The sequence below is a fragment of the Salmonella sp. GDC200615 genome (assembly GCF_050574145.1).
Taxonomy (GTDB): Bacteria; Pseudomonadota; Gammaproteobacteria; order Enterobacterales; family Enterobacteriaceae; genus Salmonella; species Salmonella enterica.
Genome location: NZ_CP192247.1, coordinates 2,696,595 through 2,751,373 on the forward strand (window position 1 = coordinate 2,696,595; position 54,779 = coordinate 2,751,373).

The 54,779-nt window shown below is 50.9% G+C and carries 64 protein-coding genes, 3 tRNA genes and 3 pseudogenes (2 of these 70 cut by a window edge); 31 read left to right on the forward strand and 39 right to left on the reverse strand.

What is annotated here, in order from left to right; translation table 11 throughout:
* The 3 genes and pseudogenes from otsB to ACQ29O_RS13095 all read right to left on the reverse strand — a co-directional run.
* Positions 1-615: the 5' portion of a trehalose-phosphatase gene (otsB, locus tag ACQ29O_RS13085; RefSeq protein ID WP_000840114.1), read on the reverse strand. 189 nt of this gene lie to the left of the window's left edge; only the first 615 of its 804 coding nucleotides appear in the window; it begins with the start codon at positions 613-615; the stop codon falls past the left edge of the window.
* 222 nt (positions 616-837) lie between these two features.
* Positions 838-1,020, reverse strand: a pseudogene (gene araH / locus ACQ29O_RS13090) (L-arabinose ABC transporter permease AraH); the annotation flags it as partial.
* Between the two features lie 228 nt (positions 1,021-1,248).
* Positions 1,249-1,806: a DJ-1/PfpI family protein gene (locus ACQ29O_RS13095; protein ID WP_020937022.1), complete on the reverse strand. Its 558-nt coding sequence runs from the start codon at positions 1,804-1,806 to the stop codon at positions 1,249-1,251.
* A gap of 549 nt (positions 1,807-2,355) precedes the next feature.
* On the opposite strand from ACQ29O_RS13095, the gene ACQ29O_RS13100 reads away from it, so the two are divergent.
* The gene (locus tag ACQ29O_RS13100) at positions 2,356-2,859 is read left to right on the forward strand and encodes a non-heme ferritin-like protein (RefSeq protein WP_000741707.1); all 504 of its coding nucleotides are present in this window, start codon (positions 2,356-2,358) and stop codon (positions 2,857-2,859) included.
* Between the two features lie 178 nt (positions 2,860-3,037).
* On the opposite strand, the gene ACQ29O_RS13105 is transcribed toward ACQ29O_RS13100, so the two are convergent.
* Positions 3,038-3,676, reverse strand: coding sequence for an RpiB/LacA/LacB family sugar-phosphate isomerase (locus tag ACQ29O_RS13105; RefSeq protein WP_020937023.1), 639 nt, complete (start codon positions 3,674-3,676; stop codon positions 3,038-3,040).
* A 255-nt stretch (positions 3,677-3,931) separates the two neighbouring features.
* Here ACQ29O_RS13105 and ACQ29O_RS13110 point away from each other — a divergent pair, with 255 nt between their 5' ends.
* The gene (locus ACQ29O_RS13110) at positions 3,932-4,267 is read left to right on the forward strand and encodes a YecR-like lipofamily protein (RefSeq protein ID WP_000803233.1); all 336 of its coding nucleotides are present in this window, start codon (positions 3,932-3,934) and stop codon (positions 4,265-4,267) included.
* Positions 4,268-4,506: 239 nt separating this feature from the next.
* Positions 4,507-5,004, forward strand: coding sequence for a non-heme ferritin (gene ftnA / locus ACQ29O_RS13115; protein ID WP_000920609.1), 498 nt, complete (start codon positions 4,507-4,509; stop codon positions 5,002-5,004).
* Positions 5,005-5,049: 45 nt separating this feature from the next.
* Here ftnA and ACQ29O_RS13120 read toward each other — a convergent pair whose 3' ends face one another.
* The gene (locus tag ACQ29O_RS13120) at positions 5,050-5,289 is read right to left on the reverse strand and encodes a YecH family metal-binding protein (RefSeq protein ID WP_000377238.1); all 240 of its coding nucleotides are present in this window, start codon (positions 5,287-5,289) and stop codon (positions 5,050-5,052) included.
* Between the two features lie 226 nt (positions 5,290-5,515).
* Between ACQ29O_RS13120 and tyrP the strand changes: the two genes are divergently transcribed.
* Complete coding sequence (gene tyrP / locus ACQ29O_RS13125; RefSeq protein ID WP_001562965.1) at positions 5,516-6,727, forward strand: tyrosine transporter TyrP; 1,212 nt, start codon at positions 5,516-5,518, stop codon at positions 6,725-6,727.
* Between the two features lie 74 nt (positions 6,728-6,801).
* On the opposite strand, the gene ACQ29O_RS13130 is transcribed toward tyrP, so the two are convergent.
* The 10 genes and pseudogenes from ACQ29O_RS13130 to uvrY all read right to left on the reverse strand — a co-directional run bounded on the left by ACQ29O_RS13130 (position 6,802) and on the right by uvrY (position 14,018).
* A complete protein-coding gene (locus ACQ29O_RS13130; RefSeq protein ID WP_000781521.1) occupies positions 6,802-7,467 on the reverse strand; it encodes a YecA family protein in 666 nt (221 codons plus the stop codon).
* A 238-nt stretch (positions 7,468-7,705) separates the two neighbouring features.
* On the reverse strand, positions 7,706-8,032 hold the full coding sequence (locus ACQ29O_RS13135; RefSeq protein ID WP_000240837.1) for a glucose-6-phosphate dehydrogenase: 327 nt from the start codon (positions 8,030-8,032) through the stop codon (positions 7,706-7,708).
* Between the two features lie 212 nt (positions 8,033-8,244).
* Entirely contained in the window at positions 8,245-9,684 is a 1,440-nt protein-coding gene (locus ACQ29O_RS13140; protein ID WP_001575985.1) for an SH3 domain-containing C40 family peptidase, read from the reverse strand.
* Positions 9,685-9,897: 213 nt separating this feature from the next.
* Positions 9,898-10,229 (reverse strand): annotated as a pseudogene (locus ACQ29O_RS13145) (hypothetical protein).
* Between the two features lie 248 nt (positions 10,230-10,477).
* Positions 10,478-10,564: transfer RNA gene (locus ACQ29O_RS13150), tRNA-Leu, on the reverse strand.
* An 11-nt stretch (positions 10,565-10,575) separates the two neighbouring features.
* Positions 10,576-10,649, reverse strand: a tRNA-Cys gene (locus ACQ29O_RS13155).
* Between the two features lie 51 nt (positions 10,650-10,700).
* Positions 10,701-10,776, reverse strand: a tRNA-Gly gene (locus tag ACQ29O_RS13160).
* 151 nt (positions 10,777-10,927) lie between these two features.
* A complete protein-coding gene (pgsA, locus tag ACQ29O_RS13165; RefSeq protein WP_001160192.1) occupies positions 10,928-11,476 on the reverse strand; it encodes a CDP-diacylglycerol--glycerol-3-phosphate 3-phosphatidyltransferase in 549 nt (182 codons plus the stop codon).
* Positions 11,477-11,532: 56 nt separating this feature from the next.
* Positions 11,533-13,365 (reverse strand): excinuclease ABC subunit UvrC, encoded by a 1,833-nt coding sequence (gene uvrC, locus ACQ29O_RS13170; protein WP_001289479.1) that lies wholly within the window; start codon positions 13,363-13,365, stop codon positions 11,533-11,535.
* The gene (gene uvrY / locus ACQ29O_RS13175; protein WP_000611323.1) at positions 13,362-14,018 is read right to left on the reverse strand and encodes a UvrY/SirA/GacA family response regulator transcription factor; all 657 of its coding nucleotides are present in this window, start codon (positions 14,016-14,018) and stop codon (positions 13,362-13,364) included. Before uvrY ends, uvrC begins: the two co-directional genes overlap by 4 nt.
* 311 nt (positions 14,019-14,329) lie before the next feature.
* Between uvrY and ACQ29O_RS13180 the strand changes: the two genes are divergently transcribed.
* Together ACQ29O_RS13180 and ACQ29O_RS13185 are read left to right on the forward strand one after the other, a co-directional pair.
* Positions 14,330-14,485, forward strand: coding sequence for a hypothetical protein (locus tag ACQ29O_RS13180; protein WP_000546188.1), 156 nt, complete (start codon positions 14,330-14,332; stop codon positions 14,483-14,485).
* On the forward strand, positions 14,482-14,706 hold the full coding sequence (locus tag ACQ29O_RS13185; RefSeq protein WP_000106483.1) for a DUF2594 family protein: 225 nt from the start codon (positions 14,482-14,484) through the stop codon (positions 14,704-14,706). Before ACQ29O_RS13180 ends, ACQ29O_RS13185 begins: the two co-directional genes overlap by 4 nt.
* 66 nt (positions 14,707-14,772) lie before the next feature.
* Here ACQ29O_RS13185 and sdiA read toward each other — a convergent pair whose 3' ends face one another.
* The 10 genes from sdiA to ACQ29O_RS13235 all read right to left on the reverse strand — a co-directional run bounded on the left by sdiA (position 14,773) and on the right by ACQ29O_RS13235 (position 23,837).
* Positions 14,773-15,495, reverse strand: a complete 723-nt coding sequence (gene sdiA, locus ACQ29O_RS13190) for a transcriptional regulator SdiA (protein WP_001157167.1) — start codon at positions 15,493-15,495, stop codon at positions 14,773-14,775.
* A gap of 232 nt (positions 15,496-15,727) precedes the next feature.
* Positions 15,728-16,480 (reverse strand): L-cystine ABC transporter ATP-binding protein TcyN, encoded by a 753-nt coding sequence (tcyN, locus tag ACQ29O_RS13195; protein ID WP_001273034.1) that lies wholly within the window; start codon positions 16,478-16,480, stop codon positions 15,728-15,730.
* Complete coding sequence (gene tcyL / locus ACQ29O_RS13200) at positions 16,477-17,145, reverse strand: cystine ABC transporter permease (RefSeq protein WP_001158234.1); 669 nt, start codon at positions 17,143-17,145, stop codon at positions 16,477-16,479. Before tcyL ends, tcyN begins: the two co-directional genes overlap by 4 nt.
* A 20-nt stretch (positions 17,146-17,165) precedes the next feature.
* A complete protein-coding gene (gene dcyD / locus ACQ29O_RS13205) occupies positions 17,166-18,152 on the reverse strand; it encodes a D-cysteine desulfhydrase (protein ID WP_001128188.1) in 987 nt (328 codons plus the stop codon).
* A gap of 153 nt (positions 18,153-18,305) precedes the next feature.
* On the reverse strand, positions 18,306-19,106 hold the full coding sequence (gene tcyJ, locus ACQ29O_RS13210) for a cystine ABC transporter substrate-binding protein (protein ID WP_020937024.1): 801 nt from the start codon (positions 19,104-19,106) through the stop codon (positions 18,306-18,308).
* Positions 19,107-19,252: 146 nt separating this feature from the next.
* Positions 19,253-19,804 carry a flagella biosynthesis regulatory protein FliZ gene (gene fliZ / locus ACQ29O_RS13215; RefSeq protein ID WP_000218080.1) on the reverse strand — a complete coding sequence of 184 codons (552 nt, stop codon included), beginning with the start codon at positions 19,802-19,804 and terminating at the stop codon, positions 19,253-19,255.
* Between the two features lie 58 nt (positions 19,805-19,862).
* Positions 19,863-20,582, reverse strand: a complete 720-nt coding sequence (locus tag ACQ29O_RS13220; protein ID WP_001087453.1) for an RNA polymerase sigma factor FliA — start codon at positions 20,580-20,582, stop codon at positions 19,863-19,865.
* A 196-nt stretch (positions 20,583-20,778) separates the two neighbouring features.
* Positions 20,779-21,984, reverse strand: coding sequence for a flagellin lysine-N-methylase (gene fliB, locus ACQ29O_RS13225; RefSeq protein WP_000659246.1), 1,206 nt, complete (start codon positions 21,982-21,984; stop codon positions 20,779-20,781).
* A gap of 78 nt (positions 21,985-22,062) precedes the next feature.
* Positions 22,063-23,580 carry a flagellin gene (locus tag ACQ29O_RS13230; RefSeq protein ID WP_020937025.1) on the reverse strand — a complete coding sequence of 506 codons (1,518 nt, stop codon included), beginning with the start codon at positions 23,578-23,580 and terminating at the stop codon, positions 22,063-22,065.
* 17 nt (positions 23,581-23,597) lie between these two features.
* Positions 23,598-23,837, reverse strand: coding sequence for a hypothetical protein (locus ACQ29O_RS13235; RefSeq protein ID WP_001141165.1), 240 nt, complete (start codon positions 23,835-23,837; stop codon positions 23,598-23,600).
* On the opposite strand from ACQ29O_RS13235, the gene fliD reads away from it, so the two are divergent.
* From fliD to amyA, 4 genes are all read left to right on the forward strand, one after another.
* Entirely contained in the window at positions 23,836-25,242 is a 1,407-nt protein-coding gene (gene fliD / locus ACQ29O_RS13240) for a flagellar filament capping protein FliD (protein WP_000146814.1), read from the forward strand. The two genes, ACQ29O_RS13235 and fliD, sit on opposite strands and share 2 nt — an antisense overlap.
* A gap of 14 nt (positions 25,243-25,256) precedes the next feature.
* On the forward strand, positions 25,257-25,664 hold the full coding sequence (gene fliS / locus ACQ29O_RS13245) for a flagellar export chaperone FliS (protein ID WP_000287764.1): 408 nt from the start codon (positions 25,257-25,259) through the stop codon (positions 25,662-25,664).
* On the forward strand, positions 25,664-26,032 hold the full coding sequence (fliT, locus tag ACQ29O_RS13250; protein ID WP_000204900.1) for a flagella biosynthesis regulatory protein FliT: 369 nt from the start codon (positions 25,664-25,666) through the stop codon (positions 26,030-26,032). Before fliS ends, fliT begins: the two co-directional genes overlap by 1 nt.
* Positions 26,033-26,103: 71 nt before the next feature.
* On the forward strand, positions 26,104-27,588 hold the full coding sequence (gene amyA / locus ACQ29O_RS13255) for an alpha-amylase (protein ID WP_000795480.1): 1,485 nt from the start codon (positions 26,104-26,106) through the stop codon (positions 27,586-27,588).
* A gap of 39 nt (positions 27,589-27,627) precedes the next feature.
* Here amyA and yedD read toward each other — a convergent pair whose 3' ends face one another.
* A complete protein-coding gene (yedD, locus tag ACQ29O_RS13260) occupies positions 27,628-28,029 on the reverse strand; it encodes a lipoprotein YedD (protein WP_000754693.1) in 402 nt (133 codons plus the stop codon).
* 185 nt (positions 28,030-28,214) lie between these two features.
* Here yedD and yedE point away from each other — a divergent pair, with 185 nt between their 5' ends.
* The 3 genes from yedE (at position 28,215) to ACQ29O_RS13275 (ending at position 30,301) form a co-directional block, all read left to right on the forward strand.
* Entirely contained in the window at positions 28,215-29,420 is a 1,206-nt protein-coding gene (gene yedE, locus ACQ29O_RS13265) for a selenium metabolism membrane protein YedE/FdhT (protein ID WP_001531105.1), read from the forward strand.
* The gene (gene yedF, locus ACQ29O_RS13270; RefSeq protein ID WP_000790504.1) at positions 29,417-29,650 is read left to right on the forward strand and encodes a sulfurtransferase-like selenium metabolism protein YedF; all 234 of its coding nucleotides are present in this window, start codon (positions 29,417-29,419) and stop codon (positions 29,648-29,650) included. The genes yedE and yedF overlap by 4 nt, the downstream gene beginning before the upstream one ends.
* A gap of 264 nt (positions 29,651-29,914) precedes the next feature.
* Entirely contained in the window at positions 29,915-30,301 is a 387-nt protein-coding gene (locus ACQ29O_RS13275) for a hypothetical protein (protein WP_000639597.1), read from the forward strand.
* 119 nt (positions 30,302-30,420) lie between these two features.
* Here ACQ29O_RS13275 and fliE read toward each other — a convergent pair.
* Positions 30,421-30,739, reverse strand: a pseudogene (gene fliE, locus ACQ29O_RS13280) (flagellar hook-basal body complex protein FliE).
* Positions 30,740-30,955: 216 nt separating this feature from the next.
* Between fliE and fliF the strand changes: the two are divergent.
* The 14 genes from fliF (at position 30,956) to rcsA (ending at position 42,467) form a co-directional block, all read left to right on the forward strand.
* Positions 30,956-32,638, forward strand: coding sequence for a flagellar basal-body MS-ring/collar protein FliF (gene fliF / locus ACQ29O_RS13285; protein ID WP_001276832.1), 1,683 nt, complete (start codon positions 30,956-30,958; stop codon positions 32,636-32,638).
* Positions 32,631-33,626: a flagellar motor switch protein FliG gene (gene fliG / locus ACQ29O_RS13290; RefSeq protein WP_253336230.1), complete on the forward strand. Its 996-nt coding sequence runs from the start codon at positions 32,631-32,633 to the stop codon at positions 33,624-33,626. Before fliF ends, fliG begins: the two co-directional genes overlap by 8 nt.
* The gene (gene fliH / locus ACQ29O_RS13295; RefSeq protein WP_000064158.1) at positions 33,619-34,326 is read left to right on the forward strand and encodes a flagellar assembly protein FliH; all 708 of its coding nucleotides are present in this window, start codon (positions 33,619-33,621) and stop codon (positions 34,324-34,326) included. Before fliG ends, fliH begins: the two co-directional genes overlap by 8 nt.
* Positions 34,326-35,696: a flagellar protein export ATPase FliI gene (gene fliI, locus ACQ29O_RS13300; RefSeq protein ID WP_000213257.1), complete on the forward strand. Its 1,371-nt coding sequence runs from the start codon at positions 34,326-34,328 to the stop codon at positions 35,694-35,696. The genes fliH and fliI overlap by 1 nt, the downstream gene beginning before the upstream one ends.
* 21 nt (positions 35,697-35,717) lie before the next feature.
* Entirely contained in the window at positions 35,718-36,161 is a 444-nt protein-coding gene (gene fliJ / locus ACQ29O_RS13305) for a flagellar export protein FliJ (protein ID WP_000046977.1), read from the forward strand.
* On the forward strand, positions 36,158-37,375 hold the full coding sequence (fliK, locus tag ACQ29O_RS13310) for a flagellar hook length control protein FliK (RefSeq protein WP_000631671.1): 1,218 nt from the start codon (positions 36,158-36,160) through the stop codon (positions 37,373-37,375). Before fliJ ends, fliK begins: the two co-directional genes overlap by 4 nt.
* Before the next feature lie 104 nt (positions 37,376-37,479).
* Positions 37,480-37,947 (forward strand): flagellar basal body-associated protein FliL, encoded by a 468-nt coding sequence (gene fliL / locus ACQ29O_RS13315; RefSeq protein ID WP_000132169.1) that lies wholly within the window; start codon positions 37,480-37,482, stop codon positions 37,945-37,947.
* A 4-nt stretch (positions 37,948-37,951) separates the two neighbouring features.
* Positions 37,952-38,956, forward strand: coding sequence for a flagellar motor switch protein FliM (fliM, locus tag ACQ29O_RS13320; RefSeq protein ID WP_000502811.1), 1,005 nt, complete (start codon positions 37,952-37,954; stop codon positions 38,954-38,956).
* Positions 38,953-39,366 carry a flagellar motor switch protein FliN gene (gene fliN / locus ACQ29O_RS13325; RefSeq protein ID WP_001282115.1) on the forward strand — a complete coding sequence of 138 codons (414 nt, stop codon included), beginning with the start codon at positions 38,953-38,955 and terminating at the stop codon, positions 39,364-39,366. The genes fliM and fliN overlap by 4 nt, the downstream gene beginning before the upstream one ends.
* The gene (fliO, locus tag ACQ29O_RS13330) at positions 39,366-39,743 is read left to right on the forward strand and encodes a flagellar biosynthetic protein FliO (RefSeq protein ID WP_000978276.1); all 378 of its coding nucleotides are present in this window, start codon (positions 39,366-39,368) and stop codon (positions 39,741-39,743) included. The genes fliN and fliO overlap by 1 nt, the downstream gene beginning before the upstream one ends.
* A complete protein-coding gene (fliP, locus tag ACQ29O_RS13335; protein ID WP_001253411.1) occupies positions 39,743-40,480 on the forward strand; it encodes a flagellar type III secretion system pore protein FliP in 738 nt (245 codons plus the stop codon). Before fliO ends, fliP begins: the two co-directional genes overlap by 1 nt.
* A 9-nt stretch (positions 40,481-40,489) precedes the next feature.
* Entirely contained in the window at positions 40,490-40,759 is a 270-nt protein-coding gene (gene fliQ, locus ACQ29O_RS13340) for a flagellar biosynthesis protein FliQ (RefSeq protein WP_000187355.1), read from the forward strand.
* Positions 40,760-40,767: 8 nt separating this feature from the next.
* Positions 40,768-41,562 carry a flagellar biosynthetic protein FliR gene (fliR, locus tag ACQ29O_RS13345; RefSeq protein WP_000616954.1) on the forward strand — a complete coding sequence of 265 codons (795 nt, stop codon included), beginning with the start codon at positions 40,768-40,770 and terminating at the stop codon, positions 41,560-41,562.
* A gap of 281 nt (positions 41,563-41,843) precedes the next feature.
* Positions 41,844-42,467, forward strand: a complete 624-nt coding sequence (gene rcsA, locus ACQ29O_RS13350; protein ID WP_000103971.1) for a transcriptional regulator RcsA — start codon at positions 41,844-41,846, stop codon at positions 42,465-42,467.
* Positions 42,468-42,505: 38 nt separating this feature from the next.
* Here the strand turns inward: rcsA and dsrB are convergent, their stop codons facing one another.
* Positions 42,506-42,700 carry a protein DsrB gene (gene dsrB / locus ACQ29O_RS13355; protein WP_000867220.1) on the reverse strand — a complete coding sequence of 65 codons (195 nt, stop codon included), beginning with the start codon at positions 42,698-42,700 and terminating at the stop codon, positions 42,506-42,508.
* A 128-nt stretch (positions 42,701-42,828) separates the two neighbouring features.
* Between dsrB and yodD the strand changes: the two genes are divergently transcribed.
* On the forward strand, positions 42,829-43,056 hold the full coding sequence (gene yodD / locus ACQ29O_RS13360; RefSeq protein ID WP_020937027.1) for a YodD family peroxide/acid resistance protein: 228 nt from the start codon (positions 42,829-42,831) through the stop codon (positions 43,054-43,056).
* Positions 43,057-43,364: 308 nt separating this feature from the next.
* A complete protein-coding gene (locus tag ACQ29O_RS13365) occupies positions 43,365-44,180 on the forward strand; it encodes a mannosyl-3-phosphoglycerate phosphatase-related protein (RefSeq protein ID WP_000948785.1) in 816 nt (271 codons plus the stop codon).
* Here the strand turns inward: ACQ29O_RS13365 and dgcQ are convergent.
* The 3 genes from dgcQ to ACQ29O_RS13380 form a co-directional block, all read right to left on the reverse strand.
* Positions 44,159-45,871, reverse strand: a complete 1,713-nt coding sequence (gene dgcQ / locus ACQ29O_RS13370) for a cellulose biosynthesis regulator diguanylate cyclase DgcQ (RefSeq protein WP_001119826.1) — start codon at positions 45,869-45,871, stop codon at positions 44,159-44,161. The two genes, ACQ29O_RS13365 and dgcQ, sit on opposite strands and share 22 nt — an antisense overlap.
* 164 nt (positions 45,872-46,035) lie before the next feature.
* Positions 46,036-46,221, reverse strand: a complete 186-nt coding sequence (locus ACQ29O_RS13375; protein ID WP_001521741.1) for a YodC family protein — start codon at positions 46,219-46,221, stop codon at positions 46,036-46,038.
* Between the two features lie 76 nt (positions 46,222-46,297).
* A complete protein-coding gene (locus ACQ29O_RS13380; protein WP_086790207.1) occupies positions 46,298-47,215 on the reverse strand; it encodes a DUF808 domain-containing protein in 918 nt (305 codons plus the stop codon).
* 169 nt (positions 47,216-47,384) lie between these two features.
* Here ACQ29O_RS13380 and yedA point away from each other — a divergent pair, with 169 nt between their 5' ends.
* Positions 47,385-48,305 (forward strand): drug/metabolite exporter YedA, encoded by a 921-nt coding sequence (yedA, locus tag ACQ29O_RS13385; RefSeq protein WP_001212259.1) that lies wholly within the window; start codon positions 47,385-47,387, stop codon positions 48,303-48,305.
* On the opposite strand, the gene ACQ29O_RS13390 is transcribed toward yedA, so the two are convergent.
* From ACQ29O_RS13390 to drpB, 4 genes are all read right to left on the reverse strand, one after another.
* The gene (locus ACQ29O_RS13390; RefSeq protein ID WP_000785978.1) at positions 48,294-48,764 is read right to left on the reverse strand and encodes a very short patch repair endonuclease; all 471 of its coding nucleotides are present in this window, start codon (positions 48,762-48,764) and stop codon (positions 48,294-48,296) included. The two genes, yedA and ACQ29O_RS13390, sit on opposite strands and share 12 nt — an antisense overlap.
* Positions 48,745-50,175, reverse strand: a complete 1,431-nt coding sequence (locus ACQ29O_RS13395; protein ID WP_001746647.1) for a DNA cytosine methyltransferase — start codon at positions 50,173-50,175, stop codon at positions 48,745-48,747. Before ACQ29O_RS13395 ends, ACQ29O_RS13390 begins: the two co-directional genes overlap by 20 nt.
* Positions 50,176-50,248: 73 nt before the next feature.
* Positions 50,249-50,908 (reverse strand): phosphohydrolase, encoded by a 660-nt coding sequence (locus tag ACQ29O_RS13400; RefSeq protein ID WP_253336228.1) that lies wholly within the window; start codon positions 50,906-50,908, stop codon positions 50,249-50,251.
* Positions 50,909-50,987: 79 nt separating this feature from the next.
* Positions 50,988-51,299, reverse strand: a complete 312-nt coding sequence (gene drpB / locus ACQ29O_RS13405; RefSeq protein ID WP_000107435.1) for a cell division protein DrpB — start codon at positions 51,297-51,299, stop codon at positions 50,988-50,990.
* Positions 51,300-51,947: 648 nt separating this feature from the next.
* Here drpB and ompS1 point away from each other — a divergent pair.
* Positions 51,948-53,144, forward strand: a complete 1,197-nt coding sequence (ompS1, locus tag ACQ29O_RS13410; protein WP_001080665.1) for a porin OmpS1 — start codon at positions 51,948-51,950, stop codon at positions 53,142-53,144.
* Positions 53,145-53,402: 258 nt separating this feature from the next.
* On the opposite strand, the gene ACQ29O_RS13415 is transcribed toward ompS1, so the two are convergent.
* From ACQ29O_RS13415 to ACQ29O_RS13430, 4 genes are all read right to left on the reverse strand, one after another.
* The gene (locus ACQ29O_RS13415; protein WP_024131109.1) at positions 53,403-53,591 is read right to left on the reverse strand and encodes a hypothetical protein; all 189 of its coding nucleotides are present in this window, start codon (positions 53,589-53,591) and stop codon (positions 53,403-53,405) included.
* Between the two features lie 10 nt (positions 53,592-53,601).
* Complete coding sequence (gene cspE, locus ACQ29O_RS13420) at positions 53,602-53,814, reverse strand: transcription antiterminator/RNA stability regulator CspE (protein ID WP_000208509.1); 213 nt, start codon at positions 53,812-53,814, stop codon at positions 53,602-53,604.
* Positions 53,815-54,352: 538 nt separating this feature from the next.
* Positions 54,353-54,730, reverse strand: a complete 378-nt coding sequence (locus ACQ29O_RS13425) for a hypothetical protein (RefSeq protein ID WP_001574179.1) — start codon at positions 54,728-54,730, stop codon at positions 54,353-54,355.
* Positions 54,727-54,779 carry the final stretch of a hypothetical protein gene (locus ACQ29O_RS13430; RefSeq protein ID WP_001675348.1) on the reverse strand. Its footprint extends 226 nt past the window's final position, so 53 of the gene's 279 nt are visible here — the last part of the coding sequence; its start codon lies off the right edge, out of view; its stop codon occupies positions 54,727-54,729. The genes ACQ29O_RS13425 and ACQ29O_RS13430 overlap by 4 nt, the downstream gene beginning before the upstream one ends.

Genomic DNA, 54,779 nt, shown 5'->3' on the forward strand with positions numbered 1-54,779 from the left:
GCCAGCCTCATCGGTCAAATCGTCGCCCACAAAAACGGGAATCCGTCCCGCAAAGGGCGCCTCCTGCATAAAGGCAGCAATGGCTTCGCCTTTATTGGTTCCCTTAGGTTTGATTTCCACAACACATTTACCAGGCTGCAACGCCAGTTGCGGCCAGTGCTGCGTAACGTGTTGCGCAAGTGCCAACAGCGCCGCTTCATGCTCCGGAGCCTGACGGTAGTGCAGCGCAAACGCCATCCCCTTCGTCTCCAGCTCCGTTCCGGGCAGCGCTACAAGCGTCGAACGTAATAACGCCTCCACCTCACGGACTACCGCTTCAGGAAGGCGCACGATATGGGTTTTACCATTGATGTCACGACGCTCTGCCCCGTGAACGCCAGCGAGCGGAAAGCGAAAAGGCTTCGCCAAAGCATCCAGCTCAGTCATTGAACGCCCTGAAATCAATGCCAGTGCCCCTGCGTTGTGCGCCGCGAGACGGTCTAACAACTGAAGGATTTTATGCGGTACCACTACCTGATCGGGATGAGGCTTTATCTCTGCCAATGTGCCATCAAGGTCAAAAAAATACGCATAGTTCGCAGTGAGTTCGGGGGATACGGTTAACGGTTCTGCCACCCTGGTCTCCTCCTTATCATCATATTGAGACTCACAAACGGTCTCATTAGTCATGTAAGTATAGACAGTGTGACGCTGCTCGCCATTTAGAAAGACCATCGCCAGCCGGGGTAGCGGCTGGCGATGACGTGAAGCTATACTGTTTAGTTGAGTGTTAATTCATCAAATCGTACGCTTCGCTTTTTGCTTATAATGGTCGAAGATAACTGCTGCCAGAAGGATTCAGCCGCGAACCACGTACTGTGCAAAAGGTGAAATGTTGAGCAGGTTCATCGCGTTCTCCACCGTTCCTGATATCAGTACGCTCGCCACCACATATGAGATTTTTCCGAGGCCGCCTCTCAGGAAAACGCCCCCTAATACGCACGCAGAAATAACGATTAACTCATAACCCAGGGAAGTCATTGACCTGCTTTAGCGTTTTTTATGTAGGGTAAAATCAAACGATTTTTGTTAGAGAAGACGTAAAACGGTGCACTGTCTTTCATTCATTAGATAAATGCTGATGGCGGGAATAGTTTTAGCGGAAAATGACATAACCCAGAGCGAATTCATCAGCCAAAAGGCAGGAAAGCCAGCCCATTAATCCATAACATCAGCCAGCTAATCCTTATGGCCCTGGGTGAATAACGATTACCAGGGATAATAGATATGTTCAGCCTGTTCGCGAACCGGCGCATCGTCTCCCAGCAGTCTGGCGGAAAGGGTTAGCGCGAAATCAAAGACATGACCCAAGCCTTTGCCGCTAATTAAATTACCATCTTCAACAACGGGCGCATCCACATAGACACCTTCCGGAACCGCTTTCCACAGGTCGCCGGAACAGACATAACGACGCACCTTCAGCAATCCGTGAGCACCCAGCACCCTTGCCGCCGCGGAACAGATAGGACAAATAAATTTGCCTGCCGCATCATGACGCGCAACGAAAGCGATCACCGCCGGATTAGCCGCCAGATTAGCGCTCCCCTGCGGACCGCCCGGCAGCACTACCGCATCAAAAAGCGCCTGCTGGCGTTCACTCAGCGTGCTGTCCGCAACCATAGGAATATCATGGTAACTCACCACCGCCCGTGATTCAGCACACGCCAGCGTTTCGACGTCGATATGCAAACGTCGCAGAATATCAAGAGTAACAATGGCCTCTGCTTCTTCAAATCCTGGCGCCAACAGCACCGCGACCTTTTTCATTGACTGCTCCTTGTTAACGAGTCACCCAGCAAAACTGCGCTTAACCGAATAACGTGCTCGTATGATTAATGACATTAAAAATGATCTACCGCAAAATCGGCTAGTTTATAAAAACAGGCATATTTGCTCTCAACCGTTTATGCGTGTGATATCCAGACTGACTAATGTTTATTTTATTGAAATTAACATACTTAAAAGGCTTAACCCATGATCTGAAACAATCTTTCATAAAACAGAAAAAATAGAATATCTTTTATCTTTCAAATAGTTACAAGAATGACATACCAAAAATCATTACACCTGAAAAAATCACACCGCTGAAAATGTAAAAAAAGATAAACAATTGCATTTAAGGATTTTCTTATTTTTATTGACGCGCTATTCTCATTACCGATCGATAAACAGGAAATGAGATCGCATAAGGGACTGGCGGAACGGAGTTCTTCTGCTAAGAGTATTTATTGTGCATAGAGGTAAGAATGTGACAACGGCCCGTTGCATTCTCGTCTGTCATGCACATCAACACTTTCTGGAAATAAGGATATTGTTATGGCAGCTGTAGGAATGGTTCAAAAGCTCAACACGCCAATGAACCTTGAGTTTTACGCATCAAATCTTTACCTCCATCTAAGCGAATGGTGTTCTGAACACAGTTTAACAGGCACCGCCACCTTTCTTCGTACCCAGGCGCAAGGCAACGTGACGCAAATGATGCGCATGTTTAATTTTATGAAAAACGCCGGCGCCACCCCTATCGTTAAAGCCATTGACGTTCCGGGTGAAGAGCTCTGCTCTCTGGAAGAATTGTTCCAGAAAACCCTGGAGGATTATCAGCAACGCGCCAGCACGCTGTCGCGTCTGGCAGATGAAGCGAAAGCGCTGAATGATGCCTCAACGCTCGATTTTCTCCATACCCTGGAAAAAGAGCAGCAGCAGGATGGCGTACTTTTACAAACTATTCTCGAAGAAGTTCGCAGCGCTAAACGAGCAGGGTTATGTCTGGCGCAAACCGATCAGCATCTCCTTAACGTCGTGACCTATCAGCATCACTGATAGCGGCTCCCCGAGCGACAATATTGAGACGTTATTAGCCGGATAGCAACGCGAAGCAGCTTATCCGGCCTACACCGTTTCTGGTCTGTTTGCCAGAGGTGGCGCCTGTCGCTACTGGCGTATTATCGGCACATCATGCCAGCCGACAGGCGCTAAACGTCTCTGTCTTGTCCGGGCATTACCCCAGCATCTCACGTACAAACGCTTCTATTTCTTTATTCTGGCCGTTTTCAAACAAACATTGCTGGAAACGCGGCCCTGAAACCTCCGTTTTAACCAGTTCAGGATCGATAGCCCGCAGTGTATCCAGATAATTCTCTTTGACGACCGCGGCCTTAACCTGATTCAAAATGCCCGCATTGCGTACCTGCGGCGCTTTGCGCTCAGGCGGATACCCCTCACCTTTACGCCCGGTAAACGCTTTTTCAAAGATGAAACGCACGTTCAGCTCAGCGCCCCAGCCAAAGCCTTTCGCAAATGGCAGGGACAACGCATTGCCGTTGTTGATCTGCGCAAACAGAAAAGCATCTGCCGGATCGATGCAATAGCCACAAATGACACCTGGATGAATATTTAACGACATCAGCGCGCCCTGACCAGTGCCACAGCCAGTAACCACAAAATCAACCGCGTTTGCATTAAGCAGAATACTCGCCATGATGCCTAAATGAATGTACGTCAGGTGATGGTCATTTTCGTCGCACATGCCGACGTTAAAAACGGGAAATCCCTTTTCATTGGCGACGGCGCTAAGTTCGTTATAAATGATGGCATTTTTGCTGGCCTGGCTATTTTCCATCATCAGTGCAATTTTCATCGTGTTCCTCCTGAATGCAGACGGTCGCGCCTGCGTAAATCATGACGTTTTGCCCACATTACACATTTGCGAACACACATTCAAATTTAATGAAACGAAGCTTCATTAAATGAAAAGACGCTCACACATTTTCTGTTCCCGCTGTAAATCCCCTGCCGTTACCTTTAATCAAGGCGAATCCGTAAGTTATTCCAGCCATTGACGGTGCAAGACACGAGGTAGCATGGTCTGATACCGAACTGTCGGAGCGATTTTATGAAGCCTCTTATTTTTACTCTTTCACTGCTAGCCCTGACGGGATGCACCATTACTCGACAAGCGCAGGTCAGCGAAGCCAGCCCGATAAGCGGCATCGTGCGCCTGACGTATAACCAGCCGCTATATTTTACTTCACGGACAGATGACTATGTATCTCACGGGACCGCAACACGCGAATGCCAGCAGATGGGCTATGCCGATGCCGTTTCGTTTGGTCAGCCGGTAGGAACCTGTAGCATTTATGCGGGCTCGTTGTGTCTGAACACCCGATTTACCCTCTCCTGGCAGTGCCGGGGCCTTGCCGTCCCGCAAATCATGCCGCTTTATCATTAAGGCGGCTGGCTTAACGCCGACACCATGTACAATGGAGGAGAGTGCAGGGTCGCTATTGCCAGCATGAAGGTGCTGGCTTTTCTTTATTTTTATACGCTATACACTGGCGTTAATGCGTTTTATTCCCATTCGTATTTTTAATAATTAAATTTAATATTTTACCTTTTGCAAATAATAAAATAACAAATTATAGTGGCGCCACATTACCGTATATCTTTTGCTATTTGTGGAGCGGAACCATGCTGAAAACAGAAATGATCGACAAACTGAATGAGCAAATGAATCTGGAGTTGTACTCCTCCCTGCTCTATCAACAAATGAGCGCGTGGTGTAGCTATCACAGTTTTGAAGGCGCGGCCGCATTTCTTCGTCGCCATGCGCAAGAAGAGATGACGCATATGCAGCTCCTGTTTGACTACCTTACCGATACCGGAAGCCTGCCGCGCATTCATACCGTTTCTTCGCCCTTCGCTGAGTACGCCTCGCTGGATGAGCTGTTCCGCGCGACCTATGAGCATGAGCAGCTTATTACGCAAAAAATTAATGAACTGGCTCATGCCGCAATGACCAGCCAGGATTATCCGACATTTAATTTCTTGCAGTGGTATGTGGCAGAACAGCATGAAGAAGAAAAACTGTTCAAATCTATTATTGATAAATTAACGCTGGCGGGAAAAAGCGGCGAAGGGCTTTATTTCATTGATAAAGAACTCTCCACCCTGGATACGCAAAATTAATCCAGCACGTCCTTACACGGTGAGACGCGCTCTCACCGTGGCGTATTAATGGCGGCAGATTTTACTCTCATGCGTTGAAAAACCGTCCTCCACCGCAATAAACTTTCCTTTCGCCGCCAGAAACGCGACCAGTTCCGCCGCCGTCATATCTGACGCTGAACAGGTGTGAAATCGTGCCCGCTCGCCAAAGCGCGCTTTTATTGCCGCCTCCAGCGAGGTATGCGTGTACTGCTCGCCAGACTCAATCATCATGTTGAGTACTTCGTGACCGTGAATGGAATCCATAACCCCCCCTGAATAAAACTCGTAGCCTAATGTGTCCGTGTGCGAGCGACTTTGCGCTAGCGCAGGTTTGCGGCGGTTGCCCGCGTCTCCTCCCATATTCGCTTTTATGCCCGGAACTGTAAATTTTACAGTACACCCATTGTAACGACCATTTGACGAAAATAGCGTAATGCCTTACCCTGCGCCGCGGATATCACCGTTCTTTGTTACCGGGGTAGTAGAAAGCGTGAAAAACAGAACTCTGGGCAGTATTTTTATCGTGGCAGGCACCACTATCGGCGCCGGGATGCTGGCAATGCCGCTGGCAGCGGCTGGCGTTGGTTTCAGCGTCACGCTGGGATTGTTGATTGGCCTGTGGGCGCTGATGTGTTATACCGCGCTACTATTACTGGAGGTATATCAACACGTTCCGGCGGATACCGGACTGGGCTCGTTGGCAAAACGCTATCTTGGACGTTACGGACAGTGGCTTACGGGATTCAGTATGATGTTCTTAATGTATGCGCTCACCGCCGCCTACATTTCCGGAGCCGGAGAATTACTGGCATCCAGTATTAATAACTGGCTTGGCGCCACGCTCTCGCCCGCTGCCGGGGTGCTGCTGTTCACCTTTGTTGCCGGTGGGGTGGTGTGTGTGGGCACCTCGCTGGTCGACCTTTTTAACCGCTTCCTGTTTAGCGCAAAGATCATTTTTCTGGTCATCATGCTTGCGTTGCTCACGCCACATATTCATAAAGTAAATCTTCTTACGCTTCCTTTACAGCAGGGGCTGGCGTTATCCGCCATACCGGTCATTTTCACCTCGTTTGGTTTTCACGGAAGCGTACCGAGTATTGTGAGTTATATGAACGGCAACATTCGCCGGCTGCGTTGGGTCTTTATGACGGGTAGCGCCATTCCGCTAGTGGCCTATATTTTTTGGCAGCTCGCCACGCTGGGAAGTATCGACTCGCCGACATTCAGAGGGCTACTGGCCAGCCATGCCGGGTTAAATGGCCTGCTGCAGGCGCTCAGAGAAGTGGTCGCTTCGCCACATGTCGAACTGGCGGTCCACCTGTTCGCCGATCTGGCGTTGGCGACCTCTTTTCTGGGCGTAGCGCTAGGATTATTTGATTACCTGGCCGATCTATTCCAGCGCCGCAGTACGGTGTCCGGACGTCTGCAAACCGGGCTGATTACCTTTCTGCCGCCGCTGGCGTTTGCACTTTTCTACCCACGTGGATTTGTGATGGCATTAGGCTATGCCGGCGTAGCGCTGGCAGTGCTGGCACTGCTCATCCCTGCTATGCTGGTCTGGCAGTGCCGTAAACAGAGCCCTCAGGCGGGATATCGTGTGGCAGGCGGCACGCCAGCGCTGGCGCTGGTGTTTATCTGCGGCATTGTCGTGATTGGCGTCCAGTTTTCGATCGCACTGGGGTTTCTGCCCGATCCAGGTTAATGCCAGGCAAAGATTACCGGGCCTGGACGCCGTCCAGGCTCGATAATCGTCACGCTATGGCCGTTTACGAGCCATTAATGCAGGCAGCACTGCTTAAATTTTTTGCCGCTCCCGCATGGACAAGGATCGTTACGCCCCACTTTCACCTCTGCTTTTATCGGCATCTGTAGCGGCGTCGTGTGCGGATGCGCCATCCACCAGGCATGAAGCTCAAGTGCCGCGATACGGATAGCGTCAACGCTTTTATCGAACGCTTCCGGGCTCATTTTATCCAACAGCGCAAAGTTTTCTTCAGTGCCGTGTAAGGCAATCGCTTCCAGCGCCGGTTTTAGCGTATCCGGCAAGTCAGACCAGTCGGACAGCGACACTCCGCGCATGTAACCAAAGCACCATTCTTCAACAATCGTTAATTCATGGCCATCAACTTCTCGCAGGCCAAACAGCGGCTCGAACTGTTCTGGATAATCTTCAAGCCGGGCGGCTGTGTCCGCCATGTGCTGGAACACCAGATCCATAAATCGCGTCATTTCTTTTTCAGATGTCCAGCGCGGTACGTACGCGGGTCCCCCCCATATCGCGACCAGCCACTGTTCCGGCTCGATGGGACGCGGAGAACTTAGTACCGCAGTAATCAGACCGTCCAGCTCCGCGACATCCAAAATGGCCTGATCGGTATTGTATTTCGTCAGCACATCATCCAGCCATTCCAGCTCGTTCTCGTTTAATGGTTCCATTTTCATAACGCTTTTCCTCAGTGATGACTTCCGCCTGTAGGCCTCTTACATTGCAGCGGATAAAAATAATTTTTTTGCAGGCAGTTTGGATGGCAACCATCAGGGGCCAGATTAACACGAAATGAGGAGGATTCCGGAAGTTAACGCACAAAAGGAGGATCAGGGCGCAGATTTTCCGCCAGGAAACGCTCGCCCCACACAAAAGCGAGAGATGGGTTTCTCGCTATATTATACTCATGCTAACTTATACCACCGCCGCGGACAGATAAAACCGCCCTCTCAAATAGAGCTTATTTTCAGTAAAAAAGTGTTTAATGAGTTCGTCTACCGCTTCTCTGTCAGCAGAAAAGGTTATTTCCATAAACAGCGTATCGTACCCTATTTTGATATTTTTTTTCTTACAGTAAACACGGATCTCATCCTGCACACTCAGCAACGGCAGGCTAAATGTGTATAGCGGTTGCGGTTCTTTTTTCGCCGCTTTCTCAAAAACTTTAGTGACCAGATCCCCAAGATCGCGCTCTGATCGGGCACCGTTATTAAAATGCAATAAATTACGTCTTTTTACCACCCAGCCTCCAGCCAGATACCACCAGCAATAACTCTCACTTCAATGTGTGAGGCACATAATCACATCCAGAATCAGCTCCAGATAGTATTTCAAATAAACAGCCCGCACTATAGCGCATACTTTTTTCAGACACAGTTTACAGGGATACTCTCTTTATATCCACGCGCACGGTTGCCTTAATCATATCTTCCGCGATAACACAGTTTGTCAACCTATTCTATATAACCAAGCTTAAACAGAACCTTACCAGCCAGCGATATCAGCTCAGGATTTTCAGGATAAAAACGCAGTAACGGCAAAAATACTGCCTCACCGATAATGCTCCGGCTATTAGCATGGTTTGGGCGCAATCCCCAGATATTCTGATAAGTCATCGGCACAACCTGCCCATTCATGGTTGTGTTACCGATATACAGCATAATATGCCCTGGAATATAGACCAGCGTAGTAAACGGCTTTCCGTATCTGGTGAGATAATCGATCCGCATTTGGGGATTTTTATGACTAAGATCGACCACCCGTCCAGCCGCCTCTACCTGCGCGGATGAATGTCTGGGCAGGAATATGCCAAACGGCATTAACAGGCTGCGGACTTCGGCTGAACAATCATTATAAAAGTTAAAATTTCCCCAACCGTAGGGGGCGCCGTGCATTGCTTTCATTAGCACGGCGATATTTTCCGGCGTCATTTTCCACGGCATAGCCGTAAACTCGTTACCGCTTAGCCAGACCCAATGGATAAACGCGCGACCGTTGCTGTCGCGAACTGGCGCCGCAATGAGGAACTGGCCCGCCCGTTGATGCCGGAACGGTAAAATAGTGCCCGGCCGCCCGGTGAAATAATAGACGCCTGCGGCATGGACAGAAACCGGCGCGTTGATAAATGCCCCCAGTTGCTTGTGAGCGAGCAAAACCCACTGTGTTATAAATTTCTGATCCGTACTGGCAATATCTTCACTATGAACCCAGCCAGTTACCGCTGGTGAAACGACATATTGCCAGCGTTGGTCTTTGCTCTTCGTCAGCGTATAGACCGGCGTACCGGGACGCAGCGAAGACATTTGTAAATTATCAAACGGATACCCCTCGCCCGCCTGACGGGGATCGTTAAAGAGCGGGTCGTCCGTTGGCAGCGCTCTGACTAAACTTTCTCTGACCATAATGCCTCGCCGGGAGGCATTATAGATATTGTCAATCTGCGTATCCGTATTCCCTCTAACCTCCTCTTTCCAGCGAGAGGTATAAAGTCTGAAGTTTTCCCCCCAATAAGCACTGCCGTCGCTAAGAAACTGCTTAATACTGGCATCCCGGGCCTGTGCTGCGTTTTTTTTCAGCAATGCGGTAATATAAAAACCATTCCACGGCGAGTGCGCTTCACTGTCCATTCCGAAATAATGAGATTTTAGTGCGTTAAAGTAGCGTTGTTGGGTAGCACTATCAATAACCGGAATAGTGTAATCAGCCGAGTCCGGAGGTATCCATTTATCAACCGACTGTGAATAATCCGCTAACGGAAAGCGTGTTTTGGTCGGGTCAATATAGCTCCCTGTGAGAATTTCATCTTTGGCTGTTGATCGGTAGGTCGTCTGGTGGCAAGCGGTGAGGCACAATGGTATCAATAAAACGGCCCAGGTTTTCTTTTGCATCATCATCTCCGTAAAGCGGGGAAAGCATAATATAGAGACTAACCAAAACCGCCATTCACGAAAACCCGAAATTATCTGTAGTTGACCTGTTATTAAGACAATATTGCAAAACGTGATTAAAGCATGATGCGGATCACATTACCTTATGATGAATATTAGTTCGCTATCTACCTTTAATTAAATTGTGCAGAAAACACCCCTGAACAGTTATATATTCGTTTAATTTGCATAAATACTCCACTGACCCGCCCCTGTTTTTTTCAGACAATACATACTGTAGCGCGTCAGTTCTACTTTTTTTATATACTCTGCAAAGTCGTTTTCATCGACGTAGCCAATAAAATTACGCGCATCACATGTTGAAGAGGAAGGCTCTCCTGGAAGAGAGTAGATTACGATTGCACTCTCAGGCTCATACAAAATAAAAAAAGTAAAAAAGCGCAACCTACAATCCCAATATTAATGAAGCTAATAAATAATTTTGCATTATCGGTATATTTCACTGGCAGACCTACTCTCTTTAATAAAGCAGGCATGAAACATATCAGCATTTTTATACAGATTAATGGATTTTATCGGCTGATTTACCCGACGTTTAGTATTTACCGGGCATAAGTTCTTGCGGGTCGGTAGCACATAACTGTTGTACTGGCAGAAATGCCGCTACCGGTGTTTTTTACTGTGTATCGCACTGGAGAGTTCACGCTCGCGGTCGGCATACAAATTGAAGGCACAAAAAAACCACCCGTAGGTGGTTTCACGACACTGCTTATTGCTTTGATTATTCTTGTCTTTCCCATGGTACCCGGAGCGGGACTTGAACCCGCACAGCGCGAACGCCGAGGGATTTTAAATCCCTTGTGTCTACCGATTCCACCATCCGGGCTCGGGAAAAATTGGAGGCGCGTTCCGGAGTCGAACCGGACTAGACGGATTTGCAATCCGCTACATAACCGCTTTGTTAACGCGCCAAATTTTTTGGCTTTTCAGCCAGCATCCGCTTTACGCCAATGCTTTTAAACTGGAGCGGGAAACGAGACTCGAACTCGCGACCCCGACCTTGGCAAGGTCGTGCTCTACCAACTGAGCTATTCCCGCAGTATCAAGCAACTTTGTTAATCACTTGATTTTGTTATCGTCTGGCAATCAGTGCTGCCGTTCGATGCGTTGCATTCTACTTACCTGACGCACTGAGTCAACGATATTTTTCGTCACTCACGATCGTTTGCTGAAATTTGCGGCGAAACGATCACTGATCAAGCAAATCTCCACGTGCAGCGCTCAAATATTGCAACATGGACCACAATGTTAGCACCGCTGCGACAAAGAAAAGCGCGATCCCGGCATACTCTACCCAGATATTCGGACGCCACAAGAGCCACGCCAGCGCCACCATCTGCGCGGTAGTTTTGACTTTACCGATCCAGGAGACCGCTACACTACTGCGTTTGCCCAGCTCCGCCATCCATTCACGCAGAGCAGAGATAATAATTTCGCGGGCTATCATCGTCGCCGCAGGTAACGTCACCCACCAGCTATGATAATGCTCGGTGACCAGCACCATGGCGATCGCCACCAGCACCTTGTCGGCGACGGGGTCGAGGAAAGCACCGAAACGCGTACTCTGGTTCCAGCGTCGCGCCAGAAAGCCGTCAAACCAGTCGGTAATCGCAGCAATACAGAAAATCAGCGCGCTGACCATCGGCGCCCAGGCGAACGGCAAATAAAACACCACGACAAAGAATGGAATCAGGATGACGCGAAACAGCGTGAGCAACGTAGGGATATTAAATTGCATAGTGACGGGTAACTATCTGTTGTCAGTGAAATTACCCCTATGTTGCTACAGTGGCCTCAATGTTTCAACGACCAGAAGATCTTTTCTGCCAGACCTTGCGAAATACCCGGCACTTTTGCAATTTCTTCTACGCTGGCGTTACGTAGTCCTTGCAAACCGCCCATATATTTCAGCAGCATCTGGCGACGTTTAGGCCCAACGCCTTCAATAGTTTCCAGCGTACTGGTATTTTTAACCTTCGCGCGTTTTTTACGGTGCCCGCCGATCGCGTGATCGTGCGACTCATCGCGAATATGCTGAATAACATGCAGCGCCGGCGAGTCCGGCGGCAGGCTAAACCCCTCGCCTTCCGGTTCAAAAAAGAGTATTTCCAGACCGGCCTTTCTGTCCGCGCCTTTGGCGACGCCAAGCAGCAAAGGACGATGCTTATCCCAGGGGACATCCAGCTCAGCGAAAACGGCTTTCGCCTGGGCGAGCTGCCCTTTTCCGCCGTCGATCAGAATAACATCCGGAATCTTACTTTCTTCTATGGCCTTGCCATAACGCCGACGTAGCACCTGATTCATCGCCGCGTAGTCATCACCCGGCGTGATGCCCGCGATATTATAACGACGATACTCGGCGCGTAACGGCCCGTTAGCGTCAAATACCACACAGGATGCGACCGTTTGCTCCCCCATGGTATGGCTGATGTCAAAACACTCCATCCGCTTGATCGCAGGAAGTTTTAATACCGCCGCCAGCGCGGTCAAACGCTGCGTGATGGTGGACTGCTGCGAGAGTTTAGTGATTAAGGCCGTTGCCGCGTTGGTCCGCGCCAGCTTGAGATAACGGGCGCGATCGCCGCGCGGTTTTGTCTGGACATGAATACGCCGTCCGGCAAGTTCCGACAACGAATCGGCCAGCAGCGTTTTATCACTCAGATTAAAATCGAGCAGTATCTCGCCCGGTAGCGTGCGCATCTGGCTACCCTGCAGGTAAAACTGCCCGACAAAGGTTTCCACCACTTCGCCCAGTTCCGTACCGCCAGGTACTTTTGGAAAATAGCTGCGGCTGCCCAGCACCTTACCCTGGCGAATAAACAGCACATGCACACAGGCCATACCCGCATCAAAAGCCACGCCGATAACGTCGAGATCGTCGCCCGCATTGGAGACAAACTGTTTTTCCGTGACCCGGCGTACCGCCTGGATCTGATCGCGAATACGCGCCGCCTCTTCAAATGCCAGATCCTGGCTGGCCTTTTCCATCCGGGCAATCAGCTGTGTTAAGACCTGGTCGTCCTTACCGGACAAAAACAACCGGACATACTCCACCTGTTGCGCATACTCCTCCTCGCTGACCAGTCCTGCAACGCAGGGGCCTAAACAGCGGCCAATCTGATATTGCAGGCAAGGACGCGAGCGGTTGCGATATACGCTGTTTTCGCACTGGCGGATAGGGGAAATTTTCTGTAACAGCGCCAGCGTTTCCCGCACGGCATAGCCATTAGGAAATGGGCCGAAGTACTCGCCTTTCGCATGTTTGGCGCCACGGTGCATCGCCAGACGCGGATGGGTATCGCCGCTCAGAAAAATAAAAGGATAGGATTTATCATCACGCAACAACACGTTGTAACGCGGTTGATACAACTTGATGTAATTATGCTCAAGCAGCAGCGCTTCCGTTTCGGTATGCGTTACCGTGACATCAATGTGTTGAATTTGCGCAACTAGCGCTTCGGTTTTACGCGAAGCCAGGTTGCTGCGAAAGTAGCTGGAAAGACGCTTTTTCAGGTCTTTTGCTTTACCGACATAAATAACCGTACCGCCGGCGTCATACATACGATAGACACCGGGTTGGCTGGTAACGGTTTTCAAAAACGCCTTTGCGTCAAATATTTCACTCACTGGCTTGTTAACGTCTCCGCATTACACAGGCCATGGCGGATTGCCAGGTGAGTCAGCTCAACATCACCATGAATGTTTAATTTACTGAACATACGATAGCGATAGCTGTTCACCGTTTTAGGACTGAGATTCAGCTGTTCTGAAATCTCATTGACCTTCTGACCCTTGGTGATCATCAGCATAATCTGCAACTCGCGTTCAGACAAACTGGCGAACGGCGTTTCCGTTTTTGCAGGCTCAATCTGACTGAGCGCCATCTGCTGAGCGATATCGGAGGCGATATAACGTTGTCCGGAATACACCGAACGAATAGCGCTCACCACCTCCTGAGGCGCAGCGCCTTTGCTGAGATAGCCAGCTGCGCCAGCCTGCATCACTTTGGCGGGCAACGGGTTCTCCGTATGGACGGTCAGCATGATCACTTTGATATCCGCTGTCGATCGGGCAATTTTACGCGTCGCCTCAAGGCCGCCAATACCGGGCATGTTCATATCCATCAGCACGACGTCAACGGCGTTAGTACGGCACCATTTTACCGCATCCTCTCCGCAGCACGCTTCACCGACAACTTTAATGCCCTTTATATCTTCAAGAATGCGTCGTATCCCTGCGCGCACCAGTTCGTGGTCATCAACAAGAAGAACGTTGATCAAAGGAATATCTCCAGAATAGGGATAACGCTACTGATAGTTAATCGTCCTTATATTAGCTGGTTTTATCTCAACTTTGAAACGTAAAAAAACACCGGGTATTAGATTTTGCTCTCGTTTTTGGAAATTATGTTGTACGTCATGTGGCAACTGCCAACGTTGTAGCCCCTTCTGACGGCTCTGTTCCAGGCTGCTATTTCATAATGGTGACAAAAATTTCACGTTCCGCTGTCTAAACACTAATTAGGGAATCAACTTTGTAACAATAATTAACGAGTAAAATACGCGTAATAAACAAAGAATGAAGAAAATATATGCATCACGCGGAAACGTTTATTTTGTGGGTAACCCCTCCGCTTTTTGATCAAAAAACAACCACTGCTATTTTTAGCGTAGCTTATGGTATACTCCGCCGCCTTAACATCTGCTATCGCACATTTTCACTGAAACATAACGAGGAAAATAAATGAGTACGCCTGATTTTTCCACCGCTGAGAATAATCAAGAACTGGCTACTGAAGTCAACTGCCTGAAAGCCATGTTAACACTGATGCTGCAGGCGATGGGCCAGGCCGATGCAGGGCGCGTGATTCTTAAAATGGAAAAACAGATCGCGCAGATGGATGATGAAGCACAAGCGGCGGTATTTTCCAGTACGGTTAAGCAAATTAAACAGGCTTACCGCCAGTAGTAAAAAACCGGCTGTTAGCATCGCTTTCAGCCGGTTTCGCGTCTGGCGTGAAGCATCGTCAGCACGTCATATCAGACCTGTCGCCGCAGCGTAGCAGGCAATCTGTGTTTTATTTGGCGCATTGAATTTCTTCTGCATGTTTTTCTGATGGAAGTTAACGGTATTTTCAGAAATCGACAGAATAATGGCGATCTCCGATGAGGTCTTCCCTTCCGCCGTCCACTTCAGAATCTCTTTCTCACGTTTACTGAAACGCATCTCAGGCGCCATCACCATGTCGTCTTCAAATCTTGTCAGCGCCGAAAGACTCTCCCGCGCCAGCAGTTGCAACCTCAGCTCCACTTCATCGTAGGTAAACGAGGAGCAGCGTAAACTGCTACGGGAGAAAGATAAAAAGCCCAGCGCCCGGTTCGGCAACATCACACACTGGGTTACGCCTCTGCGTAATCCGAAACGCTGGGCGGCATCCCACATCGCCTGCGCTTCATGAAATAGCACGTCATCCCAATGTAAATGACCCTGCCTGAAATTTTCCGGCTTTAATACCGGATCGATCGCAAAATAGTTTTCGGACTGGTAATGCGTTACCCACGCCGGAGGATAAGTGGTACGAAGCGATATTTTAGGCCGGGTAAAGGGGACGGGATGACGAACACACAGGGCATAATAATCAAATTCCAGCCGCTGTGTCTGATATTGCAATTCAGTATAAACATCCTCTGCTGCCGCCATCTCCTGAAAGCGTAACAACATTGCGCGTCGCCAGGTGAAGAAATCATTTTCCTGCATATTTTATGGTCACGCCTTTGATATTGATAATCATTATTATGAATAGCTTAAATTAACACATAAATAGTATTTATATATAAGAAATATCGGACGAAACGTAGAATACTTGAGCGGCATTACAGTTTTTTGGCTTCCGCCAGAGAGCGAGGTTAATAATCTGGCAGAATGACTTCATAATTATTCATTGCGCTCGCCCGAGGCGCGGCTAATTCGGGCGAGCGTTGAAAAGGTATTATTTCACTAAAAATTTCTCAAGGAACTGGCGGGTACGCGGATGCTGAGGCTCGGCGAACAAGGTTTTCGCCGGCCCCTGCTCGACGATTTGCCCCTGATCCATAAATATTGCCCGGTCAGCCACGTCACGCGCAAAGCCCATTTCGTGAGTAACGATCACCATCGTGCGCTTTTCCTGCGCCAGCTGGCGAATCGTATTAAGCACCTCGCCGACTAATTCAGGATCAAGCGCCGACGTGGGCTCATCAAACAGAATCACTTCCGGGCGCATCGCCAGCGCGCGCGCAATCGCTACGCGCTGCTGTTGCCCGCCCGACAGGCGGCGCGGATAACGGGTCTCTTTACCGGCCAACCCGACTTTGGCTAACAGTTCCCGCGCCAGCGCCGTCGCCTCGGCTTTCGGCTCTCCCTTTACAATCACCGGACCTTCAATGATATTTTCCAGCACGGTACGATGCGGGAACAGGTTAAAACTCTGAAAGACAAAGCCGACATGCTGACGTAGCTGGCGAATCAACCCTTTTTGCTGGCTGAATGGGCGGGCGGTATCGATGATAATATCGCCCACTTTAATGGTGCCCGCTTCCGGTTGTTCCAGCAGGTTAATGCAGCGTAATAACGTTGTCTTCCCTGAGCCGCTCGGGCCGATAATGGCGACGACTTCTCCGGGCTTTACCTCAAGGTCGATACCGTGCAGCACCGTTTGACCATGAAATTTTTTGACCAGGTTGGTGACTTCGATCGCACTCATTTTGGCTCTCTCTCCTGGCGGTTAAGCTGGTTTTCAAAATAGTTTTGCAGTGCCGATAAGACGGTCGCCATTACCCAGTAGATTAACGACGCGGCCAGATACATGGTAAACACCTCCAGCGTTCGCGAGGTAATTAACTGCGCCTGGCGGAACAACTCCGGCACCTGAATCGTCGCGGCGAGCGACGTATCTTTCACCAGGCTGATAAAGCTGTTGCTCAACGGCGGAAGCGCAACGCGAGCCGCCTGCGGCAAAATAGCGCGACGTAGCGTTTGCCACGGCGTCATGCCAATGCTCGCCGCCGCTTCCCATTGCCCCTTGTCGATAGCCGAGATCGCCGCGCGCAGCGTCTCGGACGTGTAAGCCGCGGTATTGAGCGATAAACCAATCATCGCCGCCGGGATAGGGTCCAGCTCAATCCCAAATTGCGGCAGGCCGTAATAGATCATAAATAACTGGGCGATAAGCGGCGTACCGCGAAAAATCGAGATATAAAAGCGCGCCAGCCAGCGAACCAGCCATAGCGGAGACATCCGCATCAGCGCCAGCACAAATCCCAGCAGCAGACCAAAAAACATACCGCCAATACTCAGTTGCAGGGTAAAGACGGCGCCTTTAAGCAAATACGGCAGCGATTCAATAACCAGTTGGATACTTTCTTGCATTCGCGTTGATTACCTGGAGGTTATACATGAGGATGGTAGGCAAACAGCGCAGGCGCCCCACCGGTGTGAATAAAGAGAATCGGCCCGTCATCGTTAAAGCGTTTCTGGCTGATGCCGTCTATCAGACCCGCCATCGCTTTGCCGGTATATACCGGATCCAGCAACACCCCCTCCAGGCTCGCCAGCAGTTTCACCGCCTCCATCCCCGCGTCATTTGGCACGCCGTAACCCGGGGCAAAATAGTCATCCCATAAATGAATATCCGCCGTCGCCGTCAGCGCCAGCTGACCGGCAATAGCCTGCTGCAAGGCAATCACTTTGGGTTTCTGCTCGGCGACAGAACGTGAAACGGTCACGCCAATCAGTTCGACGTCAGGCATCAGATGTTCCAGCCCGACAGCTAACCCGGCGTGCGTTCCGGCGCTGCCGGAGGCCACCACCACCGAAGAGAGCCCGACAACTTCTTCACACTGCTGGGCGATTTCCAGGGCGCTCTCTACGTATCCCATTGCCCCCAGCGCGCTGGAGCCGCCGACCGGAATCACATAGGGCCTGAACCCTTGCGCTTCAATGCGCGTCGCCAGCGTTTGCAGCTGCGCATCCGGATCGGTTAGCGCATCGCACATCTCAATTTGCGTATTAAATAAATCCAGTAACAGGCGATTACCATTCGTCAGGTAATTTTCCGCGGTGGTACCGATTGGATTTTCCAGCAAAGCGACGCAATGCAGCCCCAATTTGGCCGCGACCGCCGCCGTCTGACGGACATGGTTCGACTGAATCGCCCCTGCGGTTATCAGCGTATCCGCCCCTTCTCGCAGCGCGTCGGCCACCAGAAACTCCAGCTTACGCAGTTTATTGCCGCCCATTGCAATGGGCGTAACGTCATCGCGCTTAATGTAAATCTCACGGCCAAGATAATCAGACAATCGCGGCAGGTATTCGAGCGGGGTCGGCGCGCCAATAAGCTCCAGGCGAGGAAAGCGCGTTAAGTGATGTAGTGGCATTGAGCCTCCGGTAACGTTGTGGTGTGTTCTTTTTATTATGCACGTTGATCTAACGGAAATAAAAAAGGCGCCGATTCACGCGCCTCCGTTTGCTGACATAGTATGAGGTTGATATTGCCCGGCGGCGCACTGCCTGCCGGGCAACGTAGAGCATTATTGGGTCACGTCAGCGCCAAACCATTTTTCGGAAAGCGCTTTTAAGGTGCCATCTTTTTGCATTTCCGCAATGGCGTTATCTACCGCCTTCAACAAGTCTTCGTTGCCTTTACGTAACGCAACGCCGGACTCCTGACGCGAAAACGCATCACCGGTGACGGCCAGCGTACCTTTGGTTTTTTTCACCAGATCCAGCGCCGCCAGACGATCGACTAAAATCGCGTCAATACGGCCTACGCGCAGATCCTGATATTTTGTAGGATCATCGTCATAAGTACGGATATCCACGCCCTGAACATGTTGACGTAGCCATTCTTCATAGTTAGTCCCCAGCCCAACGCCGACTTTTTTGCCCTGCAGATCAGCCGCCGTTTTGATCGTGCCTTCATTGCCTTTTTTCACCAGCGCCTGAACGCCGGAGACAGTATAAGGCGTAGAGAAATCATATTTTTTCTTGCGGACGTCTGAAATCGTGACCTGGTTTATCACTACATCAATGCGTTTAGAGTCCAGTGACGCCAGCATTCCGTCCCATTTGGTCGGCTTCAACGACACTTTAACGCCCAGATGTTTTGCCAACGCCTCGGCGAAATCGACTTCAAAACCGGTTAATTTGCCGTCGTCGCCCTGAAAGCTAAACGGCGGATAGGTACCTTCCAGCCCTACCAGCAGCGTGCCGCGTTCTTTAACTTTGTTCAGCAAACCCTCATCGGCAAAGCTCTTCGCGCTCATTCCCGCCACCAGCGCTACAGCCATTACTCCCATCAGTGCCTGACGTCCCAGCAGTGCTAATTTCATAGTAACCCCGAATATTGCCGTTAATGACCATAGACTATGTCCCGCCATGGCGCATCGTCACGTCTCGCGAGCCTTTGGGGGACTCAGCCTAATGTAGAAGGTTTGCCACGTTTCACCAACACGACTCTGCTACATCTTATGCTTTTTTAATATATATCAGAACTGGCGGTAAAGGGGGATTTCTGTCTGGGCGCAATCTGCTGATGCGCTTTATATTGCTGGTATTTACGCAGTGCGATACGATAATTATTGGTGCTGGTTTCCGGCAACCATGGTGCCAGGCTTTCATCGAGAAAACCGTCCTGCAGCAGATCGTGGGAAATGTTTTGCTCGCTGAGGTAGTTGCCAAGACGTCGTAAACGCACGACATATTCCCGCACCGTGCCATGGCTCATCTCGGTTTGTTCAAACAAATACTGCTTGAAACCGATAATATCGAAAAAATCACTCTGCTTTTTGCAGTGCAAATCGCCGCAAAAGCGACACAGCGCCACCCACTCCTTCTGCTCCCGCTGCCAGGCAGCGTCGTCAAGTAGCATATCCAGCTGTGAAATAGCGATTTTATTAACGATCTTGCCACGGCGAACCAGCGTAATGCGGTCGAGCAGTTTGTGACAATGCGCGCAATGCGTCTGGCTGTGTTTAAAGTCTTTAAGATAGCGGCTCAAGGGCCGCCTTTTAGGTTGCTGCACCGTCATGAGAACTCCTGGTAGTCTATACGTTGTGCGGCACTTTTCGGGTGCGACCATGCGCGACCTATAACTTACCCAGTTTGGTGCGTAATCGTTTGATGGCCTGACTATGCAACTGGCTGACCCGCGATTCGCCAACTTCCAGTACCGCGCCAATCTCTTTGAGGTTGAGCTCTTCCTGGTAATACAGCGTTAACACCAGTTGCTCGCGTTCCGGCAGCGATTCAATCGCGTCCATTACCCGCTGTCGCAGGTCGCCCTCCAGCAGTTGATGTAACGGGTTTTCCTGTTGATGTTCTTCAGTCACCAGTTCGATGCTATCGCCATGCTCTTCCCGCCACTCATCGTAAGAGAAAAGTTGGCTGTTGTTGGTATCGAGCAACATCTGACGATACTCCGCAACAGGGATGCCAAGACGTTCCGCCACTTCGGTTTCCGTCGCATTACGCCCCAGTTCCTGCTCCAGTTGTCCCATCGCCTGCGCCACTTCGCGGGCATTACGCCGGACGCTACGCGGCACCCAATCGCGGCTGCGTAATTCATCCAGCATCGCCCCACGAATACGCTGCACTGCGTAAGTGGTAAATGCCGTTCCTTGCAAAGCGTCATATCGGTCGACCGCATTTAATAACCCGATGCCGCCCGCTTGTAGCAGATCGTCCAGTTCCACGCTCGCCGGCAATCGCACCTGCAGGCGCAATGCTTCGTGACGCACCAGCGGTACATAACGCTGCCACAGCGAGTGTTTATCCATTACACCTTCAGCGGTATACAGTGAATTCACGATAAACAGCCCTGCGTTAAATGAGTTATCGGCATGATTATCCGTTTCTACAGAGGGTTCTATCGAAGGAATAAGGCTATAAAAGAAGGGTTATTTCACTTATGTAACCTGTAGCGCCTTTTTAGCGGTTCAAAGAGCAGAATAAAATCAGCCAGATAGGATAAACGGGATGCGCAAAAGCCCACCCCGAACAAAACTATGTCAGAAGATGAATCATCGACAGATCGTCGCCAGTACGCACCGTTTCTATATGGCGATGAAAATTCGCCGCCACCTCGCTGTTATGCTGGCTGCGGGAGTGAAAGCTATACACAATATTGGTAACGTCATCCCACTCAAGCCGCCCGCGCTCATGCACGCTGGCTGCCGTTAATAGATTAATAAAGGCATATTCCGCCACGATAATATACAGCGCGCGTAACGGGTCGACATTCGGCTGGTTGGGGAAATTATTTTCCCAAATTTTATAGAGAATTAAATTTCTAAAGGCCCAGTTCTTCTGCTGCTCATCCGCCTGTAAACAGCGCGCTAATGAGGACTCAATATCGCTAACCTTCTGCTCCATTGAAACGCCCTCTTCCGCCGTCAGCACCCGCAGAAGACACTGGATATAGTGATCGAGGACATAGCTTCCTCTGCTCGGTGGGAGAGCCCTGAAATAATCCTGCATCAACAGTACCAGGGATGTTTTGAATTTCTTATCCGGCGTAATATTAGCGAGTTCCTGAGTTAACGAACCGGACTGCAACTGGGAAACTAACGTGCCATACACTTGCTCAATCTCCCCTAATGCAGCGTCATCAATCCGGGGAAACTTCTGCACGTACATTACAAACTTGATCAACGCGTATAATGCCGCATCCGGATTGCTGGCAGCATGGTTAATCAAACTCAGGCAAAACAAGTTAAGTAGTTTTTGCTGTGGGGAGAATAGCGGCGCGGTATTGTACTTCTGCTGAATGATCGCCTTTTCATTGAGTGTTACCGCATCAGTATCGTTTAAAATATGCGCAGTCACTTCCGGGCAGGCAAGGCTTAGAGAATGTCGTACCTCGTTTTTATAAGTATGGAACACCCGCGGAAACGTAGTGCAGGTATAACTTAATGCTTTAGCTCCCAGTGTTTTTTGTACCTTGCACAGACGATCGTCATCCAGATAAGGGCAGCTTCCTGTCCCAGATGGTAATTTAATCTCCCCCCAGTTATTTGGGTCTTTCTTTAAAAGAATAATACTATTTTTGGCAATCTCTCTGATGGTTACATCCTTGCTGGTAAGGTACTTTTTGACCGTCGTCTTATCCAGCGTGATTTTCCAGCCCTTACAACAGTGATCGCGGCAGGCCGAGCCAGAACAGGAAAAGCGGGTGACAAAGGCAGGTTCAGTGACGGTGATTTCTTTCATTACACAGGCTCCGGAATTAAAAAAGGCAGCTTTCGCTGCCTTGATTGTGTACCACGTGTCGGTGAATCAATCGCCGGATTAACGCAGTAAAGAGAGGACGTTTTGCGGAACCTGGTTAGCCTGCGCCAGAACGGAAGTACCAGCCTGCTGCAGAATCTGCGCTTTAGACATATTAGAAACTTCCGTTGCATAGTCAGCATCTTCGATACGGCTACGCGCGGAGTTCAGATTGGTTACCGTATTGCCAAGGTTGGTAATGGCTGAATCAAAACGGTTTTGAATTGCCCCCAGAGAAGAACGAACTGCGTCCACTTTTGACAATGCAGAATCAATTGAAGCCAGTGGGTTAGCGGTACTTTTCTTGGCTGCGGCAGCGTCTTCATTGATTAATGTACTTACGCCAGAAGCTGTTTTATCAATAAACATGGTTTTGCCAGCTAAGGTGATCTTATCACCCGTGGCGTTAGCAGTATATTCAGCCCCATTTACTGTAATTTTACTTTCGCCCTTAACAGCATTGTTTGCTTCCAAATCAGAAAGTTTCGCACTCTCGTTTTTGGTTTTATCATCAAAAGTAAACTTACCGTTCACTACAGATGTATAAACATTTTTGCTTGATTGTAAGGTAGCAGCATTAACATCCGTCGCTCCAGTGGCAATATCAGCGACAGTTAACGTAACTTTTTCACCATTGATGGTAGTAGAAACCTTACCATTACCGTCATCACCAGTTTTTGTATCAATAGTAAAAGTCACGCCTTTATAATCAAAGGTATCTCCTTCCTTACCACCTTTAATGGCACCAGCTATCGCTTTGGCTTCAGCGGTACCAGCAGTAGATTTAGTGGTCTTAAAGAGATCAACCGCAGTGTTATTTTCCGCATCGTCAGTTGTTAACTGACCGTTTGCTGCATTTACATATACTTTATCCGGTGCTGCTGCATCAGTCACTACAGCACCGGAATTAATATCTACACGATATTTATCGGCACCCGCTGCATAGGTGTCGTAACCCGTAACATTCTTGAAGCTGGATTTCAGATCACCCACTGTCGCTTCTTTTGGCCCATTAACATTGAACCCATCAAGGCCAAGGCTTTTCACATCAATTTTTTGCAGATCGATGGTAATGGTTTCACCATCGTTAGCACCAACCTGGATTTTCATCTGGTTGTCCTGAGACAGGACTTTAACACCGTTAAATTGAGTCTGATTAGAAACGCGATCGATTTCTTCCAGACGTTGCTGAATTTCATCCTGGATAGATTTCAGATCGGAATCAGAGTTAGTCCCGTTAGTGGCCTGAACAGACAACTCACGCACACTCTGCAGGTTGTTGTTGATTTCATTCAGCGCACCTTCAGTGGTCTGCGCAATAGAAATGCCGTCGTTAGCGTTACGGGAAGCCTGAGTCAGACCTTTGATATTAGAAGTGAAGCGGTTAGCAATCGCCTGGCCTGCCGCATCGTCTTTCGCGCTGTTGATACGCAGACCAGAGGACAGACGCTCAATAGCGGAACTCAGTGAGGACTGAGATTTGTTCAGGTTATTCTGGGTCAACAGCGACAGGCTGTTTGTATTAATGACTTGTGCCATGATCTTTTCCTTATCAATTACAACTTGATGTTATTGGGCTGTTGCCCACGGTTTCTCACCGTAACCCTTGTATCGGCACCTGAATTTCGAACTTTAGAAAATTTTTCACTTCCCCCGATCTTTTTCTTAGCCTGCGAAATAGCCGCTTTATGCATCATTATTCCACGCATTATTTTTGCAAAATTATCATTAAACTTTGCTTCCAGATTGCCGATAACGCGTTTAACTACTGTTTGCAATCGAAAGGAAGATGGCATGGCTTCAATTTCATCATTAGGTGTAGGGTCAAACTTACCTCTGGATTCACTGCTGACTAAACTGACCAACGCTGAAAAAGGACGCTTAACGCCGATCACACAGCAGCAGAGTGCTAATACGGCCCGTCTAACGGCATACGGTACTTTAAAAAGTGCACTGGAGAAGTTTCAAACAGCAAACACGGCGTTAAATAAAGCCGATCTGTTTAAAAGTACGAATGTCACCAGCAGTACAGAAGACCTGAAAGTCTCGACGGAAGCTGGGGCCGCACCTGGAACTTATGTGGTTAGCGTAACTCAGTTAGCACAAGCACAATCTTTGAGTACAGCAACCAAAATTACATCTACCAAAGAAGTGCTGGGAGATACCACATCTGACAGCCGTACCATAAAAATTGAACAGAAAGGCCGTAAAGAACCACTTGAAATCAAGCTCACTAAAGATCAAACCTCTTTAGAGGGTATCCGTGACGCCATTAATGATGCTGACAGTGGTATTTCCGCCAGTATCGTTAAAGTTAAAGAAGGCGATTATCAGCTTGTACTGACCGCAGATAGTGGCACGGATAATCAAATGACTATCTCTGTGGAAGGCGATAGCAAACTCAGCGATCTGTTGTCCTATGATAGTAGTACTGGCACGGGCAAAATGAAGCAACTGGTTGCTGCAGATAATGCTTTGTTAACCGTTAACGGCATTGCTATTGAGCGACCGAGTAATAAAATCACTGACGCTCCACAAGGCGTGACGCTTGAACTAACCAAAGAAGTAAAAGATGCCCGTATTACCGTCACAAAAGATAATGAAAAGGCGACCGAAGCCGTCAAAGGTTGGGTTGATGCCTACAACTCACTGCTTGATACCTTTAGTTCATTAACAAAATATACAGAGGTTGATCCAGGGGCTGAAGAACAGGACAAAAACAACGGTGCACTACTTGGAGATACCGTGGTGCGAACGATTCAAACTGGAATCCGCGCTCAGTTCGCTAATGGTGCAAGTACAGGTACATTTAAGACCCTGAATGAAATTGGTATTACTTCTGATGGTACCACCGGAAAACTAAAAATTGATGATACCAAGCTTAAAAAAGCGCTGGATGAAAATACCGCTTCTGTACGTGAGCTGCTGGTAGGTGATGGTAAAGAAACGGGGATCACCACCAAAATTGCCACCGAAGTGAAAAGTTATCTGGCCGATGACGGCATTATTGACAGCGCCCAGGACAGTATTAACGCCACGCTGAAAAAGCTGACTAAGCAATATCTGACCGTCAGCAGTAGCATTGACGACACCGTTGCCCGTTACAAGGCCCAGTTTACCCAACTGGATACCATGATGAGTAAGCTGAATAACACCAGTACTTATTTGACCCAGCAATTTAATGCTATGAACAAGTCCTGATAACAGAGGTTACCATGTACACCGCGAGCGGTATCAAAGCTTATGCGCAAGTCAGCGTGGAAAGCGCCGTGATGAGCGCCAGCCCGCATCAGTTGATTGAAATGTTGTTTGATGGCGCGAATAGCGCTCTGGTGCGCGCTCGCCTGTTTTTAGAACAAGGCGATGTTGTCGCGAAAGGTGAAGCGTTAAGCAAAGCCATCAATATTATCGATAACGGGCTGAAAGCCGGCCTCGATCAGGAAAAAGGCGGTGAGATTGCGACGAATCTTTCCGAGCTATACGACTATATGATTCGCCGTTTACTGCAGGCTAATTTGCGTAACGACGCTCAGGCCATCGAAGAAGTGGAAGGGTTACTCAGCAATATTGCAGAAGCCTGGAAGCAGATTTCACCGAAAGCATCTTTCCAGGAGTCTCGTTAATGACCTCAACCGTGGAGTTTATCAACCGTTGGCAGCGTATTGCGCTGCTCAGTCAATCGCTGCTTGAACTTGCGCAGCGAGGTGAATGGGATCTCTTACTGCAACAAGAGGTCTCCTATCTGCAAAGTATTGAAACGGTGATGGAAAAGCAAACTCCACCGGGCATTACGCGAAGTATTCAGGATATGGTCGCCGGATACATCAAACAAACGCTGGATAATGAGCAGCTCCTGAAAGGGCTGCTGCAACAGCGACTGGATGAACTCAGTAGTTTGATCGGACAATCCACCCGCCAAAAATCACTCAACTACGCTTATGGCCGTCTTTCCGGTATGTTACTCGTGCCAGACGCGCCTGGCGCCTCATAATATTTTCCCGTCTCGTATGAAAATTCTTCCATACTCCAGAGGTCGGCTAAACGACTTCTGGAGCACGGAAGATGAAAAACCCCACGTTATTGCAGTACTTCCACTGGTATTATCCCGACGGCGGTAAACTCTGGTCTGAGCTGGCGGAACGTGCTGATGGGCTGAATGATATCGGTATCAATATGGTCTGGCTACCGCCCGCCTGTAAAGGCGCCTCCGGCGGCTATTCCGTAGGCTATGATACCTACGACTTGTTTGACCTCGGCGAATTTGACCAAAAAGGAACTATCGCGACAAAGTACGGCGATAAACGCCAGTTACTGACGGCGATAGACGCGCTCAAAAAAAATAATATTGCGGTGCTGCTCGACGTCGTCGTGAACCACAAAATGGGCGCAGACGAAAAAGAACGTATTCGCGTTCAGCGCGTGAATCAGGATGACCGCACGCAAATCGATGACAACATCATTGAATGCGAAGGCTGGACGCGCTACACCTTCCCTGCCCGCGCGGGCCAGTATTCCAACTTTATTTGGGACTATCACTGTTTCAGCGGCATTGATCACATCGAGAATCCCGACGAAGACGGCATTTTTAAGATCGTCAATGACTATACCGGCGATGGCTGGAACGATCAGGTTGATGATGAGCTGGGTAATTTCGACTATCTGATGGGGGAAAATATCGATTTTCGCAATCACGCGGTTACGGAAGAGATTAAATATTGGGCTCGTTGGGTCATGGAACAAACCCACTGTGACGGCTTTCGCCTGGACGCGGTAAAACATATACCCGCCTGGTTTTATAAAGAATGGATTGAGCATGTACAGGCGGTTGCGCCAAAACCGCTGTTTATTGTCGCAGAATACTGGTCGCATGAAGTGGATAAACTGCAAACGTACATCGATCAGGTCGACGGGAAAACCATGCTGTTCGACGCGCCGTTGCAGATGAAATTTCATGAAGCCTCGCGCCAGGGCGCGGAGTATGACATGCGCCACATTTTCACCGGCACGCTGGTAGAAGCCGACCCTTTTCATGCGGTGACGCTGGTCGCTAACCACGATACACAACCGTTACAGGCGCTGGAAGCGCCGGTAGAACCCTGGTTCAAACCATTGGCCTATGCGCTGATCCTGCTTCGTGAAAACGGCGTACCGTCGGTGTTTTATCCCGATTTATACGGCGCCAGCTATGAGGATAATGGCGAAAATGGCGAGACCTGTCGGGTCGACATGCCGGTGATTAACCAACTGGATCGGCTGATCCTCGCTCGTCAGCGTTTTGCGCACGGTATACAAACACTCTTTTTCGATCATCCTAACTGTATCGCCTTTAGTCGCAGCGGTACTGAAGAGAATCCAGGCTGTGTGGTTGTACTTTCCAATGGCGACGACGGTGAAAAAACCCTCCTGCTCGGCGACAATTACGCTAACAAGACCTGGCGTGATTTTCTGGGAAACCGCAGTCAGCATGTTGTAACTAATGATCAAGGCGAAGCGACGTTCTTCTGCAACGCAGGCAGCGTCAGCGTGTGGGTCATTGAGGACGTGTGATGAGCGTTCCCGGCGGCAGAGCGCTGCCGGGAAGCGAAATTACGGCAGCGGCGTTTTTTCTAACGCGGCGGCGCACTCCGGCGTCGGACGAGCGACCCGCTGCAGCGTCATGCCATCATATTCCAGGGTATTCCCGTCGCGCTCAATCTCATAGAGCTCACGCTTAACCGTAACATTGGTTAAGTCATCGGAGAGCATGGTCAGCTTGCCCGGCAGAGCAATAACGCGCTGCCACTGGCGGCAGTCCAGCGTATCGCCTTCTTTAGTCACCACCAGGCTGGCGATAGCTTCAGGGCTCACCAGCTTACGTTGCGGGCCTTTTGACTGCCAGTACCCTTCCAGACCGGCCGGCGCGGGCGTTTTCACCACATCATTATAGTTTTCCACCTCGGCGCATCCGGCCAGAACCAGCAATGCGCCAACGATCGCTACTTTTTTCATCATTCATCCTGCATCAGAAGAAAGAGGAATTGTGGCATTAAAGCCCTGACGCCGCCAGCCTTTCCAGGCGCTGGCCGCAATTTGATCCAGTCGGTATTACCGCTTATTAGGTGTAGGCAAATTCTGTGATCGGTGTAGTATGCGCACTTCTTGTTTCACACCTTCTGAGTTCAGAGGCTAAACACATGTCATGGCAACACTTCAAGCAAACCTGGTTAATTAAATTCTGGGCGCCGGCCCCTGCGGTGATCGCAGCCGGTATTCTCTCTACCTACTATTTTGGCATCACCGGCACGTTTTGGGCCGTGACGGGCGAATTTACCCGCTGGGGCGGGCAAATTTTGCAGCTTTTTGGCGTTCATGCCGAACAGTGGGGCTACTACAAGCTGATTCATCTGGAAGGTACGCCGCTGACGCGTATCGACGGCATGATGATCCTCGGCATGTTCGGCGGCTGTTTCGCCGCGGCGCTGTGGGCCAACAACGTAAAACTGCGTATGCCGCGCAGCCGAATCCGTATCGTACAGGCGGTGGTCGGAGGCATGATCGCTGGCTTCGGCGCGCGTCTGGCGATGGGGTGTAACCTGGCCGCCTTTTTTACCGGGATCCCGCAGTTCTCCCTACACGCGTGGTTCTTTGCGCTAGCGACCGCTATCGGCTCCTGGTTCGGCGCCCGCTTTACGTTGCTGCCGATATTTCGCATACCGGTGAAAATGCAGAAGGTCTCCGCGGCTTCGCCACTGACGCAGAAACCGGATCAGGCAAGACGGCGTTTCAGGCTCGGTATGCTGGTCTTTATCGGCATGATTGGCTGGGCGTTATTAACGGCAATGCATCAGCCGAAACTGGGGCTGGCGATGCTGTTCGGCGTCGGGTTTGGGCTGCTGATCGAGCGCGCGCAAATCTGCTTTACTTCGGCCTTTCGCGATCTGTGGATCTCCGGACGCGCCCATATGGCGAAAGCGATTATTTTCGGCATGGCGGTCAGCGCCATTGGTATTTTCAGCTACGTGCAGTTGGGCGTTGCACCTAAAATTATGTGGGCTGGCCCGAATGCGGTCATTGGCGGACTGCTGTTCGGTTTTGGCATCGTGCTGGCGGGCGGCTGCGAAACCGGCTGGATGTACCGCGCCGTAGAAGGCCAGGTGCATTATTGGTGGGTGGGCCTCGGCAATGTCATCGGTTCAACCATCCTGGCTTACTACTGGGATGATTTCGCGCCCGCGCTGGCGACCAGTTGGGATAAAGTTAACCTGCTGAATACCTTTGGTCCGCTGGGGGGTCTGCTGGTCACCTACCTGTTATTATTTGCCGCGCTGATGTTAATTATCGGCTGGGAAAAACGTTTTTTCCGCCGTGCGGGGCTGACGCCTGCTAAGGAATCTGTATGAAAAATATCGTCCCTGATTACCGTCTGGATATGGTTGGCGAACCTTGCCCGTACCCGGCGGTCGCCACTCTGGAAGCGATGCCGCAGCTAAAAAAAGGTGAGATCCTGGAAGTGGTGAGCGACTGTCCGCAATCCATTAATAATATTCCACTGGATGCGCGCAATCACGGTTATACGGTGCTGGATATCCAACAGGATGGCCCGACAATTCGTTATCTGATTCAAAAATAAGCGCATACTCCCGCTGTACGTTACGGCGGTAGACCTTTTACGGCATAACCGGCAAAAATCTAAAACGCATAAAAGAAATCAGACAAGGTCGTCTTGTGCGCCGTGGCATAAATCTATTATATAACGTATACCGTTTTAATTTTGTTTGAGCCGATGAAAAACCCATGACTATTTTAAGCAAAACATAAAATAATTATTATTTTCCCTCTACGCCATAAAAGACTATCAGGTATTTATATTTTTACTCACTGACATCATCAGGTGATGATTTATTTATGCACAGCAGAAGCCAAAAAAATGATAAAAATTATTTTCATCTCCATTACTGGAGTCGTCTGTCTTGCCGCTGCCCGTTATTCACCCGTCACAGTGGTCAATGCACATCCGAGCGCCATTGCCCGCTGTCTCGCTGATAATCTGTCCCCGTATGGGTATATACTGGATCTCCATGAAACAGATATTCCAGGCATTAATAAAGAATTTACCGTGTATTATCGCAACGGCGCATATATTGCAGGAACATTCTGGATTGCAAACTCAATGACAATAGCGTCAGAACGAATAGTAGGAATGAACGGCGTCAGTAAACAGGCGTACCCTATTTTTAATAAGTCCCTGCAACAATGTGCAACCCGCTTATCAATAAAATGAGCGCGCCTCGCAAAAAACAAGCCCACATAATCACGCACTGGTTGCATGGGCGTCGCGTCCCCGTCGCTGACGTAGGTAAGCGCCCGGGAGTTCGCTGTGGATGTGTTGTCAGCCCTGGCTTAAACCTGCATAGACATCACTTCCTGATACGCGGCGACCAGCTTGTTGCGCACCTGAATCCCCATTTGCATGGAGACGGACGCTTTTTGCATATCGGCCATCACGTCATTAAGCGCAATGCCCGGCTCACCCAGAGTGAATTTTTCCGCCTGAACGCGCGCCGCCGTCTGTCTGTCTGTCGCTAATACGATCCAGCGCAGCATGTAGCTGGCCGGCAAAACTCGCCGTCGACTGCGAGTGCGTGTCTTGCCCGCGCGCGGCCATCGCCGTCGCCTGTAACTGGCTAATAACCCCTTCAATCCCCTGTATTGCTGCCATGCTATTCCCCTGGATGATTTTTTACGCAGCAGAGATTACCAGTTTGTCAATAAGATAAAGGCGTTAAATAACGATAAAAAACCTCGGTTTTTAGCGCATAGAAAAATTCGAAACCACAAATAATGAGACCGTCAATTTTTCGAGTTTGCTGACCCGGGAGTGAGTCTTGTTCCACTTTGCAAAAAACGCCGTCCACGATCAGTCACGAGGTGCGAGATGAGTGCGACTGCATCGACTGCAACCCAACCTAAACCTCTCGAGTGGCTTAATCGCCTACGCGCGAATCCCCGAATTCCGTTAATTGTGGCGGGTTCCGCTGCCGTGGCGATCGTCGTTGCGATGGTGCTGTGGGCCAAAACGCCCGATTACCGCACGCTATTTAGCAACCTTTCCGATCAGGACGGCGGCGCGATCGTCGCGCAGTTGACCCAGATGAATATCCCCTATCGCTTTGCCAATGGCAGCGGCGCGATTGAAGTGCCCGCCGACAAAGTGCATGAACTGCGTCTGCGTCTGGCGCAGCAGGGGCTGCCTAAAGGCGGCGCGGTAGGCTTTGAACTGCTTGATCAGGAAAAATTCGGTATCAGTCAGTTCAGCGAGCAGGTGAATTATCAGCGCGCACTGGAAGGTGAACTGGCCCGGACGATCGAGACGCTGGGTCCGGTAAAAAGCGCCCGCGTTCACCTGGCGATGCCAAAGCCGTCGCTATTTGTGCGGGAACAAAAATCCCCTTCCGCCTCCGTCACCGTCACACTGGAACCGGGTCGGGCGCTGGATGAAGGACAAATTAGCGCCGTGGTACATCTGGTTTCCAGCGCTGTCGCCGGTTTGCCGCCAGGAAACGTCACTCTGGTCGATCAATCCGGTCATCTGCTCACGCAATCCAATACCAGCGGTCGCGACCTTAATGACGCGCAATTAAAATTTGCTAATGATGTGGAAAGCCGCATCCAACGCCGTATCGAAGCCATTCTGTCGCCTATCGTCGGGAACGGTAATGTTCACGCTCAGGTAACCGCCCAGTTGGATTTTGCCAATAAAGAGCAGACGGAAGAGCACTACAGCCCGAACGGCGATGCGTCGAAGGCCACCCTGCGTTCACGTCAGTTGAATATTAGCGAACAGGTAGGCGCGGGCTATCCCGGCGGCGTGCCTGGCGCGCTGTCGAACCAACCAGCGCCGCCTAACGAGGCGCCGATCGCCACGCCGCCGACCAATCAACAAAACGCGCAGAATACGCCACAAACCAGCACCAGTACCAACAGTAACAGTGCTGGCCCGCGCAATACGCAGCGTAATGAAACCAGTAACTACGAAGTGGACCGCACCATTCGTCACACCAAAATGAATGTGGGCGATATTGAGCGTCTCTCCGTGGCCGTCGTGGTGAATTACAAAACGCTGGCGGATGGCAAACCGCTGCCATTGACCGCCGATCAGATGAAACAGATCGAGGATTTAACCCGTGAAGCGATGGGTTTTTCTGATAAACGCGGCGATACGCTAAACGTGGTGAATTCACCGTTTAGCGCAGTGGATAACACCGGCGGCGAACTGCCCTTCTGGCAACAGCAGTCCTTTATCGATCAGTTGCTCGCGGCAGGTCGCTGGTTACTGGTGCTGGTGGTGGCCTGGATTCTGTGGCGCAAAGCGGTACGTCCGCAGTTGACACGCCGCGTTGAAGAAGCGAAAGCGGCGCAGGAACAGGCACAGGTTCGCCAGGAAACCGAAGAAGCCGTGGAAGTACGCCTTAGCAAAGACGAGCAGCTCCAGCAACGCCGGGCTAACCAGCGTCTGGGCGCTGAGGTGATGAGCCAGCGTATTCGCGAAATGTCAGACAACGATCCGCGCGTTGTGGCGCTGGTCATTCGCCAGTGGATGAGTAACGATCATGAGTAATCTTAGCGGTACCGATAAAAGCGTCATTTTGTTGATGACCATTGGCGAAGACCGGGCGGCAGAGGTGTTTAAACACCTCTCAACCCGCGAAGTACAGGCGTTAAGTACGGCGATGGCTAACGTGCGTCAGATCTCCAACAAACAACTGACGGACGTACTATCAGAGTTTGAGCAAGAAGCGGAGCAGTTCGCCGCGCTGAATATCAACGCCAACGAATACCTGCGCTCCGTACTGGTTAAAGCGCTGGGCGAAGAACGCGCCTCCAGCCTGCTGGAAGATATTCTGGAAACGCGCGATACCACCAGCGGTATCGAAACGCTCAACTTTATGGAACCGCAGAGCGCCGCCGACCTGATTCGCGACGAACACCCGCAGATTATCGCCACCATTCTGGTCCACCTTAAACGCAGTCAGGCCGCCGATATTCTGGCGCTGTTTGACGAACGACTGCGTCATGATGTGATGCTGCGTATCGCGACATTTGGCGGCGTACAACCGGCGGCGCTGGCGGAGTTGACCGAAGTGCTGAATGGCCTGCTCGACGGTCAGAACCTGAAACGCAGCAAAATGGGCGGCGTAAGAACCGCGGCGGAAATTATCAACCTGATGAAAACGCAGCAGGAAGAAGCGGTTATTACCGCTGTGCGCGAATTCGACGGCGAACTGGCGCAGAAAATCATCGACGAGATGTTCCTGTTCGAAAATCTGGTGGATGTGGACGATCGCAGTATCCAGCGTCTGCTGCAGGAAGTGGATTCCGAATCGCTGCTGATCGCTCTGAAAGGCGCCGAACCGCCATTACGCGAGAAGTTCCTGCGCAATATGTCCCAGCGCGCCGCCGATATCCTGCGCGACGACCTTGCCAACCGTGGCCCGGTTCGTCTGTCTCAGGTGGAAAACGAGCAGAAAGCGATTCTGCTTATTGTGTGTCGTCTGGCGGAAACCGGCGAAATGGTGATTGGCAGCGGCGAGGATACCTATGTCTAATGAATTGCCTTGGCAAGTCTGGACCCCCGACGATCTCGCCCCGCCGCCGGAGACGTTTGTGCCGGTTGAGGCTGATAACGTGACCTTGACAGACGATACGCCGGAGCCCGAACTCACTGCCGAACAGCAGCTGGAGCAGGAGCTGGCGCAGCTAAAAATACAGGCCCATGAACAAGGTTATAACGCCGGGCTGGCGGAGGGACGGCAAAAAGGACACGCGCAGGGATACCAGGAAGGGTTAGCGCAGGGGCTGGAGCAAGGACAAGCTCAGGCGCAGACGCAGCAGGCGCCGATTCATGCCCGTATGCAGCAGTTAGTGAGCGAGTTTCAGAACACGCTTGACGCGCTCGATAGCGTTATCGCCTCACGGCTGATGCAAATGGCCCTGGAGGCTGCGCGTCAGGTCATCGGCCAAACGCCGGCGGTGGACAACTCAGCGCTGATTAAACAGATCCAACAACTGTTGCAGCAAGAGCCGCTCTTTAGCGGCAAGCCGCAGTTGCGCGTGCATCCGGACGACTTACAGCGGGTGGAAGAGATGCTGGGCGCCACGCTCAGTCTTCACGGATGGCGGTTGCGCGGCGATCCAACGTTGCATCACGGCGGGTGTAAAGTCTCTGCCGATGAGGGCGATCTGGACGCCAGCGTCGCTACTCGCTGGCAAGAGTTGTGTCGCCTGGCGGCGCCGGGAGTGCTCTGATGACCACGCGTTTGACCCGCTGGCTTACCGCGCTCGACAACTTTGAAGCAAAAATGGCGTTATTGCCGGCGGTGCGTCGTTATGGACGTTTAACCCGCGCCACTGGACTGGTACTGGAGGCCACCGGTCTCCAGCTTCCGCTGGGCGCCACCTGCATTATTGAGCGCCAGGACGGCCCTGAAACCAAAGAGGTGGAATCGGAAGTCGTCGGTTTTAACGGCCAGCGTCTGTTTTTAATGCCGCTGGAAGAGGTTGAAGGCATTCTGCCCGGTGCCCGCGTTTACGCCCGTAACGGGCATGGCGACGGTCTGCAAAGCGGCAAACAGTTACCGCTCGGCCCGGCCCTGCTTGGTCGGGTGCTGGATGGCGGCGGTAAACCGCTCGACGGACTGCCTGCGCCGGATACGCTGGAAACCGGCGCGTTAATCACGCCGCCGTTTAACCCGCTACAGCGAACGCCAATCGAACATGTGTTGGATACCGGCGTACGCGCTATCAACGCGTTGTTAACCGTAGGGCGCGGTCAGCGTATGGGACTCTTTGCCGGTTCCGGCGTCGGTAAATCGGTTCTGCTTGGCATGATGGCGCGCTACACGCGGGCGGACGTGATTGTCGTGGGACTTATCGGCGAACGTGGCCGCGAAGTTAAAGATTTTATCGAAAATATTCTCGGCCCCGACGGTCGCGCGCGTTCGGTGGTGATTGCCGCCCCGGCGGATGTTTCACCGCTGCTGCGAATGCAGGGCGCCGCCTATGCCACCCGCATCGCCGAAGATTTTCGCGATCGCGGACAGCATGTGTTGCTGATTATGGATTCGCTGACGCGCTATGCGATGGCGCAGCGTGAAATTGCGCTGGCAATCGGCGAACCGCCAGCCACCAAAGGTTATCCGCCCTCGGTGTTCGCAAAGCTGCCGGCGCTGGTCGAGCGTGCCGGTAATGGCATCCACGGCGGCGGCTCTATCACCGCGTTTTATACCGTGTTGACCGAGGGGGACGACCAACAAGATCCCATTGCCGACTCGGCACGCGCAATCCTCGACGGGCACATTGTCTTGTCCCGCCGTCTGGCGGAGGCCGGGCACTATCCGGCCATTGATATCGAGGCGTCAATCAGCCGGGCGATGACCGCGCTCATTACCGAGCAGCACTATGCGCGGGTACGGCTATTTAAACAGTTGCTTTCCAGTTTCCAGCGTAACCGCGATCTGGTCAGCGTCGGCGCCTATGCCAAAGGCAGCGATCCGATGCTCGATAAAGCCATTACCTTATGGCCGCAACTGGAAGCGTTTTTACAGCAAGGCATTTTTGAACGGGCCGACTGGGAAGACTCTCTGCAGGCGCTCGATTTAATTTTCCCGACGGTGTGATAAAGCAGGAGGGCGACGATCATGGCACAACATGGCGCTCTGGAAATACTCAAAGATCTGGCCGAAAAAGAGGTAGATGACGCGGCGCGTTTACTGGGCGAAATGCGTCGCGGCTGCCAACAGGCGGAAGAACAGCTCAAAATGCTGATCGATTATCAGAATGAGTATCGCAGTAATTTGAACACCGATATGGGCAACGGCATCGCCAGTAATCGCTGGATCAACTATCAGCAGTTTATTCAGACACTGGAAAAGGCGATAGAGCAGCATCGCCTCCAGCTTACGCAGTGGACGCAAAAAGTCGACCTGGCGCTGAAGAGCTGGCGTGAGAAAAAGCAGCGACTTCAGGCCTGGCAAACCTTACAGGACCGACAAACCGCGGCAGCGCTGTTAGCTGAAAACCGCATGGATCAGAAAAAGATGGATGAATTTGCTCAGCGTGCAGCAATGAGGAAACCCGAATGATCACCCTGCCCCAACTGATCACCACCGATACCGACATGACCGCGGGTCTGACGTCAGGAAAAACCACCGGTTCAGCCGAGGACTTTCTGGCGCTCCTGGCGGGCGCGTTAGGCGCAGACGGCGCACAGGGCAAAGACGCCCGCATCACGCTGGCCGATTTACAGGCGGCAGGCGGCAAGTTATCGAAAGAGCTACTGACCCAACATGGCGAGCCGGGCCAGGCGGTGAAGCTTGCCGACCTGCTGGCGCAAAAAGCGAATGCGACGGATGAAACGCTTACCGATCTGACACAAGCGCAGCATCTACTGTCTACGCTAACGCCATCGTTGAAAACCAGCGCTCTGGCCGCATTGAGTAAAACGGCGCAGCATGATGAGAAAACGCCCGCGCTGAGCGATGAGGATCTTGCCAGTCTGAGCGCCTTATTCGCCATGCTGCCCGGACAACCTGTCGCGACGCCTGTCGCCGGAGAGACGCCGGCTGAAAATCACATCGCCTTGCCGTCACTGTTGCGCGGCGACATGCCATCGGCGCCGCAGGAAGAGACACATACGCTCTCTTTTAGCGAGCATGAAAAAGGGAAAACCGAGGCGTCGCTTGCGCGCGCCAGCGACGATCGCGCCACGGGGCCATCACTGACGCCGCTGGTGGTCGCTGCCGCCGCGACCAGCGCGAAAGTGGAGGTGGATAGCCCGCCCGCGCCAGTAACGCATGGCGCGGCAATGCCGACGCTCAGCAGCGCCACGGCGCAACCGCTACCTGTCGCCTCAGCCCCGGTACTCAGCGCGCCGTTAGGCAGCCATGAATGGCAGCAAACGTTCAGTCAGCAGGTCATGTTATTTACGCGTCAGGGACAGCAAAGCGCGCAGCTTCGATTGCATCCGGAAGAGTTAGGTCAGGTGCATATTTCTCTCAAGCTGGATGACAATCAGGCGCAGCTCCAGATGGTATCGCCGCACAGCCATGTCCGCGCCGCGCTGGAAGCCGCCCTGCCCATGTTGCGCACCCAGTTGGCGGAAAGCGGCATTCAGTTGGGACAAAGCAGTATCAGTAGCGAAAGCTTTGCCGGACAGCAGCAGTCTTCATCGCAACAACAGTCTGGCCGCGCCCAACACACGGACGCGTTTGGCGCTGAAGATGACATAGCGTTAGCGGCGCCGGCCTCGCTTCAGGCCGCCGCGCGCGGCAATGGCGCAGTGGATATCTTCGCCTAACGCCAGAGGTAGCATGATTATCCGCGTCTTTTCCACGCTTTGTCGTGGACAGGACACGGGATAATCAGCCAATAAGCAGTACCGAAACAGGAAGCCCGTATCAGATGACTGACTCCGCGATTAACAAAAAGAGCAAACGCTCGATTTGGATACCTTTGCTGGTGTTGATTACCCTCGCCGCCTGCGCGACCGCCGGTTATAGCTACTGGCGTATGCAGCAGCAACCGACCACGAACGCTAAAGCGGAACCGGCTCCGCCGCCCGCGCCGGTATTTTTTGCGCTGGATACGTTTACCGTCAATCTGGGCGATGCGGATCGCGTGTTGTATATCGGCGTGACCCTGCGTCTGAAAGACGAAGCGACGCGCGCGCGATTAAATGAATATCTGCCGGAAGTGCGCAGCCGTCTGCTGTTGTTGTTTTCCCGTCAGAATGCCGCCGAGCTCTCAACAGAAGCTGGCAAACAAAAACTGATTGCCGCCATTAAAGAGACTCTGGCCGCGCCGCTCGTTGCCGGACAACCAAAACAGGTCGTCACTGACGTGCTTTATACAGCTTTTATTCTGCGGTAACGATATGGGCGATAGTATTCTTTCTCAGGCTGAAATCGATGCGCTGTTGAACGGCGACAGCGACACCAAAGACGAACCCACTCCCGGTATCGCAAGCGATAGCGATATTCGCCCTTACGATCCCAATACCCAGCGTCGCGTCGTGCGTGAACGCTTGCAGGCGCTGGAGATTATTAACGAGCGTTTCGCACGCCAGTTCCGGATGGGATTATTTAACCTGCTGCGCCGCAGCCCGGATATTACCGTGGGCGCCATACGTATTCAGCCGTATCACGAATTTGCGCGTAACCTGCCGGTACCGACTAACCTGAACCTGATCCACCTGAAGCCGCTACGCGGCACCGGGCTGGTGGTGTTCTCGCCGAGTCTGGTGTTTATTGCCGTCGATAACCTGTTCGGCGGCGACGGTCGTTTTCCGACCAAAGTCGAGGGCCGCGAGTTTACCCATACGGAACAGCGTGTCATCAACCGTATGCTGAAACTGGCGCTGGAAGGCTATAGCGACGCATGGAAAGCCATTAATCCGCTGGAAGTGGAGTATGTGCGTTCCGAAATGCAGGTGAAATTTACCAATATCACCACCTCGCCGAACGATATCGTCGTTAATACGCCGTTTCATGTGGAGATCGGCAATCTGACCGGTGAATTTAACATCTGTCTGCCATTTAGCATGATCGAGCCGCTGCGTGAGCTGCTGGTGAATCCGCCGCTGGAAAACTCGCGCCATGAAGATCAGAACTGGCGTGATAACCTGGTCCGCCAGGTTCAGCACTCTGAACTGGAGCTGGTAGCCAATTTTGCCGATATTCCGTTACGTCTTTCCCAGATTTTGAAGCTGAAACCCGGCGATGTACTGCCGATTGAAAAACCCGACCGCATTATTGCTCATGTGGACGGCGTTCCGGTACTCACCAGCCAATATGGCACCGTAAACGGACAGTATGCGCTACGCGTAGAACATTTGATCAACCCAATTTTGAATTCGCTGAATGAGGAACAGCCCAAATGAGTGACATGAATAATCCGTCCGATGAGAATACTGGCGCATTGGATGATCTGTGGGCTGACGCGTTAAACGAGCAAAAAGCGACCACCACTAAAAGCGCCGCCGACGCGGTTTTCCAACAGCTTGGCGGCGGCGATGTCAGCGGTGCTATGCAGGATATCGATCTGATTATGGATATCCCGGTCAAACTGACCGTAGAGCTGGGCCGCACGCGAATGACCATTAAAGAACTGCTGCGTCTGACGCAGGGGTCGGTCGTCGCGCTGGACGGGCTGGCGGGCGAGCCGCTGGATATCCTGATTAATGGCTACCTGATTGCCCAGGGTGAAGTGGTCGTCGTGGCGGATAAATACGGCGTACGTATCACCGATATTATTACGCCATCCGAGCGTATGCGTCGTTTGAGTCGTTAATGATGAAGACAGAGGCCACGGTTTCTCAGCCCACCGCGCCAGCCGGATCGCCGCTCATGCAGGTGAGCGGCGCATTAATCGGCATTATTGCGCTCATTCTGGCGGCGGCCTGGGTGATTAAGCGTATGGGATTCGCGCCAAAAGGAAATAGCGTCCGGGGACTCAAGGTGTCAGCCAGCGCCTCGCTTGGCCCGCGCGAACGCGTGGTGATTGTCGAGGTCGAAAATGCGCGTCTGGTACTGGGCGTGACCGCCTCGCAGATCAACCTGCTGCACACCCTCCCGCCCGCGGAGAATGACACGGAAGCACCCGTTGCCCCACCGGCGGATTTCCAGAACATGATGAAGAGCTTACTCAAGCGTTCCGGGAGATCCTGATGCGCCGTTTGTTATTCCTTTCTCTGGCGGGTCTGTGGCTTTTTAGTCCCGCCGCTGCTGCGCAACTGCCGGGGCTTATCAGCCAACCATTAGCGGGCGGAGGCCAAAGCTGGTCATTATCCGTCCAGACGCTGGTTTTCATCACCTCGCTGACGTTTCTGCCGGCGATTTTACTGATGATGACGAGCTTCACGCGTATCATCATTGTTTTTGGCCTGTTGCGTAACGCGCTGGGCACGCCCTCGGCACCGCCAAATCAGGTGTTACTCGGGCTGGCGTTGTTTTTGACCTTTTTTATTATGTCGCCCGTCATTGACAAGATTTACGTGGATGCTTACCAGCCGTTTAGCGAGCAGAAAATTTCTATGCAGGAAGCGCTGGATAAAGGCGCGCAACCGTTACGCGCGTTCATGTTGCGCCAAACCCGCGAAGCCGATCTGGCGCTGTTTGCCCGTCTGGCCAATAGCGGTCCGTTACAGGGACCGGAAGCAGTACCGATGCGTATCCTCCTGCCCGCTTATGTCACCAGCGAATTAAAGACGGCATTTCAGATCGGTTTTACGATTTTTATCCCTTTTTTGATTATCGACCTGGTGATCGCCAGCGTATTGATGGCGTTAGGGATGATGATGGTGCCGCCAGCGACAATCGCCCTACCGTTTAAGCTGATGCTGTTTGTGCTGGTCGATGGTTGGCAATTGCTTGTGGGGTCGCTGGCCCAAAGCTTTTACAGTTAGAGGCGCAAAATGACTCCTGAATCCGTCATGATGATGGGCACCGAGGCGATGAAAGTCGCTCTCGCCCTGGCTGCGCCGCTGTTACTCGTCGCGCTGATTACCGGCCTCATTATCAGCATCTTGCAGGCCGCGACTCAGATTAATGAAATGACGCTGTCGTTTATCCCTAAAATCGTCGCGGTATTCATCGCAATTATCGTTGCCGGCCCGTGGATGCTCAACCTGCTGCTGGACTACGTACGCACTCTGTTCAGCAATTTACCTTATATCATCGGATAAACAGAACGATGATACAGGTTACAAGCGAGCAATGGCTATACTGGCTGCATCTCTATTTCTGGCCTTTGCTGCGCGTACTGGCGCTGATTTCAACGGCACCCATTCTCAGCGAGCGCGCTATTCCCAAGCGGGTAAAACTGGGGTTGGGAATAATGATTACCCTCGTTATCGCGCCGTCGCTACCGGCAAACGATACGCCGCTTTTTTCTATTGCCGCCTTATGGCTGGCGATGCAACAAATTCTGATCGGTATTGCGCTGGGATTTACCATGCAATTTGCCTTTGCGGCGGTGCGTACCGCAGGTGAGTTTATCGGTCTGCAAATGGGGCTTTCCTTTGCCACCTTCGTCGACCCGGGCAGCCACCTGAATATGCCGGTTCTGGCGCGTATTATGGATATGCTCGCCATGCTACTGTTTCTCACCTTTAATGGCCATTTGTGGCTTATTTCGCTGCTGGTCGATACCTTCCACACTCTGCCCATCGGTAGTAACCCGGTGAACAGTAATGCATTTATGGCGCTCGCCAGGGCCGGAGGGCTCATTTTCTTAAACGGACTGATGCTGGAATTGCCGGTCATTACCCTCCTGCTTACGCTCAACCTGGCGCTGGGGCTATTAAACCGCATGGCGCCGCAGCTCTCGATATTTGTTATCGGTTTCCCGCTTACCCTCACCGTCGGCATTATGCTGATGGCCGCTCTAATGCCATTAATTGCGCCGTTTTGCGAACATTTATTCAGCGAAATTTTCAATTTGCTTGCTGATATTGTTAGCGAGATGCCGATAAATAATAACCCATAATTTTTATCCTGTTTTACTAAGGTTTATCCGAAAATAAATTTTAAAAAACATTCACCAGGATATATCCGCTGCCCCTTATTTGTTTTTACTTCACTCACATAACGCAACATTCACTTTACTTTAAGATGATTCCTGGCAAATTATATGTAACTTTACGGGATAGTAAGTTCGCCTGAAAAACCGCGTAAGCGTTGTCTAAGGTGACTATTCGTGTTCCGTCTGATTATGGTGAGTTATTCAGGTAAGGGGAATTATCGTTACGCATTGAGTGAGGGTATGCCATGTCAACGATTATTATGGATTTATGCAGTTACACCCGGCTAGGGTTAAGCGGGTATCTGGTCAGCAGAGGGGTGAAAAAAAGGGAAATCAACGACATCGAAACCGTTGACGAACTCGCTATCGCTTGTGGCGCGCATCAGCCTTCGGTGGTGTTTATTAATGAGGACTGTTTCATTCATACGCCTTCAGACAGTCAACAAATAAAGCAAATCATTAATCAACATCCTGACACGTTATTTATTGTTTTTATGGCAATTGCTAATGTGCATTTTGATGAATATTTATTAGTAAGAAAAAACTTATTGATTAGCTCGAAATCGATTAAACCTGACTCGCTGGATACCATTCTTGGCGATATTCTGAAAAAAGAGTCGGGTATTTCAGGAACCATAAATTTACCAACATTGTCGTTAAGTCGAACTGAATCCAGCATGTTGCGAATGTGGATGGAAGGTCAGGGAACCATTCAGATTTCTGACAGAATGAATATTAAAGCAAAAACAGTATCCTCCCATAAGGGGAATATAAAAAGAAAGATAAAAACGCATAATAAACAAGTGATCTATCACGTAGTGCGGCTGACAGATAACGTCACTAACGGCATTTTTGTTAACATGCGCTGAGACATCCGGACTGGCAATGTACCTCCAGTCCGGCTCAATTAGTCCTGCTCCGCCTTCTCGACAAAAACACCATCCTGGTGACCTGACTCATTGAAGAACCAGATGCCAAGCGGGTAATCCTCCAGCGAAACCAGGTACATTGTGCCTTCACTAAATTCTTCCACTGCCAGTACCACGCCCGGTCGGCGGGGACCGCCGTCCGTTTTAACGGTTACCCGATCATTCACCTTCATCGTTTTCCTCCTGTCGCTTTGTGCCAGTGTAGAACAATTTTCTGCGTCTGACAGCGCCTTGCCGGCGTGTTTGCTGGTTTTCTCAACGGTCTATACTTAGGCTGTCAGGAACCCGTGAGGTAGTGAAGATGAAAACGGCAAAAGAGTACAGTGATACGGCCAAGCGCGAAGTGAACGTCGATGTAGATGCGCTACTGGCGGCCATCAATGAAATCAGCGAAAGCGAGGTTCACCGTAGCCAGGAAGATCCTGAGCGGGTGAGCGTAGACGGACGGGAATATCATACATGGCATGAATTAGCTGAAGCATTCGAGCTGGATATTCATGATTTTAGTGTAACAGAAGTAAACCGTTAAAAATGGCCGAAAAAATCCCGGCCCTACGGGTCGGGATCAAACTTGCTTATGCAAGAAGCACTTGAAAATTCGTTACACCAGGAAATCTGATGTGAGATTTACCTTATCTGCAATTTTTTTGCATGACAAGTAAATATTTTTTACATGAATGATTAAGCGCGCTAATAGTTCGGTAGCAAAAGTGTGACAACGCATGTGCTGCCTGGAAGCGACGGGATCGGTTCCAGTTAGCGTTCGACTTCTTTCGGGTGTGCTTTAGGACTTTTCCTGGAAATAAGCCCGCCGTTGCAACGGAAAATGAGGAAAAAATGCTCTCAATCCATGACCCCTTGCTGATTTTTACCGATCTGGACGGCACATTGCTGAACAGCCACACGTTTGAGTGGCAGCCCGCGGCTCCCTGGCTTACACGCCTGCATGAAAGCGGCGTGCCCGTGATCCTCTGTAGCAGTAAAACCGCGGCTGAAATGCTCCAGCTCCAGACGACGTTAAATCTACAGGGACTGCCGCTGATTGCGGAAAACGGCGCGGTGATCCAACTGGACGTTCATTGGGAAGACCATCCCAACTATCCCCGCCTGATAGCCGGTATTTCTCACAACGAAATCCGCCTCGTCCTGCATAAATTGCGTGAAAAGGAACAGTTTAAGTTCACCACGTTTGATGACGTTGACGATCAGGTGATAAGCGAATGGACGGGCCTAAACCGGGCACAGTCTGCCCTAACCCGTCTGCATGAAGCGTCGGTGTCGCTGATCTGGCGCGATAGCGATGAACGCATGGCGCAGTTTGTCGCCCATTTAAATGACCTGGGACTGCAATTTGTCCATGGCGCCCGTTTCTGGCATGTGCTGGACGCCTCCGCCGGTAAAGATCAGGCTGCCAAGTGGCTGATTGAAGCATATCGTCGGCAGTGGCGCGCGCGTCCTCTGACGTTGGGACTAGGAGACGGCCCCAATGATGCACCTTTACTGGATGTGATGGATTATGCGGTTGTCGTCAAAGGGCTAAACCGGGAGGGCGTACATTTGCGTAACGACGATCCTCAGCGCGTCTACCGTAGCCAGAACGAAGGGCCGGATGGCTGGCGCGAAGGAATGGACTATTTCTTTTCCCGCTCCTGAGTCGCGTCGCTGGCGCAAATACGGTTACGTCCGGACTGTTTGGCGTAATAAAGCCGTTTGTCGGCCAGCGACTGCAACTGCTCAAAATCATAGTCGCCGTATTCCTCCGCGCTACTGATCCCCATTGACGCGCTGATACGAAGCGTCGTGCTTTTCGTCACCAGAATCTCTTTGTCATTAATGCGCTGGCGTATGCGTTCGGCAATCTGCAGCGCCTGCGCTTTCGTCGCGCCGGGCAGCACGATACAAAACTCTTCGCCCCCTACCCGTCCGGCGATGTCGTGCGCTCGAATGGTGCTGCCAATGAGCCCAGCGGCATGGGACAACACGCGATCGCCTGCCTGATGACCAAAGCGATCGTTAACGCTTTTAAAATAATCTAAATCCAGCTGTATCACAGAAAATGGCTGGCGGGCTTCCCGGTAGCGCTTTGCCAGCCTGGACGCTTTTTCAAACAGCGCGCCACGGTTATATAGCCGGGTCAGCGGATCGTGCCATGCCTGCCATTGCAGCGAATTTTGCAGAACAAACATGTTTTTGACCATATGTCGAATAACGCCCCAGGAGATCAACAGCATCGCCGTAAAAAGCACCCATAACAGCGTCAGCGCGATACTAATGCTGCCAAAATTCCCTTGTATGCCTTCACGTAATGTATGCACGCGCAGCAGGATGCCATCAAAATGATCCAGCCGCTCCCAGCTTACATAATGCGTTCCTAAACGCAGCCCGCCCAGGGTATCTTTTTCTATTTCACGCGCCAGTAAGGCGCGCTCACGGTCATTTAACGTATTCGCGGTTTGTTGTTCCGGCGCGGAGTCCGTCAACAAACGGAGATGGTTATCGTATAGCTGATATTCCCCTTCAATATCCTTTTCGGCCGCATCGCGCAGGAACCGCTGTAATGACGCGACGGGAATATCCATTGCCAGTACGCCATACCAGTAATTATCGTGATCCAGCGGTAGACTGGCTGTCACTTTTTTCTGCTCGTCAGCAACATAGGGCTGTGCGGAGGTAAACCACCGCACGCCGCGCTGTGGGTTACGCCGTTGGCTTTGCTCGATAAACCAGGGCTGAGTCACATACTGATAGTAACGGGAGACAATATCGCTACCGTACGCCGTAGGGAGAGTTGAGAGGTAAAACCCTGAGCGAGAAACATACATCGTCTCCAGCGTCAGCATGGCGGATGAGCGCGCCAGACGCGCCAGATACCCTAACTCCAGCGTGGCGGTTAATTCATTTGCCAGGTCACGACTCTCCCGCGAAAGAAGCGTCGTCCGGGCGACAAATTGATCGGAAACGCCATACAACGGCAATGTCCGCCGCTTATCCAGCTCCAGTTGCCAGAAATGTCTGACGCGTCGTTGCTCAAACTGCGTCACCGCGCTTTGCAATGCGGAAAAAGCCAGCGGCGCCACCAGCGCTTCATGCATACCGTTGCGTAAAAAGATCAACCTGTCCATGTTGAATTGCAGTTGGCGGTCAAGGACATTCGCGACGCTCCCCAGATGATTGCGCTGACTGGCGACATACGCGTCTTTCAGTATCATCACTTCCCGCCAGGTAAGTAGCGTCGAGAACAGCATCACGATCAGAAAACAGGTGTTGACGACATGACCGGGACCAAAACGCCGCGCCAGCTTTTTAAACCAGCCTTGATTGTCTAACAGTGTTTCGTGCGGCACCCTGGTAACTCCTGGTTATTGATACAACTCCCCCTGATGGCTTACGGTAGCCAGACCTCATCAAGGGATACCACTCAATCCTAGCATAACCAGGTAGCAGCATGTCGCAGCGCGACGACTCTTTTTCTCCACAGCAAAACGCCCGGCATTAACCGGGCGTTTTGTCATCGGGCTTCGTCCCGCCCGCGCCTTTCCTTGCCTGGCACGAGCTCATTCTCATGGAATGCCTCCCGCTTTACGCCAAAACCATCATACCAGCGACACTCTACCATTCCGCTGGAATAACCGGTGACGATCATCCGGGGCCCACCCTCTTTCACGGTAACTTCCTCACTGACAGAAAAGACCATACCTGCCTCCTGTATCAGATGAAACGTTTTCACCTTAGACGAGGATGGGCAATTTTGCATAATTCATTGTAGAAAATCAGTGCGAAACACCGCGAATTTTCGCCACACCTTTCACCAGCTCCACCACAATGGCGCCGATAATAAAGCCGAGCACCAGATTCAGCCCCGCAGGGATCGTATGCGCCATGAAAGCCCCCTGCTGCTGCGCAAAATGTTCAATGGCATGGTGTAGCGGCGCAATACCGTGTACGACAATCCCGCCGCCGACCAGAAACATAGCCAGCGTACCAACAATGGATAATGCTTTCATTAACCAGGGCGCGATAATCAGTAATCCTTTACCGACGCCCTGCGCCAGCACGCTACGCTTTTCCGCCAGCCAGTACCCCATATCATCCAGTTTGACAATAATACCCACCAGGCCATACACGCCAATGGTCACAACCAACGCAATCCCCGCCAGCACCAACACCTGATTAAGCAGCGGCGCCTGCGCGACAATCCCCAGGGTAATGGCCACAATTTCAGCGGAAAGAATGAAATCGGTACGGACCGCCCCTTTTACTTTATCTTTTTCAAAGGCCAAAGGATCTTGCGCAGCCAGCGCTTCAAGACGTTTTTGCCGCTCCGCCGGGTCTTCTTTGTGTTTTCGCGCCTCAAAGGTATGCAGGACTTTTTCTACCCCTTCAAAGCAGAGAAACGCGCCGCCTAACATTAATAAAGGCGTGATGGCCCACGGGATAAATGCGCTTATCAGCAGCGCCAACGGCACCAGAATAACCTTGTTGATTAATGATCCTTTCGCCACGCTCCATACCACTGGTAGCTCGCGATTAGCGCGAACGCCGGTCACCTGCTGCGCATTGAGCGACAGGTCGTCCCCCAGTACGCCCGCGGTTTTTTTCGCGGCCAATTTGCCCATTACCGAAATATCGTCCAGCAGCGTGGCGATATCGTCGAGTAATGTCAGTAAGCTACTTCCTGCCAAAATGATTTCCTCGGTCTTTTCTTCTAAGACATTAAGTATGTAGCAAAACGCGCAATGCCGAAACCGGCGGCGCGGGTCAACGCCTTTTTATTCCAAAAGGACAATTATAATGCTCGCCAGCATAATAATTTTGACGTTTACTATATTCACCCTTTTTATTTCACCGTGAGTGATTATGCGTTTCCGGCAGTTATTACCTCTTTTTGGCGCGCTTTTTGCCTTGTATATCATTTGGGGGTCTACCTATTTTGTTATCCGCATAGGCGTTGAAAGCTGGCCGCCGCTGATGATGGCAGGCGTACGTTTTCTCTCGGCGGGGATGTTGCTCATGGCGTTTTTGCTGCTGCGCGGCGAAAAACTTCCGCCGCTGCGCCAGACCATCAACGCCGCGCTGATTGGTCTACTGCTGCTGGCGGTGGGTAACGGTCTGGTGACGGTGGCGGAGCATCAAAACGTGCCATCGGGCATTGCTGCCGTCGTGGTCGCCACTGTCCCGCTATTTACGCTGTGCTTTAGCTACTTTTTTGGTATTAAAGCGCGCAAATTAGAATGGGTAGGGATTGCCATTGGACTTGCCGGGATTATTCTGCTGAACAGCGGCGGCAATTTAAGCGGCAATCCGTGGGGCGCGATTTTGATCCTGATAGGTTCGATGAGCTGGGCATTTGGTTCCGTTTACGGCTCGCGCATCGCCCTCCCTGTGGGCATGATGGCGGGTGCGATTGAAATGCTGGCGGCGGGCGTGGTATTGCTTTGCGCGGCGTTTCTTTCCGGCGAAAAGCTCGCCACGCTGCCTGGCTTATCGGGGTTTATGGCCGTCGGCTACCTGGCGTTGTTCGGTTCTATTATCGCCATTAATGCCTATATGTACCTGATTCGCAACGTCAGTCCGGCGCTGGCGACCAGCTACGCCTATGTGAATCCGGTTGTCGCCGTGTTGCTTGGCACTGGCCTGGGCGGCGAGAGGTTATCGCCCGTTGAATGGGCCGCGCTGGGTGTGATTGTGTTTGCCGTAGTGCTGGTGACTCTGGGTAAGTACCTGTTTCCCGCCAGGGCGGTGGTCACGCCGTGTAAAACGGAAGATTCACGCCAGTAGATGAATCCCCTGGGTGTCGATCTGCGCGCTGGCGCCGCCGCCGCAGATCCACTCTTCCAGGCGCTCCGCCAACGCCGCGTCGCTCAATTTCGCTCGCCCGCGCAAGGCGCACTCCCAGACGATCAGTACCCGCCAGCCAAGCGCCTGTAAACGCTGAATATCGCGCTCATCGCGCTCAACGTTCTTACCGATTTTTTCCAGCCAGAAAGCCGTTCGCGTGGCCGGCACTTTGAACAGATAACAGTGGTGATGATGCCAAAAGCAGCCGTGAGTAAAAATCACACAATCATAATCATTCACCACAAAGTCCGGCTTGCCCGGTAATGTCGCGTCCTGAGTATGAAACGTAATCCCCTGCGCGCTTAACAGGCCAGCAAGACGTTTTTCAATAGCCGTATCGCGGGTCGCTATCGCGCGCATATTTTTACTGCGCGTGGCTTTATCGTGAACGTCCGCCATCTACCGTCTCTCTCTGACGCAACGTCACCGCCTGGTGAATTTTGGGTTCCAACAGCTTTGCTACCGCAGCAAATACCGGCACCACCACGGAGTTGCCAAACTGGCGATAGGCCTGCGTATCCGAGACAGGTATCCTGAACTGGTACGTTTGCGGCGTCTCAAATCCCATTAAACGCGCGCACTCTCTCGGCGTGAGTCGGCGGGGACGATGTTGTTGGTTGCCAGCATCGTCGAAATTCACTTCGCCTTTCGCCATATCCCAACCACGATCGATCAGAATTTCGGCACCATCTTTGTAGTAGCGAGCAGATAACGTGCGCGCCACACTTTCCGGATTGTCAGGATAAACCATGCCATAGCCAAAACCGTTTCCCCGCGCCTGGTGCTTTTTCGCGTAGCGATATAAATATTTCCACAGCACCGGCGTCAGGATATATTTGGCTTCGACGACGGGCTCCAGCAGTTCTGCCAGCGTCGGACGGCGCGGTGGATAACAACGGGCGATATTGCGTAACGTAAAATCGGTTTTCAGGTTTAAATCGCGACGGAATCCCACCAACACAATACGTTCCCGATGCTGAGGAAGAAAGTGCTGCCCGTCGATAATTTTCGGATCGTCCGGGCCATTGTCAGCGGCATCCGCCACGTCATATCCCAGTTCATCGAGCGTTTGCATAATAATGCGGAAAGTGTTGCCCTGGTCGTGACTTTTAAGGTTTTTCACGTTTTCCAGCACAAACAGCGCGGGGCGGCGAGCGTCGATAATTCTTACGACATCAAAAAATAACGTCCCCTGAGTCTCGCAGGCAAAGCCGTGGGCGCGGCCCAGCGCATTTTTCTTGGAAACGCCCGCCAGAGAAAATGGCTGACAGGGAAAGCCCGCCAGCAGGACATCATGTTGCGGAATATGCTGGCGAATGTGTTCCGCCGCCTCATCATCGCTGACCCCTTCCCGGTGGCTCAACGTGATATCGCGGATATCTTCATTAAAGCGATGTTGCAGCGGATCGCAAAAATAGTTCGCTTTATATGTCCGTACCGCGTGCTTATTCCATTCGCTGGTAAACACGCACTGTCCGCCTATCGCTTCAAATCCGCGGCGAATGCCGCCGATGCCCGCGAAGAGATCGATAAAACGAAAGGCGTAATGCGGATGATGCGCTGGCGGCGTCGGCAACCCTGTTTTAAGACAGGTGAGTTCATTGTCGCTCAAACGATGCCATGCCGCGTTCATCATTACGCGCTTTAAGATGGCCGGGCTCCAGTGCTGTTCGCCCAGGCCGTTAAGGTGCGCCACCAGCGTTTTAACATCGTAGATTTCCAGCAATTGACTCAGCATCGCCTGGATCTCGCTTCCGGCGTCGTCGGCGATGAGGTTCCGGGCGTGTGTTACTGAAATATTTTCCTGCATACATTTAACCGGCCAAAAATAATTGCCGACAGACTAACATAAAATGACGCGGTTTACGTTTCAGCGGCAGGGGTTACTGATGCGTAGCAAACATCTGGATGACCGCCTCATCCCGTGTTTCATAGTCGCCTTTCAGCTCAGCGCTCAGTTTCGCCAGGTACTTGCCCCGTTCGGTCTGCATCGTCAGCGGCAGTTTCAGCAGTTTGGTTTGAAAATGGTCGAGCGCGAATTGCTTATCGTTAAGAGGCCGTCTGTCGGCAAAGGGATCGTCGGCATCAAACAGCGCGACGCCCAGCGCGCCGGAGACCGCGAAGACCCGCGCCAGACCAATGGCGCCCAACGCCTCCAGCCTGTCTGCATCCTGCACGATTTTTGCCTCTGGCGTGGTAGGCGCAATTTTTGCGCTGAAGCTATGCGCTTCGATAGCATGACAAATGCCCGCCAGTTTTTCTGCCGGAAAGTCAGGAAAATCCCGCAGAAAAATACGCCGGGTTTCTGCCGCCGCCAGAATGGAAGAGCGATGCCGCTGCGGATGATTTTTCGCCAGGCTGACGATGTCATGGAAATAACATGCCGATAGCACCACCAGCCAGTCGACAGGACTGTTTTCCCCGAGCGTTTGCGCGGTTGCCCAAACACGACGAAAATGGAAGATGTCATGGGCGGCATCCTGTTCCTGGTGGTGGTGACGTAGCCAGTCTTCAAACTGCGATTGCCAATATCCTGAGTCCATACGCCCTCTCTTTATAGCAGACCATTTTTATTACATGCCTGAGCACAGGGTTCGCTATCCTGACATATCCGCCACCACTTTACATCCTTGCGTGCTTGCGCGTTTCTGGCTGAGTGTCGGCGGGATACCCCCTGTTTTTGCGAGGCCGGGTGTACCAGGCAATACTCCCCAGAATAAGCCAGACGACGCCCAGCGAAAGCGCGTTAAGCCATTTTTCCGTTGCGCTGCCAGGAGTGCTGATTGGGCCGAGAACCGGCTCGGTTTGTATGGCGGACATCAGCCACACGCAACGCGCCATCGCCCAGATGAAGTAGCCGCAAAAGGTATAAAAAACCCATAACGCTAATTTACCGCCCATGCTACGGGTGGCGTTGTCCTCCCTGGTACTCAAACTTTACTCCGCTTTTGTGATGTAAGTCATATGACATTAATTACATTATAATGTGATATTAATCACATTTCGACCATGGAATACCTCATCCACCTGTTCTGGCTATTCATTCCACAAATAGTTTATTCTCAGTTAATGTTACGTCTGGCGCTGAACCTGCTGTTAAATAAGGGAATGGTGATTGAATCGCACTCTGATGCAGAATAACCTATAACCAGAACAACTTATTTTTACGCACCGCGATAGCGTTTTATTTTATTAGCATTAAATGTCAGAATGATTCGGTTATTAGCCTTTTATCATTTATTTTATCATTACCCACATTACCGGCATTTATGCCGGTTTTTTTATGCTTTTTCATAATCAAAGCATCAAATACATATAAAAAACAAATTATATTCACGCCAACAGCCATCAAATCAAAACACATAACTTATTGATAAAAAATTATAATTATAGACTATATATTCTTAGTCACTTATATAGCCTGTATTATAAAAAACCAAATAGAAACAAATTGAAATATTTTAAATACCTTTGTTACATGTTATTTTTTAAATTCCATGAACTTCATAGAATAGTATCAATTTGTAGTTTTGTTGAAGTGGCTACATATTCATATAAATTATTATCATAAGGGAATACATAATGAACAGAAAAGTTCTGGCACTGCTTGTCCCGGCGTTATTAGTGGCAGGCGCAGCAAATGCGGCTGAAATCTATAATAAAAATGGCAACAAACTCGACCTGTACGGCAAAGTTGATGGTCTGCGTTACTTCTCTGACAATGCAGGCGACGATGGCGACCAGTCCTACGCCCGTATTGGCTTTAAAGGCGAAACGCAGATCAACGATATGCTGACCGGCTATGGTCAGTGGGAATACAACATTAAGGTGAACACCACCGAAGGCGAAGGTGCAAACTCCTGGACTCGTCTGGGCTTTGCCGGTCTGAAATTCGGCGAGTACGGCTCTTTCGATTATGGCCGTAACTATGGTGTTATCTACGACATTGAAGCCTGGACCGATGCGCTGCCGGAATTCGGCGGTGATACTTATACCCAGACCGATGTCTATATGCTGGGCAGAACCAACGGCGTTGCCACCTACCGTAATACCGACTTCTTCGGTCTGGTGGAAGGCCTGAACTTCGCGTTGCAGTACCAGGGCAATAACGAAGATCCTGGCGCAGGCGAAGGAACAACCAACGGCAGCGATGCAGGTAGTGGTTCTCGCAAACTGGCCCGTGAAAACGGCGACGGTTTCGGTATGTCTACCTCCTACGACTTTGACTTCGGGTTAAGCTTGGGTGCGGCCTACTCTTCCTCTGACCGTACGGACAATCAGGTTACTCGTGGGTATGGTGATGGCCATCATTACTATGCCAATAGCTATGCCGGCGGTGAAACTGCCGAAGCCTGGACCGTAGGTGCCAAATATGACGCCTACAATGTTTACCTGGCGGCGATGTACGCTGAAACCCGCAACATGACCTATTATGGCGGCGGCGATGGCGGTAATGGCGGTATCGCTAACAAAACCCAGAACTTTGAAGTGGTTGCGCAGTATCAGTTCGATTTCGGTCTGCGTCCGTCCATCGCCTACTTGCAGTCTAAGGGCAAAGATTTAGGCGGCCAGGATAAAGATAGCCGTGGTAACTATCGTTACACCGACAAAGATCTGGTTAAATATGTTGACGTTGGTATGACTTACTACTTCAACAAAAATATGTCCACCTACGTTGATTATACAATCAACCTGCTGGACGAAGATGATGACTTCTACGCAAACAACGGTATTGCAACCGATGATATCGTAGGTGTTGGTCTGGTCTACCAGTTCTAAGACGCTTTATGTTATTCAAGCCCGTGCTTAGCGCGGGCTTGTTATTATAGGGCAAGAATTAAATAACGGATAAGGGCACAAAGACAGGTTGACCTGGTTTCATCGGATAGATGAAGACAACGTCGCTTTTTTCAGGCGCTGTCTGCAAGAGAAATAACACCTTTGGGGAAAGGTAAGCCACTATAGATGATGGATGTCAGCGTCTATAGATGATAATCATCCGGGCATAAAAAAGCTCCTGTACGGAGCTAATATGAATTATTTTCTAAAATCTGGCGGAACCTGTCCTGAGCGAATGTATAATCCAACATTATCAAAAGTGATCATGGTTGACTTACAAAAAATACATTTCGCGCCAAACGGGTTTTGCTCAGTAACATCGAATGTCGATGTTCTGTATTGTGAACCATGGCAACATGGACACCGGAAGTGAATTTTATTAGTAATATTAGTTGCCTTAAAGCGCCACAACGTTGACCGCTGATGGACCTTTTGGTCCCTGTTCTACTGAAAACTCCACTTCCTGATTTTCATTCAGAGTGCGGAATTCATTACTTTGAATGGCGGAAAAATGCACAAACACATCTTTGCTGCCATCTTTAGGCGTAATGAAACCAAAGCCCTTTTCAGGGTTAAACCATTTTACTAAACCAGTGATTTTCGTCGTCATAATATTGTTACCTTTTGAATGAGCCCTTGGGCAAAATGGCCTGAAGAAAATTATCAGAGAGAAAAAACCTAAAGGAGATCTCAAGAGGAACAAATGATGAGAAATATTACAATCACTACTTCAGATAAGTTTGTATCAAACCGCACAACCATTAACGCATGGTTAACTGCACATAGCAAGCTTTAGTTTTGTTAAAAAAATATTAATTGTTTTTTAGTATTATCACGCTGATTGCCATACTCTTTTTATCCATGCCCGTCGCTACGGCTGAAACCTGGCGTAAATAAGTGACGTCTCATAACGCCTACCTGGCAATAAACGCGCCACATTTCCTGATATCGTAAACCAGGATACATGCGCCTCATCGTGAGAGGTTCCTGTGATCTTGTGCGACCAGTTTATAAGGGTGGTCAAGCAGAGAATTAGTGTGTTCATTATGTTTACAGGCAAGCCATAATAACCGCGACAGCGGCGTTGAAATCTGTGTTGATGGCTTAGTCTGAGAGGAATAAAACCGGCTGATGAATGACTCAAGATGCTACATTTTTACAACGAAACAGGCATCTCCTGGAAAATGATAGACAGGAAAGTAATCTTTCTTTGTTCTGTCGAACTGTATTTTATTGATTTCGTCATGGCAAAGGCTTGCTTTATCTACCGGAATTAATTGTAACTGCTGAAAAATCCTTTGCTCCAGAGACTGATATTCAAAAATCTGAAAAATATTACTTCCATCACTGACAAGAACGCCACAATAGATATTACACTGCCCGCTCTCTGGTAGCGGTAGATTCAGTGAATGCGCCAGTAATCGTTGCAGCATAACATATTCATAGCCCAGTAATGGTGTATCCATTATATGACTGGGTGGAGAGATGTAATCACCTTCAGTTTTCACCCTCCAGCTATTGCTCATAAAATGATATCACTGTTCAGGTAACAGAGTCGATTAACTGGATCATCCT

Bases quoted from the DNA above. Each gene is read 5' to 3' on its own strand.
- sdiA (WP_001157167.1), bottom strand. From the start codon at position 15,495: ATGCAGGAAAATGATTTCTTCACCTGGCGACGCGCAATGTTGTTACGC.
- fliJ (WP_000046977.1), top strand. From the start codon at position 35,718: ATGGCACAACATGGCGCTCTGGAAATACTCAAAGATCTGGCCGAAAAA.
- cspE (WP_000208509.1), bottom strand. From the start codon at position 53,814: ATGACGACGAAAATCACTGGTTTAGTAAAATGGTTTAACCCTGAAAAG.
- ACQ29O_RS13105 (WP_020937023.1), bottom strand. From the start codon at position 3,676: ATGAAAATTGCACTGATGATGGAAAATAGCCAGGCCAGCAAAAATGCC.
- rcsA (WP_000103971.1), top strand. From the start codon at position 41,844: ATGTCAACGATTATTATGGATTTATGCAGTTACACCCGGCTAGGGTTA.
- ACQ29O_RS13275 (WP_000639597.1), top strand. From the start codon at position 29,915: ATGATTTATTTATGCACAGCAGAAGCCAAAAAAATGATAAAAATTATT.
- ACQ29O_RS13120 (WP_000377238.1), bottom strand. From the start codon at position 5,289: ATGGATTCCATTCACGGTCACGAAGTACTCAACATGATGATTGAGTCT.
- ftnA (WP_000920609.1), top strand. From the start codon at position 4,507: ATGCTGAAAACAGAAATGATCGACAAACTGAATGAGCAAATGAATCTG.
- tcyN (WP_001273034.1), bottom strand. From the start codon at position 16,480: ATGAGTGCGATCGAAGTCACCAACCTGGTCAAAAAATTTCATGGTCAA.
- tcyL (WP_001158234.1), bottom strand. From the start codon at position 17,145: ATGCAAGAAAGTATCCAACTGGTTATTGAATCGCTGCCGTATTTGCTT.
- fliH (WP_000064158.1), top strand. From the start codon at position 33,619: ATGTCTAATGAATTGCCTTGGCAAGTCTGGACCCCCGACGATCTCGCC.
- fliB (WP_000659246.1), bottom strand. From the start codon at position 21,984: ATGAAAGAAATCACCGTCACTGAACCTGCCTTTGTCACCCGCTTTTCC.
- fliM (WP_000502811.1), top strand. From the start codon at position 37,952: ATGGGCGATAGTATTCTTTCTCAGGCTGAAATCGATGCGCTGTTGAAC.
- ACQ29O_RS13185 (WP_000106483.1), top strand. From the start codon at position 14,482: ATGAGTACGCCTGATTTTTCCACCGCTGAGAATAATCAAGAACTGGCT.
- ACQ29O_RS13140 (WP_001575985.1), bottom strand. From the start codon at position 9,684: ATGATGATGCAAAAGAAAACCTGGGCCGTTTTATTGATACCATTGTGC.
- yedA (WP_001212259.1), top strand. From the start codon at position 47,385: ATGCGTTTCCGGCAGTTATTACCTCTTTTTGGCGCGCTTTTTGCCTTG.
- fliQ (WP_000187355.1), top strand. From the start codon at position 40,490: ATGACTCCTGAATCCGTCATGATGATGGGCACCGAGGCGATGAAAGTC.
- ACQ29O_RS13425 (WP_001574179.1), bottom strand. From the start codon at position 54,730: ATGAGCAATAGCTGGAGGGTGAAAACTGAAGGTGATTACATCTCTCCA.
- ACQ29O_RS13230 (WP_020937025.1), bottom strand. From the start codon at position 23,580: ATGGCACAAGTCATTAATACAAACAGCCTGTCGCTGTTGACCCAGAAT.
- fliT (WP_000204900.1), top strand. From the start codon at position 25,664: ATGACCTCAACCGTGGAGTTTATCAACCGTTGGCAGCGTATTGCGCTG.
- fliD (WP_000146814.1), top strand. From the start codon at position 23,836: ATGGCTTCAATTTCATCATTAGGTGTAGGGTCAAACTTACCTCTGGAT.
- fliP (WP_001253411.1), top strand. From the start codon at position 39,743: ATGCGCCGTTTGTTATTCCTTTCTCTGGCGGGTCTGTGGCTTTTTAGT.
- yedF (WP_000790504.1), top strand. From the start codon at position 29,417: ATGAAAAATATCGTCCCTGATTACCGTCTGGATATGGTTGGCGAACCT.
- fliN (WP_001282115.1), top strand. From the start codon at position 38,953: ATGAGTGACATGAATAATCCGTCCGATGAGAATACTGGCGCATTGGAT.
- ACQ29O_RS13100 (WP_000741707.1), top strand. From the start codon at position 2,356: ATGGCAGCTGTAGGAATGGTTCAAAAGCTCAACACGCCAATGAACCTT.
- fliF (WP_001276832.1), top strand. From the start codon at position 30,956: ATGAGTGCGACTGCATCGACTGCAACCCAACCTAAACCTCTCGAGTGG.
- dsrB (WP_000867220.1), bottom strand. From the start codon at position 42,700: ATGAAGGTGAATGATCGGGTAACCGTTAAAACGGACGGCGGTCCCCGC.
- yodD (WP_020937027.1), top strand. From the start codon at position 42,829: ATGAAAACGGCAAAAGAGTACAGTGATACGGCCAAGCGCGAAGTGAAC.
- ACQ29O_RS13095 (WP_020937022.1), bottom strand. From the start codon at position 1,806: ATGAAAAAGGTCGCGGTGCTGTTGGCGCCAGGATTTGAAGAAGCAGAG.
- ACQ29O_RS13110 (WP_000803233.1), top strand. From the start codon at position 3,932: ATGAAGCCTCTTATTTTTACTCTTTCACTGCTAGCCCTGACGGGATGC.
- ACQ29O_RS13130 (WP_000781521.1), bottom strand. From the start codon at position 7,467: ATGAAAATGGAACCATTAAACGAGAACGAGCTGGAATGGCTGGATGAT.
- yedD (WP_000754693.1), bottom strand. From the start codon at position 28,029: ATGAAAAAAGTAGCGATCGTTGGCGCATTGCTGGTTCTGGCCGGATGC.
- ACQ29O_RS13365 (WP_000948785.1), top strand. From the start codon at position 43,365: ATGCTCTCAATCCATGACCCCTTGCTGATTTTTACCGATCTGGACGGC.
- fliI (WP_000213257.1), top strand. From the start codon at position 34,326: ATGACCACGCGTTTGACCCGCTGGCTTACCGCGCTCGACAACTTTGAA.
- amyA (WP_000795480.1), top strand. From the start codon at position 26,104: ATGAAAAACCCCACGTTATTGCAGTACTTCCACTGGTATTATCCCGAC.
- ACQ29O_RS13375 (WP_001521741.1), bottom strand. From the start codon at position 46,221: ATGGTCTTTTCTGTCAGTGAGGAAGTTACCGTGAAAGAGGGTGGGCCC.
- ACQ29O_RS13235 (WP_001141165.1), bottom strand. From the start codon at position 23,837: ATGCCATCTTCCTTTCGATTGCAAACAGTAGTTAAACGCGTTATCGGC.
- fliZ (WP_000218080.1), bottom strand. From the start codon at position 19,804: ATGACGGTGCAGCAACCTAAAAGGCGGCCCTTGAGCCGCTATCTTAAA.
- yedE (WP_001531105.1), top strand. From the start codon at position 28,215: ATGTCATGGCAACACTTCAAGCAAACCTGGTTAATTAAATTCTGGGCG.
- fliG (WP_253336230.1), top strand. From the start codon at position 32,631: ATGAGTAATCTTAGCGGTACCGATAAAAGCGTCATTTTGTTGATGACC.
- ompS1 (WP_001080665.1), top strand. From the start codon at position 51,948: ATGAACAGAAAAGTTCTGGCACTGCTTGTCCCGGCGTTATTAGTGGCA.
- pgsA (WP_001160192.1), bottom strand. From the start codon at position 11,476: ATGCAATTTAATATCCCTACGTTGCTCACGCTGTTTCGCGTCATCCTG.
- fliS (WP_000287764.1), top strand. From the start codon at position 25,257: ATGTACACCGCGAGCGGTATCAAAGCTTATGCGCAAGTCAGCGTGGAA.
- tcyJ (WP_020937024.1), bottom strand. From the start codon at position 19,106: ATGAAATTAGCACTGCTGGGACGTCAGGCACTGATGGGAGTAATGGCT.
- ACQ29O_RS13390 (WP_000785978.1), bottom strand. From the start codon at position 48,764: ATGGCGGACGTTCACGATAAAGCCACGCGCAGTAAAAATATGCGCGCG.
- fliR (WP_000616954.1), top strand. From the start codon at position 40,768: ATGATACAGGTTACAAGCGAGCAATGGCTATACTGGCTGCATCTCTAT.
- ACQ29O_RS13395 (WP_001746647.1), bottom strand. From the start codon at position 50,175: ATGCAGGAAAATATTTCAGTAACACACGCCCGGAACCTCATCGCCGAC.
- fliL (WP_000132169.1), top strand. From the start codon at position 37,480: ATGACTGACTCCGCGATTAACAAAAAGAGCAAACGCTCGATTTGGATA.
- fliO (WP_000978276.1), top strand. From the start codon at position 39,366: ATGATGAAGACAGAGGCCACGGTTTCTCAGCCCACCGCGCCAGCCGGA.
- fliK (WP_000631671.1), top strand. From the start codon at position 36,158: ATGATCACCCTGCCCCAACTGATCACCACCGATACCGACATGACCGCG.
- ACQ29O_RS13400 (WP_253336228.1), bottom strand. From the start codon at position 50,908: ATGGACTCAGGATATTGGCAATCGCAGTTTGAAGACTGGCTACGTCAC.
- dcyD (WP_001128188.1), bottom strand. From the start codon at position 18,152: ATGCCACTACATCACTTAACGCGCTTTCCTCGCCTGGAGCTTATTGGC.
- ACQ29O_RS13180 (WP_000546188.1), top strand. From the start codon at position 14,330: ATGCATCACGCGGAAACGTTTATTTTGTGGGTAACCCCTCCGCTTTTT.